General features: G+C 70.0%; 34 protein-coding genes and 2 riboswitches (1 of these 36 only partly in view). Of the genes, 14 read left to right on the forward strand and 20 right to left on the reverse strand.

Features of this window, described 5'->3' with window-relative positions; translation table 11 throughout:
* The 9 genes from tpiA to uvrA form a co-directional block, all read right to left on the reverse strand.
* A protein-coding gene (gene tpiA / locus HMPREF0321_RS07315) for a triose-phosphate isomerase (RefSeq protein WP_006945363.1) crosses the window boundary here: on the reverse strand, positions 1-44 show its 5' end (the start). Its footprint begins 751 nt before the window's first position; the window shows 44 of its 795 coding nt (coding positions 1-44); it begins with the start codon at positions 42-44; its stop codon lies off the left edge, out of view.
* Positions 45-133: 89 nt separating this feature from the next.
* Entirely contained in the window at positions 134-1330 is a 1197-nt protein-coding gene (gene pgk / locus HMPREF0321_RS07320) for a phosphoglycerate kinase (protein WP_006945461.1), read from the reverse strand.
* A gap of 12 nt (positions 1331-1342) precedes the next feature.
* Positions 1343-2350: a type I glyceraldehyde-3-phosphate dehydrogenase gene (gene gap / locus HMPREF0321_RS07325; RefSeq protein ID WP_040014658.1), complete on the reverse strand. Its 1008-nt coding sequence runs from the start codon at positions 2348-2350 to the stop codon at positions 1343-1345.
* Between the two features lie 155 nt (positions 2351-2505).
* A complete protein-coding gene (gene whiA / locus HMPREF0321_RS07330) occupies positions 2506-3483 on the reverse strand; it encodes a DNA-binding protein WhiA (protein WP_038570925.1) in 978 nt (325 codons plus the stop codon).
* Positions 3484-3568: 85 nt separating this feature from the next.
* Positions 3569-4552: a uridine diphosphate-N-acetylglucosamine-binding protein YvcK gene (yvcK, locus tag HMPREF0321_RS07335; RefSeq protein ID WP_006945440.1), complete on the reverse strand. Its 984-nt coding sequence runs from the start codon at positions 4550-4552 to the stop codon at positions 3569-3571.
* Positions 4549-5421 (reverse strand): RNase adapter RapZ, encoded by an 873-nt coding sequence (gene rapZ / locus HMPREF0321_RS07340; protein WP_040014671.1) that lies wholly within the window; start codon positions 5419-5421, stop codon positions 4549-4551. Before rapZ ends, yvcK begins: the two co-directional genes overlap by 4 nt.
* Before the next feature lie 17 nt (positions 5422-5438).
* On the reverse strand, positions 5439-7442 hold the full coding sequence (uvrC, locus tag HMPREF0321_RS07345; protein ID WP_006945374.1) for an excinuclease ABC subunit UvrC: 2004 nt from the start codon (positions 7440-7442) through the stop codon (positions 5439-5441).
* Positions 7442-7852 carry a Rieske (2Fe-2S) protein gene (locus HMPREF0321_RS07350; protein ID WP_040014672.1) on the reverse strand — a complete coding sequence of 137 codons (411 nt, stop codon included), beginning with the start codon at positions 7850-7852 and terminating at the stop codon, positions 7442-7444. The genes uvrC and HMPREF0321_RS07350 overlap by 1 nt, the downstream gene beginning before the upstream one ends.
* Complete coding sequence (uvrA, locus tag HMPREF0321_RS07355) at positions 7852-10950, reverse strand: excinuclease ABC subunit UvrA (protein ID WP_040014659.1); 3099 nt, start codon at positions 10948-10950, stop codon at positions 7852-7854. Before uvrA ends, HMPREF0321_RS07350 begins: the two co-directional genes overlap by 1 nt.
* A 119-nt stretch (positions 10951-11069) precedes the next feature.
* Here uvrA and HMPREF0321_RS07360 point away from each other — a divergent pair, with 119 nt between their 5' ends.
* Together HMPREF0321_RS07360 and HMPREF0321_RS07365 are read left to right on the forward strand one after the other, a co-directional pair.
* Entirely contained in the window at positions 11070-12902 is a 1833-nt protein-coding gene (locus HMPREF0321_RS07360; RefSeq protein ID WP_006945360.1) for a glycoside hydrolase family 15 protein, read from the forward strand.
* 177 nt (positions 12903-13079) lie between these two features.
* A complete protein-coding gene (locus tag HMPREF0321_RS07365; RefSeq protein WP_006945413.1) occupies positions 13080-13763 on the forward strand; it encodes an MBL fold metallo-hydrolase in 684 nt (227 codons plus the stop codon).
* Positions 13764-14226: 463 nt separating this feature from the next.
* Here the strand turns inward: HMPREF0321_RS07365 and HMPREF0321_RS07375 are convergent, their stop codons facing one another.
* Together HMPREF0321_RS07375 and HMPREF0321_RS07380 are read right to left on the reverse strand one after the other, a co-directional pair.
* Positions 14227-14544: a DUF3817 domain-containing protein gene (locus tag HMPREF0321_RS07375; RefSeq protein ID WP_006945470.1), complete on the reverse strand. Its 318-nt coding sequence runs from the start codon at positions 14542-14544 to the stop codon at positions 14227-14229.
* A gap of 58 nt (positions 14545-14602) precedes the next feature.
* The gene (locus tag HMPREF0321_RS07380) at positions 14603-16207 is read right to left on the reverse strand and encodes an HNH endonuclease signature motif containing protein (protein WP_040014660.1); all 1605 of its coding nucleotides are present in this window, start codon (positions 16205-16207) and stop codon (positions 14603-14605) included.
* 215 nt (positions 16208-16422) lie between these two features.
* On the opposite strand from HMPREF0321_RS07380, the gene HMPREF0321_RS07385 reads away from it, so the two are divergent.
* Both HMPREF0321_RS07385 and HMPREF0321_RS07390 read left to right on the forward strand, forming a co-directional pair.
* Positions 16423-16833 (forward strand): NUDIX hydrolase, encoded by a 411-nt coding sequence (locus tag HMPREF0321_RS07385; RefSeq protein ID WP_038568324.1) that lies wholly within the window; start codon positions 16423-16425, stop codon positions 16831-16833.
* A 69-nt stretch (positions 16834-16902) separates the two neighbouring features.
* The gene (locus tag HMPREF0321_RS07390; RefSeq protein ID WP_038570941.1) at positions 16903-17124 is read left to right on the forward strand and encodes a hypothetical protein; all 222 of its coding nucleotides are present in this window, start codon (positions 16903-16905) and stop codon (positions 17122-17124) included.
* Positions 17125-17172: 48 nt separating this feature from the next.
* On the opposite strand, the gene uvrB is transcribed toward HMPREF0321_RS07390, so the two are convergent.
* The 4 genes from uvrB to HMPREF0321_RS07410 all read right to left on the reverse strand — a co-directional run bounded on the left by uvrB (position 17173) and on the right by HMPREF0321_RS07410 (position 23575).
* Positions 17173-19278: an excinuclease ABC subunit UvrB gene (gene uvrB, locus HMPREF0321_RS07395; RefSeq protein WP_006945332.1), complete on the reverse strand. Its 2106-nt coding sequence runs from the start codon at positions 19276-19278 to the stop codon at positions 17173-17175.
* Between the two features lie 48 nt (positions 19279-19326).
* Positions 19327-19914 carry a dephospho-CoA kinase gene (gene coaE / locus HMPREF0321_RS07400; protein ID WP_006945478.1) on the reverse strand — a complete coding sequence of 196 codons (588 nt, stop codon included), beginning with the start codon at positions 19912-19914 and terminating at the stop codon, positions 19327-19329.
* Positions 19915-19924: 10 nt separating this feature from the next.
* Positions 19925-22288, reverse strand: a complete 2364-nt coding sequence (gene coaE / locus HMPREF0321_RS07405) for a dephospho-CoA kinase (protein ID WP_006945340.1) — start codon at positions 22286-22288, stop codon at positions 19925-19927.
* A gap of 126 nt (positions 22289-22414) precedes the next feature.
* Positions 22415-23575 carry an aminotransferase class I/II-fold pyridoxal phosphate-dependent enzyme gene (locus HMPREF0321_RS07410; RefSeq protein WP_006945435.1) on the reverse strand — a complete coding sequence of 387 codons (1161 nt, stop codon included), beginning with the start codon at positions 23573-23575 and terminating at the stop codon, positions 22415-22417.
* Between the two features lie 98 nt (positions 23576-23673).
* Here HMPREF0321_RS07410 and HMPREF0321_RS07415 point away from each other — a divergent pair, with 98 nt between their 5' ends.
* Entirely contained in the window at positions 23674-25125 is a 1452-nt protein-coding gene (locus HMPREF0321_RS07415) for a cobyric acid synthase (protein ID WP_006945436.1), read from the forward strand.
* 3 nt (positions 25126-25128) lie between these two features.
* A complete protein-coding gene (cobF, locus tag HMPREF0321_RS07420) occupies positions 25129-25917 on the forward strand; it encodes a precorrin-6A synthase (deacetylating) (RefSeq protein WP_006945453.1) in 789 nt (262 codons plus the stop codon).
* A 97-nt stretch (positions 25918-26014) separates the two neighbouring features.
* Here cobF and HMPREF0321_RS07425 read toward each other — a convergent pair whose 3' ends face one another.
* The 3 genes from HMPREF0321_RS07425 to cobN all read right to left on the reverse strand — a co-directional run bounded on the left by HMPREF0321_RS07425 (position 26015) and on the right by cobN (position 32114).
* Positions 26015-26374, reverse strand: coding sequence for a VOC family protein (locus tag HMPREF0321_RS07425; protein WP_006945370.1), 360 nt, complete (start codon positions 26372-26374; stop codon positions 26015-26017).
* Positions 26374-28215, reverse strand: coding sequence for a 5,6-dimethylbenzimidazole synthase (gene bluB, locus HMPREF0321_RS07430; protein ID WP_083803229.1), 1842 nt, complete (start codon positions 28213-28215; stop codon positions 26374-26376). Before bluB ends, HMPREF0321_RS07425 begins: the two co-directional genes overlap by 1 nt.
* Positions 28216-28433: 218 nt before the next feature.
* Entirely contained in the window at positions 28434-32114 is a 3681-nt protein-coding gene (cobN, locus tag HMPREF0321_RS07435) for a cobaltochelatase subunit CobN (protein ID WP_040014661.1), read from the reverse strand.
* 58 nt (positions 32115-32172) lie between these two features.
* Positions 32173-32294: riboswitch (cobalamin riboswitch) on the reverse strand.
* Between the two features lie 10 nt (positions 32295-32304).
* Here cobN and HMPREF0321_RS07440 point away from each other — a divergent pair.
* From HMPREF0321_RS07440 to HMPREF0321_RS07460, 5 genes are all read left to right on the forward strand, one after another.
* Positions 32305-33603: a nitrate/sulfite reductase gene (locus tag HMPREF0321_RS07440; RefSeq protein WP_006945350.1), complete on the forward strand. Its 1299-nt coding sequence runs from the start codon at positions 32305-32307 to the stop codon at positions 33601-33603.
* Entirely contained in the window at positions 33600-34271 is a 672-nt protein-coding gene (locus HMPREF0321_RS07445; RefSeq protein ID WP_006945354.1) for a precorrin-8X methylmutase, read from the forward strand. Before HMPREF0321_RS07440 ends, HMPREF0321_RS07445 begins: the two co-directional genes overlap by 4 nt.
* Entirely contained in the window at positions 34271-35848 is a 1578-nt protein-coding gene (locus HMPREF0321_RS07450) for a precorrin-2 C(20)-methyltransferase (RefSeq protein ID WP_040014662.1), read from the forward strand. Before HMPREF0321_RS07445 ends, HMPREF0321_RS07450 begins: the two co-directional genes overlap by 1 nt.
* A gap of 72 nt (positions 35849-35920) precedes the next feature.
* Positions 35921-36211 carry a hypothetical protein gene (locus tag HMPREF0321_RS07455; protein WP_006945437.1) on the forward strand — a complete coding sequence of 97 codons (291 nt, stop codon included), beginning with the start codon at positions 35921-35923 and terminating at the stop codon, positions 36209-36211.
* Between the two features lie 123 nt (positions 36212-36334).
* Entirely contained in the window at positions 36335-36859 is a 525-nt protein-coding gene (locus HMPREF0321_RS07460; RefSeq protein ID WP_006945455.1) for a hypothetical protein, read from the forward strand.
* Positions 36860-36932: 73 nt separating this feature from the next.
* On the opposite strand, the gene cobM is transcribed toward HMPREF0321_RS07460, so the two are convergent.
* Positions 36933-37676, reverse strand: a complete 744-nt coding sequence (gene cobM, locus HMPREF0321_RS07465; RefSeq protein WP_006945476.1) for a precorrin-4 C(11)-methyltransferase — start codon at positions 37674-37676, stop codon at positions 36933-36935.
* Positions 37673-39034: a bifunctional cobalt-precorrin-7 (C(5))-methyltransferase/cobalt-precorrin-6B (C(15))-methyltransferase gene (locus HMPREF0321_RS07470; RefSeq protein ID WP_006945426.1), complete on the reverse strand. Its 1362-nt coding sequence runs from the start codon at positions 39032-39034 to the stop codon at positions 37673-37675. Before HMPREF0321_RS07470 ends, cobM begins: the two co-directional genes overlap by 4 nt.
* A 72-nt stretch (positions 39035-39106) precedes the next feature.
* A riboswitch (cobalamin riboswitch) is annotated at positions 39107-39170 on the forward strand.
* Positions 39171-39247: 77 nt separating this feature from the next.
* Between HMPREF0321_RS07470 and HMPREF0321_RS07475 the strand changes: the two genes are divergently transcribed.
* From HMPREF0321_RS07475 to HMPREF0321_RS07485, 3 genes are all read left to right on the forward strand, one after another.
* Positions 39248-41392, forward strand: coding sequence for a VWA domain-containing protein (locus tag HMPREF0321_RS07475; RefSeq protein WP_006945465.1), 2145 nt, complete (start codon positions 39248-39250; stop codon positions 41390-41392).
* Positions 41392-42006, forward strand: coding sequence for a cob(I)yrinic acid a,c-diamide adenosyltransferase (gene cobO, locus HMPREF0321_RS07480; RefSeq protein WP_006945423.1), 615 nt, complete (start codon positions 41392-41394; stop codon positions 42004-42006). Before HMPREF0321_RS07475 ends, cobO begins: the two co-directional genes overlap by 1 nt.
* A partial coding sequence (locus HMPREF0321_RS07485) for a cobyrinate a,c-diamide synthase (RefSeq protein WP_217490525.1) occupies positions 42003-43600 on the forward strand: 1598 nt, incomplete at its 3' end. The genes cobO and HMPREF0321_RS07485, both read left to right, overlap by 4 nt.

The following is a 43600-nucleotide window of genomic DNA, read 5'->3' on the forward strand; positions in this document are numbered from 1 at the left end:
TTGCCCGCCATGAGCGGCGTGCGCGTGTTCTTCGTCGAAGCCATGCCGGCTTCCCCTTTCACGTTGATCGGATACCGCGAACCCCGCCCCCGCCGAAGCGACGGAGGCGGGGCTCGCAGCTGTGGAGGTCAGATCAGCCGAGCACGGAGATGCCCGGCAGTTCCTTGCCCTCGAGGTATTCGAGGCTCGCCCCACCACCGGTGGAGATGTGCCCGAACTGATCGTCGGAGAAGCCGAGCTGACGCACGGCGGCGGCCGAGTCGCCACCACCGACGACGGTGAGGGCACCGTTCTCGGTGGCCTCGACGAGCGCCTGCGCGACAGCCTTCGTCCCGGCGGCGAACGGCTCCATCTCGAACGCGCCCATCGGGCCGTTCCAGAACACCGTCTTGCAGTCCGTCAGCTTGCTCGCGTACAGCTTCGCCGACTCCGGGCCGATGTCGAGACCCATCTGGTCGGCCGGGATCGCGTCGATCGAGACGACCTCGTGGCCCTTGTCGGCCGCGAACTCCGGCGCGACGACGACGTCGCTCGGCAGCACGATCTCGACGCCCAGCTCCTTGGCCTTCGCGATGTAGCCCTTGACCGTCTCGATCTGCTCGGTGTCGAGCAGGCTCTTGCCGACCTCGTGCCCCTCGGCCGCGAGGAAGGTGAACACCATCCCGCCGCCGATGAGCAGCCGATCCGCGGTCTGCATGAGGTTCTCGATGACGGCCAGCTTGTCGGCGACCTTCGCGCCACCGAGGACCACGGCGTACGGACGCTTCGGGTTCTCGGTGAGCTGCTTCAGCACCTCGACCTCGGTCTTGACGAGCCCACCCATCGCCGACGGCAGCAGCTGCGCCACGTCGTAGACGGACGCCTGCTTGCGGTGCACCACACCGAAGCCGTCGGAGACGAACACGTCCGCCAGTGACGCGAGCTGCTCGGCGAACTTCTTGCGCTCGGCCTCGTCCTTGCTCGTCTCGCCAACGTTGAAGCGCAGGTTCTCGAGCAGGGCGACGTCGCCGTCACCGAGGGATTCGACCGTGGAACGCGCCGAGTCGCCGACCGTGTCGGTGGCGAACGCCACGTCCTGACCGAGCAGTTCCGACAGGCGCCCGACGACGGGCTGCAGCGAGTACTTCGCCTCCGGCTCGCCCTTGGGGCGGCCCAGGTGCGCGACGACGACGACGCGAGCGCCGGCCTTCGTCAGCTCCTGGATCGTCGGGACCGATGCGCGGATGCGGCCGTCGTCGGTGATCGTCGAACCGTCGAGCGGGACGTTGAGGTCGCTGCGCAGCAACACTGTCTTGCCGCGCAGATCACCCAGATCGCTGATGGACTTCACGCCTGACCCCGATCAGAGGGAGGAGCCGACGAGCGTGGTCAGGTCGACGAGGCGGTTGGAGTAACCCCACTCGTTGTCGTACCAGCCGACGACCTTGACCTGGTTGCCGATGACCTTCGTCAGACCGGAGTCGAAGATGCAGGAGGCCGGGTCAGTGACGATGTCCGTCGAGACCAGCGGGTCCTCGGTGTACTGCAGGTAACCCTTGAGCGGGCCCTCGCTCGCGGCCTTCTTGACGATCTCGTTGACCTCTTCGACGGTCGTCTCGCGCGGAGCCTCGAACGTCAGGTCGGTCGCCGAGCCTGTGGGGGTCGGCACACGCAGCGCGTAACCGTCGAGCTTGCCCTTGAGCTCCGGCAGCACCAGCGCGACGGCCTTGGCGGCACCCGTCGAGGTCGGAACGATGTTGATCGCGGCGGCGCGGGCGCGACGCGGGTCGCTGTGCGGCGCGTCGTGCAGACGCTGGTCACCCGTGTAGGCGTGGATCGTCGTCATGAGGCCACGCTCGATGCCGAGGCCGTCGTTGAGAGCCTTGGCCATCGGGGCGAGGCAGTTCGTCGTGCACGAGGCGTTCGAGATGATCGTGTGCTTCGACGCGTCGTACTGGTCGTCGTTGACGCCCATGACGATCGTGATGTCCTCGTTCTTCGCCGGGGCGGAGATGATGACCTTCTTCGCGCCACCGGTGAGGTGCGCCTTGGCCTTCTCGGCGTCCGTGAAGAAACCGGTGGACTCGATGACGACGTCGGCGCCGACCGAGGCCCAGTCGAGCTTCGCCGGATCCTTCTCGGCGAACGCGGCGATCTTCTTGCCGTCGACCGTGAGGGAGTCCTCGTCGTAGGAGACCTCGCCGTCGAAACGGCCGAGGATCGAGTCGTACTTGAGGAGGTTGGCGAGCGTCTTGTTGTCGGTGAGGTCGTTCACCGCCACGATCTCGACGTCTGCGCCCGAGGCCTTCACGGCCCGGAAGAAGTTGCGGCCGATGCGGCCAAAGCCATTGATACCAACGCGGACGGTCACTTGAGGACCCTGCCCTTCCCTAGGAATCGAGTGCTCACGCGCCCAGAAAGGCGCGAGGTCTTTCAACACCTCCACCCTATGACACGCAGGCGGGCCGCGGGGCACCGCGGGGCAGGTTACCGGTCAGTCAGGCCGCTGACCGGGGCGCGGCAGGGTCAGTCGTCCTCGAGCATGTCGGGCGTGAGGTTCGCGTCGGTGCCGGGGATGCCCTGATCGGCGGCGCGCTTGTCGGCCATCGCGAGCAGCCGGCGGATGCGTCCGGCGACGGCGTCCTTCGTCATCGGTGGGTCGGCCAGGGCGCCGAGCTCCTCGAGGCTCGCCTCCTTGTGCTCGATGCGCAACTCACCGGCCTGACGAAGATGATCGGGCACGTCCTCGCCGAGGATCTCCATCGCCCGCGCGACGCGGCTGCCCGCGGCGACGGCAGCGCGCGCCGAACGGCGCAGGTTGGCGTCGTCGAAGTTCGCGAGACGGTTCGCGGTGGCCCTCACCTCACGGCGCATGCGGCGTTCCTCCCACACGAGGCGCGCGTCCTCGGCGCCCATGTGGGTGAGCATCGCGCCGATCGCCTCGCCGTCACGGATGACGACGCGGTCGACGCCGCGCACCTCACGCGCCTTTGCGGGCACACCCAGCCGGCGCGCCGCGCCGACGAGGGCGAGGGCGACTTCGGAACCGGGACAGGTGATCTCCAGCGACGACGAACGGCCCGGCTCGGTGAGCGAACCGTGGGCGATGAACGCGCCGCGCCACGCGGCGGCGGCGTCGTCGAGGGTGCCGTTGACGATCTTCGGCGGCAGCCCGCGCACCGGGCGGCCCTTCGCATCGACGAGGCCGGTCTGCACGGCGAGCTCGGGCTTGGCGACGCGCACGAGATACGTCGTCTGACGACGGATGCCGCCGGCACTCATGACGGCGAGCTCGCTCGTGTGACCGTAGAGCTGCGTGATGTTCGTACGCAGACGACGCGCGGCGACGCCGGTGTCGAGCTCCGCCTCGACGACGACCCGCCCGGCGACGAGGTGCAGCCCGCCGGCGAAGCGCAGCATGGCCGCGACCTCGGACTTGCGGGTCTGCTGCGGCGTCACCACCACCCGGGCCAGCTCGTCCTTGACCGCTGCCGTCATCGCCATGTCGTCGTGCACCTTCCTCGTCGATCGCCCTGCGGGACGAAGGATCTATTGTGCCGAACGCGTGGCACCCGGCCCAAACGGGTGGTCACGCGCGACGCCGCGCCTGGGCGCGGGCGGCCGATTCCATGACGTCGCGGTACGCCGTCGCGAGGCGCAGGGTGTCGTGGACGCCGGCGCTCTCCTGGTCGGCGACCGGCTTGTAGACGACGCTCGCGCCCAACGCGGCCGCCGACGACTCGAGCGCCTCGCGGGCACGGGCGTCATCACCGACGACGCCCGGGTCGGCGAGGATCGCGTCGAGGTGAAGGGCCGGAGCATGGGCCGCGAGCACCTCGAGGTGATCGCTGGCCGAGAAACCGGAGGTCTCGCCCGTGTCCATCTGGACGTTGAGCGTCAGCATCCGCTTCGCCTTCGTCTGCACGAGCGCGTCGAGCAGGTCGGGCACGAGCAGGTGCGGCATGACGGAGGTGAACCACGAGCCCGGCCCGAGGATGACCCAGTCGGCGTCGAGCACCGCGTCGATCGCCTCGCGGCACGGCTGCGGCGGGTCGGGGAACAGGCGCAGGTTGAGCACGGTGCCCGGCGTCTGCGCGACCGCGACCTGGCCGGAGACCTCGCGCACCCCGTCCGGATCTGCGGGGTCGGCGCCGCGGACTTTGGCGTCGATGCGCAACGGCTGCAACGACATGGGCAGGACGCGCCCGCGCGCGCTGAGCAGGCGCCCGACCATGTCGAGACCCTGGATCGGGTCTCCCAGCGAATCCCACAGCCCCGCGATGAGCAGGTTGCCGAGGGCGTGCCCGCCGAGCGGGCCCTCGCCCGGGAAGCGATGCTGCAGCGCATCACGCCAGGCGATGCCCCACTGCGAGTTGTCGCACAAAGCGGCCAGCGCCATGCGCAGGTCGCCGGGCGGGAGGATGTCGTACTCCTCGCGCAGGCGCCCCGAAGAGCCCCCGTCGTCGGCGACGGTGACGATGGCGGTGATCTTGTCCGTCACGAGACGCAGGGCCTCCAGCGAGGCGAACAGGCCATGCCCCCCACCGAGGGCCGCGACCGCGGGGCGCTTCACTCCCGCCCCAGATCACGGTGGACGACGAGGGTCCCGAGCTGATCGGAGGCGAGGCGCTTCGCCAGTTCCTCGGCCATCGCGACACTGCGGTGCTTGCCGCCGGTGCAGCCGACGGCGAGCGTGACGTAGCTGCGCCCCTCGCGCAGGTAGCCCTGCGTCATCGGTTCGAGCAGCGCGAGGACGCCGTCGAGGAACTCACGGGCGCCCAGCTGACCGAGGACGAAATCACGCACGACCTCGTCCTTTCCGCTGAACGGGCGCAGCTCCGGGTTCCAGAACGGGTTCGGCAAGAAACGCATGTCGAAGACGAGGTCGGCGTCGAGCGGGATGCCGTACTTGAACCCGAAGCTCATGACGGCGACGCGCAACGCCGGCCCGCCCGTGTCGCCGACGAGCTCGTGCACCTTCGCCGACAGTTGGTGGACGTTGAGACCGCTCGTGTCGATGAGGATGTCGGCGTTCGAGCGCAGGTCGCGCAAGATCTCACGTTCGCGGATGATGCCGTCGAGCATGCGCCCCTCGCCCTGCAACGGGTGCGGTCGGCGCACCGACTCGAACCGGCGCACGAGCGCCTCGTCGGTCGCGTCCATGAACACGACCGACGGGCGCCAGCCGTCGTCACGCAGACGTTCGAGGCCCGCGCGGAAGTCGGTGAAGAACGCGCGGCTGCGGACGTCGACGACGGCGGCGAGGCGCGGGACGTCCTCCGCGCTCGCGTCGACGAGCCCGGCGAGGTCGGGCAGCAGCTGAGGCGGCAGGTTGTCGACGACGTACCAGCCCTGATCCTCGAGCACGTTCGCGGCCGTCGAGCGGCCGGCGCCGCTCATGCCGGTGACGATCATCAACTCCGCGCGCGGTGGGTGTGACATGGCTGCCTCTCGCTCGTTCATTCGACGACCTCTCCGGTCATCACGTTAACCGCTGGCTCGCCCTGCTCCTGCCGGAGCGAACGCACGATGGTCTCGGCGAGCGTCGGACCGATGCCCTTGACCTCGCACAGCGCGTCGGCGTCCGCCGCGCGGATGCGCTTGAGCGAGCCGAAGTGCGCGAGCAGCGCCTTCTGCTTGGCAGGGCCGAGCCCGGCGATGCCGTCGAGCGCGGACGTCGTCATCGACTTCGAGCGCCGCTCGCGATGGAAGGTGATCGCGAAGCGATGCGCCTCGTCGCGCACGCGCTGCAGCAGGTACAAGGCCTCGCTCGTGCGCGGCAGGATGACGGGGTAGTCGTCGTCGACGAGCCACACCTCCTCGAGACGCTTCGCGAGCCCGACGACGGGGATGTCGTCGAACCCGACGTCGGCGAGGGCCCGCGCGGCGGCGTCGACCTGCGGGCGTCCGCCGTCGACGACGAGCAACTGCGGACGGTAGGCGAAGCGCTTGATGCGGCCGTTCTCGTCACGCAGGGAGGGGCCTGCGGTCGCCGCGTCCGCCGGGATCTCGCCGGTCGTCGCGGGCGCGAGGTCGGCGCTCTCCTTCGCGAGCCGGGCGAAACGCCGCGTCAGCACCTCGTGCATCGCGGCGACGTCGTCGTTGCGCAGCGTGCCATCCTCGCCCTCGATGCCGTTGACGATGAAGCGGCGGTACTCCGACTTGCGGGGCAGACCGTCCTCGAACACGACCATCGAACCGACGACGTTCGTGCCCTGCACGTGCGAGATGTCGAAGCACTCGATGCGCAGCGGCGCCTCGGGCAGCCCGAGGTTCTCCTGCAACTCCTCGAGGGCCTGCGAGCGGGCCGTCAGGTCGGACGCGCGGCTCACCTTGTGGCGCGCGAGCGCGTGCTCGGCGTTCTTCGCGACCGTCGCGGCGAGCTCGCGCTTGTCGCCGCGCTGCGGCACGCGGACGTCGACGTTGCTGCCGCGGCGTTCGCGCAGCCACGAGCTGACCGTCTCGACATCGGGCGGCAGCGACGGCACGAGCACCTCGCGCGGGACGTCGTCGCGCCCCTGAAGGTCGCCGTAGACCTCGAGCAGCATGGCCTCGACGAGGTCGGCGGTGTTGACGCCGGCGTCGCTGCCCTTGTCGGTGACCCAGCCGCGCTGACCCCGGATGCGGCCGCCGCGCACGTGGAAGACCTGGACGGCTGCCTCGAGGTCGTCCTCGGCGACGCCGAAGACGTCGGCATCCGTCGCGTCGTCGAACACGACGGCCGACTTCTGCAGCACTTTCTCCAGGGCACCGAGGTCGTCGCGCAAGCGCGCCGCTTGTTCGAAGTCGAGGTCGGCGGCGGCAGCCTTCATGCGTCGCTCGATCTCCCGGGTGAAGCGCGCGGAATCGCCGGCCATGAAATCGCAGAAATCCTGGGCGATCTCACGGTGCTCGGCCTTGGTGACCTTGCCGACGCAGGGCGCGCTGCACTTGTCGATGTACCCGAGCAGACACGGGCGACCCGACGCCTCGGCGCGTCGGTAGACCCCGTTGCTGCACGTGCGCATCGGGAACACGCGCATGAGTTGATCGAGCGTGTCGCGGATCGCCCACGCGTGCGTGAACGGGCCGAAGTAGCGAGTGCCGGGACGCTTGCGCCCGCGCATCACCTGCGCGCGCGGCACCGCGTCGGACATCGTCACCGCGAGGTAGGGGTAGGACTTGTCGTCGCGGTACTTGACGTTGAAGCGCGGGTCGAACTCCTTGATCCAGGCGTACTCGAGCTGCAACGCCTCGACCTCGGTGCGCACGATCGTCCACTCCACCGAGGCGGCCGTCGTCACCATCGTCCGCGTGCGCGGGTGCAGCAGCCGCAGATCCTGGAAGTAGTTGCTCAGGCGCGAGCGCAGGTTCTTCGCCTTGCCGACATAGATGACGCGCCCGTCGCGGTCGCGGAAGCGGTAGACGCCGGGTTCGGTCGGGATGTCGCCCGTCTTGGGGCGGTAGGTGCGGGGGTCTGCCATCAGCCGGTCACGTGCAGCTGGCTGCCCTTGACCTCGACCTTCTTCTCGGCGAGCGGCTTGTCCGCGGGGCCGGCGAGCACGGCGCCCGTCATCGGGTCGAAGCGGCTGCCGTGGCAGGGGCAGACGATCGCCTTGTCGGTGACCTCGCCGACCTGGCAGCCCTGGTGCGGGCACACGGACGTGAACGCCTTGAAGGTGCCCTTCGTCGGCTGAGTGACGACGATGGAGTTGCCGCGGTCGACGAAGCCGCTGCCGACGCTCACCTTGCTCGCGTCGATCGTGGCGTCGACGGACTTCGTCGAGGCCTCGTCGTCGCCCCCGCCGCACGCGGCGAGCATGCCGGTGCCGGCCACGGCGATCGTCGCGGTCATCGCGCTGCGGCGGGTGAACTGTGCCTGGAGGTCGCTCATCATGCCTTCTTCCGGGTCGTCTTCTTCGCCGCACTCGGCGCGGCGCTCGTGTTCTTTGCGGTCGTCTTGCCGGCCGCGGTCTGCTTGCTCGCCGTCTTCTTCGCGGCGGTCTTCTTCATCGCCGCGCGCGGGTCGATGACGGGCTTCTGCGCCACGATCGTCGGCGTCACGCCCGCGGCTTCGAGCAGCGGACGCAGGAAGCGACCCGTGTGGCTCGCCTCGACCTGCGCGATCTGCTCTGGCGTGCCCTCGGCGACGACCTCACCGCCGCGGAAACCACCCTCGGGGCCCATGTCGATGACCCAGTCGGCGCTCTTGATGACGTCGAGGTTGTGCTCGATGACGACGACCGTGTTGCCCTTGTCGACGAGGCCCTGGATGACCTCGAGCAGCTTGCGGATGTCCTCGAAGTGCAGACCGGTCGTCGGCTCGTCGAGGACGTAGATCGTGCGGCCGGACGAGCGCTTCTGCAGCTCCGCGGCTAGCTTGACGCGCTGCGCCTCACCACCCGACAGCGTCGGCGCCGGCTGGCCGAGACGGACGTAGCCGAGACCGACGTCGACGAGCGTGCGCATGTGACGCGCGATCGCGGGCACCGCTTCGAAGAACTCAGCGGCCTCCTCGATCGGCATGTCGAGCACCTCGGCGATCGACTTGCCCTTGAAGTGCACCTCGAGCGTCTCGCGGTTGTAGCGCGCCCCGTGGCACACCTCGCACGGCACGTACACGTCGGGCAGGAAGTTCATCTCGATCTTCAGCGTGCCGTCACCCGAACATGCCTCGCAGCGTCCGCCCTTGACGTTGAAGGAGAAGCGCCCCGGCTGGTAGCCGCGGATCTTCGCCTCCTGTGTCTCTGCGAAGAGCTTGCGGATGGCGTCGAACACGCCCGTGTAGGTGGCCGGGTTGCTCCGCGGCGTGCGCCCGATGGGGCTCTGGTCGACGTGGACGACCTTGTCGAGCAGTTCGGTGCCGGTGACGCGCTTGTGGCGCCCGGCGACCTGGCGGGCGCCGTTGAGGTCGTTCGCGAGCGTCGTGTAGAGGATGTCGTTGACGAGCGTCGATTTGCCCGACCCCGACACGCCGGAGACGACGACGAGGTTGCCCAGCGGGAACGCGACGTCGATGTCCTTGAGCGTGTGCTCACGCGCTCCCTCGACGACGAGGCGGCGACCGTCCTGACCGCGACGCGTCTGCGGCACCGGGATGGACAATCGGCCGCTGAGGTAACCGCCGGTGACGGACTTCTTCTCCGCGAGCAAGCCCTTGACCGGGCCGGAGTAGACGACCTCTCCCCCGTGCTCGCCGGCACCGGGCCCGATGTCGACGATCCAGTCGGCCGTCGCGATCGTGTCCTCGTCGTGCTCGACGACGATGAGCGTGTTGCCGAGGTCGCGCAGGCGCGTCAGCGTCTCGATGAGGCGGTGGTTGTCACGTTGGTGAAGACCGATCGACGGCTCGTCGAGGACGTAGAGCACGCCGACGAGACCTGAGCCGATCTGCGTCGCGAGGCGGATGCGCTGCGCCTCGCCACCCGACAGCGTGCCGGCGGGCCGGTCGAGCGAGAGGTAGTCGAGGCCGACGTCGAGCAGGAAGCCGAGACGCGCCGCGATCTCCTTGATGACGCGCTCGGCGATCTGCCGCTCGCGCGAGGTGAAGTCGACGTCGTCGAGGAAGTGCGCGGACTCCGAGATCGGCAGCGCGCACACCTCGGCGATCGACTTGCCGCCGATCGTCACCGACAGCGACTCGGGCTTGAGGCGTGCGCCGTTGCACGTCGGGCATGGCACCTCGCGCATGTAGCCCTCGTAGCGCTCACGGCTCCACTCCGACTCCGTCTCCGTGTGGCGACGCTTGACGAACGGGATGACGCCCTCGAAGCCCGTCGAATAGGAGCGCTCACGCCCGAAACGGTTGCGGTAGGTGACGTGAACCTTGTGGTTCTTGCCCTCGAGCAGCATCGTCTTCGCCTTGGCCGGCAGGTCGCGCCACGGGGTGTCGAGGTCGAACCCGCTCTCCTTGCCGAGCGCGCCCATGACGCGGACGAAATAGTCGGCGGCACCGCTGCCCTGCGCCCACGGCAGGATCGCGCCCTCGCGCAGCGTCTTGTCCTCGTCGGGGATGATGAGGTCGGGGTCGACACGCAGCTCGGTGCCGAGACCGGTGCAGGCCGGGCAGGCACCGAACGGGCTGTTGAACGAGAACGAACGCGGCTCGATCGCGTCCATCGACAGCGCGTGGTCGTTCGGGCAGGCGAGCTTCTCCGAGTAACGGCGCTCGAGCGGCAGCTCGTCGTGCGCGTCCTCGGCGCCCTCGCGCACGACGCGTTCGATGACGACGAGGCCGTCCGCGAGGCCGAGGGCCGTCTCGACCGAGTCGGTGAGGCGCTGGCGGCCGCTGAGGTCGTCCGGCCCCTTCGCGACGAGACGGTCGACGACGACGTCGATCGTGTGCTTCTTCTGCTTCTCCAGCGTCGGCGGTTCGCTCAGCGTCACCGTCTCACCGTCGACACGGGCACGGGAGAAGCCCTTCGTCTGCAGTTCGGCGAACAGGTCGACGTACTCGCCCTTGCGGGCGCGCACGACGGGTGCAAGCACCTGGAAGCGGGTGCCAGACGGTAGCTCCTGGATCGAGTCGACGATCTGCTGCGGCGTCTGGCTGCCGACCGGCGCGCCGCAGACGGGGCAGTGCGGGCGACCGGCGCGGGCGAAGAGCAGACGGAAGTAGTCGTAGACCTCCGTGATCGTGCCCACCGTCGAGCGCGGATTGCGGTTCGTGCTCTTCTGATCGATGGAGACGGCGGGGCTGAGGCCTTCGATGAAGTCGACGTCCGGCTTGTCCATCTGACCGAGGAACTGACGCGCGTACGCCGACAGGGATTCGACGTAGCGGCGCTGGCCCTCGGCGAAGATCGTGTCGAACGCGAGGGACGACTTGCCCGAGCCGGACAGCCCGGTGAACACGACGAGCGCGTCACGCGGGATCTCGATCGAGACGTTCTTGAGGTTGTGCTCCCGTGCGCCGCGCACGAGAAGGTGATCGTGGCCGCGACGTGGGGCCACGGCGTTGCTGCTGCTTGGAATCTTCGGCACGTCCCCCATGCTAGGTGCGCGCACCGACAACCCCCGAACGGCGCGGAGAAACCCACCCCTGTGGGCACCCGGGACACGCCCACGACGACGGATCAGGCCATGGCGCCGGTCCGATTAGTCTGGGGCGCATGTCTGTGGATTTCACCCCTTCCGAGGTCAACACCACCCCGATCGAGGACTACGCCATCATCGGTGACACCGAGACGGCGGCGCTCGTCAGCCTCCGGGGGTCCATCGACTGGTTGTGTCTGCCCCGCTTCGACTCGTCGAGCTGCTTCACGGCGCTGCTCGGCACGCCGGATCACGGACGCTGGCTGCTCGGGCCCGCCGAGGAGGCCACGACGACGCGGGCGTACCGCGAGGACAGTTTCATCCTCGAGACGATCCACGAGACGGCGACCGGCAAGGTTAAGGTCACCGATCTCATGCCCGTCAGCGACGGCCGCGCAGACGTCCTGCGTCGCGTCGAGGGCCTCGAGGGTACCGTGACGATGGAGCAGGAGTGGGTCGTCCGCCTCAACTACGGCAAGGTGAAGCCGTGGGTGAGCCACCACCCGGGGCACGTGCAGGACGAGGAGGTGCTCGTCGCGATCGCCGGCCCCGACATGCTCATCTTCCGCGGCGACCGGCTTCCCGTCGGCAACGAGGGGCGTCACCGTGACCTGTTCGACGTCTCCGCCGGTGAGACGCTCGACTTCAGCATGACGTGGGTGCCGAGCTACAAGCCGATCCCGATCCCGCTCGACACCGACAAGCGCATCGCGTCGACGCTGGGGCGCTGGAACGACTGGATCGGCCACTGCACCTACGACGGGCCGCACGCCGACGTCGTGCGTCGCAGCCTGCTCGTGCTCAACCTGCTGACGGACAGCCGCCGCGGCGGCATCGTCGCGGCGCCGACGACCTCGCTGCCGGAGGACTTCGGTGGTGAACGCAACTGGGATTACCGCTACTGCTGGCTGCGCGACGCCTCGCTAGGTCTCGAGTCGCTGCTGCGCGCCGGCTACGTCGACGCGACGATCAAGTGGCGCGAGTGGCTCGTGCGTGCCCTCGCCGGTGATCCCGAGGACATGCAGATCATGTACACGATCGACGGTGGGCGCGAGCTGCCCGAGCGTGCACTCGACCATCTGCCCGGGTACGCGGATTCGCGGCCGGTGCGCGTCGGCAACGGCGCCGTCGACCAGAAGCAGACGGACGTCCTCGGCGAGGTCATGATCGCCTTTGAGCACGCGCGCGCCAAGGGTGGGTACGAGAACGAGCAGAGCTGGGCGATCCAGGCCGCGCTCGTCGACCAGCTCGCCGAGCACTGGGACGAGCCGGACAACGGTTTGTGGGAGATCCGCGGGCCGCTGCAGCACTTCACGCACTCGCGCGTCATGGTGTGGGCTGCGTTCAACGCGGCGATCGCCGCCGTCGAGAAGCACGGCCACCCGGGCGACGTCGAGCGGTGGCGCGAGGTGCGCGAGCTCGTGCGTGAGGAGATCCTCACGAAGGGTTTCAACGTGCAGAAGAACACGTTCACGCAGCACTACAACACGACCGAGGTCGACGCGTCGCTGCTGCTCATCCCGGCCGTCGGGTTCCTGCCCGCCGACGATCCTCGCGTCATCGGCACGGTGCGGGCCATCGAGAACGACCTCATGCGCGGCGGTTTCCTCCTGCGCTACCGCACCGAATCGGGCGTCGACGGCCTCGCCGGAGACGAGCACCCGTTCCTCGCCTGCTCGTTCTGGCTCGTCTCCGCGTACGCGAAGATCGGTGAGCTCGACAAGGCCGAGGAGCTGTTCGACCGGTTGTGCGACCTGCCGAACGACATCGGACTCCTCGCCGAGGAGTACGACCCCGAGGAGATGACCCAGGTCGGCAACTACCCGCAGGCCTTCAGTCACCTCACTCTCATCGGCGCCGGCTACGACCTGCATGAGGCGCAGGTCGCTGCGCGCGGGGCGAACGTCTGACGCGGTGGGAGCGGGGTTTCCTGCCCCGGCGGCCCAAAGCGACGACACTGATGACGCGGCATTCACTGCTCGCTCGCGCTGCCACGGGACCGGGCCGCCCCTGCGCGCGGCGTGGCCCGGGCCACCCGGCGCCGATACCTGTGGCGCCGGCGGCTGGGTGGGTGAGATTCTAGAGGCATGAGTTCTTACCTCTCCGATGTGAAACCGGGCGACGCGCCGTCGCGACTCGACCTGCCGGGGCTGACGATGTGGAAGCTGTCGGTTTCCGACATGCACAACAACGTGTATCTGCTGCGTGATGCGACGCCCGAGACGGGTGGTGCAGCGGTGCTCATCGACGCTGCGGCAGATGCCGGAGCCATCACTGCGATGCTCGACGAGGCGCGCGTCGATCGTCTCGATGCCGTCGTGACGACCCACAAGCACTGGGATCATCACCGCGCCCTGCCCGAGCTCGCCGAGCGTGCTGACGCGACGCTCGCCGGTCTCGAGGACGGACCGCACCTCCCGGTCGCGCCCGCGCGGACGCTGAGTGACGGTGACACGATTCAGTTCGGCGCGCAGACGCTCGTCGCGCACCACGTGCCAGGCCACACCCCCGGCAGCGTCGTCTTGTCGTGGACGCCACCCGCCGGCAGCGACGCTCTGCCTCAGCTGTGGACGGGCGACACGCTGTTTCCTGGCGGCGTCGGCGCGACGACGCATTCCGATGAGCAGTCGTTCGACGAGCTGTTCACCATGGTTCGCGATCGCATCTTCGGGCGTTTCGACGATGCCGACGTTCACCCGGGCCACGGCGACGACACGCGTCTGTCTGTCGAACGCCCGCACCTCGACGAGTGGCGCGAACGCGGTTGGTGAGCTGAGCGCCCGACATCATCGTCGCCCTTGACTGCATGGTCCCCTGACTGCACGATGCGGTCGTTGCGTGACCACCGCACCTGGATGCGTGGCGTGGGCAGGCCTGGCGACCTGGGCGCCCGACATCATCGCCGCCCTTGCCTGCACGACGCGGTCTTTGCGTGAATGACCGCACCTGGATGCGTGGCGCGGGCAGGCCTGGCGACTTGAGCGCCGACGACGACGCGGGTCTGCGGCGCGCCGCGGTGACCAACCGGATGGTCATGCCTCGACCAGGTGCGCGAACACCTCTGGTGCCTTGAGCGCCGGCGATGTCTCGTATCGCAGCCGCGGCTGAGTGACGCGCAGGCAGGGGCCGGCGTCGTCGGTGCGTCTCGTCGACTGGCGTGTCATGACGAACGAGCGGCGGGGCTGCGAACCCTCGCGGTTCGCGGCCCCGCCGGTCGCACGTGCAGGGGGATCGTCAGCCGGCGAGGGGCTTCTGACGCGGTTCGTCGCCGAGTTCGCCACGCGCTTCGGCGCGCTTCTCGAACCAGATCGTCGCGAACGGGATCACGGCGCAGAGCAGGCCGATGCCGATCGTCTTGTTCGGCCAGCTCTTCTCCTGCCACAGCTTGAGCGCGCACAGGACGTACCCGATGAACATGACGCCGTGGATGGGCCCGGCGATCTGCACTCCGACCTCAGTGGTCTTGAGCACCCACTTGAAGAACATGCCGATGAGAAGCAGACCCCAGGAAACAGCTTCGGCGAACGCGAAGATCTTGAAGATTCGAGACATGCGGCGATTCTACTGAGACGGCCTGAGTGCCGGCCGATGGAGCGTGCCTGCCAACAGCTCAGCTCGCGGGAGCGAGCGTGGTCGCGACCGTCTCCCCGCTCGGGAGAGTCGTCCAGCGGCGGCCGGTCGGTGACTCCCACGTGCAAACTCCGTCTGGCGTCATGGTCACGGCATAGCCGCCGAAGGTCTTGGCGCGGTGATGGTGGCGGCACAGGGCCTGCAGGTTGCCGACGCTCGTCGGCCCACCGTCGGCGTGCGGGACGACGTGGTCGAGGTCGCAGTTCGTCGAGACCCGGGTGCAGTGCGGGAAGCGGCAGTGCACGTCACGCTCACGGACAAGCCGCGCCACTCGCGCGCCGGGACGATACGTCGTCGAGCAACTCGCGAGCGTCGTCCACGCACCGTCAACGAGGTCGATCGTGAACGTGGTGTCGACGAGCGCCGCGACGCGCCGAACGGCTGCCGCGTCGACGTGGCCCAGGCCGGGGATGTGGGCCGCGCCCAATGTGTCCAGGGGTCGCGTGATGACGCCGATCGGCCCGGCCTCAGCGTGCTGACGGGGCCGACCAAGACCGTCCTCATCAAGACCGCCCTCGTCGAGACCGCAGTTGGGGACGGAGGCGAGCGACGCAGGGGGCTCCAGCGTTCCGAACCGCCGGTCGGAAGGCGCTGGTGGGCTCGCGTGGACGGGCACCTTGAGGTGCATGACGGTGTTGACCGTTGAGTTCGCGAAGACAAGGTCGAGCAGTGCGTCGACGCGAACGGCGCCGAGGGGTTCGGTGCCACTCCCTGCCACACTGACGTGGCTCGCGGCGCGCCACCGCGCGAGTTCGTCACGTGGATCTGGCGCATGGTCGTTGAGCGTCTGAGCGTGCGCTTCGATCGCGGCGCGGAGACGGGCAGCGTCCTCGGTGGCCATGATCAGACGCACCTCGGTGAGGGTGTCGAAATCGAGGTGGGGCGTGAACCATAGCCCGTGCTCACGACGGGGGTCGAGGGTGTCGGCCTCGGTCTGCGCCAGCCGCCTGTCGTGCAGCAGTTTGCGCGCCCGGGAGCGGGCACCGTCGACGCTGAGGTGGTGTGCTCCCCCGCTCACGAGATCCGTGAGCACCTCTGCAGCCAACTCGTCGTCGAGGTGCGCCATCTCACGCGCCAGCGTGGCGGCCACCATGGTGCGGCAGGCTCCCCGCAGCGTCAGTTCGTGCAGAGCGGGCGCGCGGTCGCGGAGCATGCGTCCGTCGACAGCGAGGCGCGACGCGGTGGCGCTCGAACACCCGAGGGCGTTCCCGAGATCATCCCCCGCGAATTCGCCTGCGGTCGGAGGGCGTTCGCAGAGCCCATAGTTCTCCTCGTCGAGGTGAGCACGCTGGGCGACCGTGTCTTCGTGTTCGACGGCGACGGCGTGAAGCACCGCGTCGGCGGCCCTCGTCACCTCCTGCGCAGCAACGGCGATGTCTTCCAGTCGTGCTTGGAGCGTGAACGTGCGCGTGTGGCGCTCATCGAAGGTTCGCGGCAACGCGTCGCCCGAGCAGGGCGCCAATGTCTCCGGGTCGGCCAGCGCCTGCTCTGCGATCGCGCGCGTCAGCAGAACCCATGCGCCCACCAGCTCGGTGGACGGCATGGCGGCGACCGTCTCGGCCGTCACTGCCAGCGTTTGATCCATGCCACTAGTTTAGTACACATGTTCGAATCTTGGTAGGGTCAAAGGGATAGTGAGTGAACCCACTGGCCGGCCCTTCCTCCGCGCCAGGGCTGCATCACGAATCACAAGAGCACCCGCCGCGTGCAACCCTGCGATCAGGCGGCGCTGGTTTGCACCCGCTTGGTCTACCGCCTGACGGCAGACGAGGTACAGGCGACTGGTGGTTGACTCATCCCATGGCCTCAGCGACGCTGCCCACGCACATTGCCGTCGTGGCACTCGTTCGGGACGCGAGGGTGCTACTCGCTCACCGCCACCCGAACCGGATGAATTATCCGGACCTGTGGGACCTGCCCGGGGGACACGTCGAACCCGGCGAGTCCGCCGAGTGCGCTGCCCGTCGCGAGTGCGTCGAAGAGCTCGGAGTGACGGTGATCGATGCAGAGCGATTTCCGATGGCCTGCAAGGATCCAGCCCTGTTGAAGCATGCGTTCTTCGCGACGCGCTGGGTAGGGAACCCCCGCAACATCGCGCCCGACGAGCACGACGACATCGGCTGGTTCGCCGAGAGCGAACTGCCCCGGTTGGCCATGGCCGATCCTGCGGGGTGTCAGGACCTCGTCAGGCTCATGCGGGCGATCAAATGACATCAGCCCCGGCGTGGCGTGACCGTATTTCGCTTGCCGGTCGGCTGCCTCGCCCATAGCGTGTCGAGCATGCCCCAACCTGCTGGCTTCGCCTTTCTCGAACGTGATGGCGTCGTTGTCATCACTCATCACGGACGCACAGCGACGACTCTTAGGGGCGCGCGTGCTGCGGACTTCTTGGAAGACGTCGAGGACGGTGACGCTCAGGAGATCATGGCGCGCCTCACCGGCAACTATCGCCGCGGCAATGAGCGTCAGGCCCGCAACCATCCTCGCAACAAGGGGCGATGACCACGCGGCGCCGAGATCCCACCCGGCGCCGCGGACGCCATCAGGGCGCTACTTCTGCGCCTCCGTCATCTGGCGCAGTTCTTTCTTGAGGTCACGTAATTCGTCGCGCAGACGCGCTGCGAGTTCGAACTGCAGCTCGGAGGCCGCCTCACTCATCTGGGCCTGCAACTCCTGGATGAGGCCCGCGAGGTCGGCGGCGCTGCTCGCCTCGCGCTTCGCGCCCGCGGCGACGTTCGCGTCGGCACTCGCCGCACCGCTGCCGCCGCGACCCTTACCACGCGACATCGAACGGCCGGAACCGAGCAGTGCGTCCGTGTCGGCGGACTCGCGCTGCAGCATGTCGGTGATGTCCGCGATCTTCTTGCGCAACGGCTGTGGGTCGATGCCCTTCTCCGTGTTGTACGCGATCTGCAGCTCACGGCGGCGCGACGTCTCGTCGATCGCCTCCTGCATCGACGGCGTCACCTTGTCGGCGTACATGTGCACCTGACCGGAGACGTTTCGCGCAGCGCGACCGATGGTCTGGATCAGGCTTCGTGCGGACCGCAGGAAGCCCTCCTTGTCGGCGTCGAGGATCGCGACGAGCGACACCTCCGGTAGGTCGAGACCCTCACGGAGCAGGTTGATGCCGACGAGGACGTCGAACTCACCCATGCGCAACTCGCGCAGCAACTCGACGCGGCGCAACGTGTCGACCTCCGAGTGCAGATAGCGCACCCGCACACCCTTGTCGAGCAGATAGTCGGTGAGATCCTCGGCCATCTTCTTCGTCAAGGTCGTGACGAGGACACGCTCGTTCTTGTCCGTCCGTGTGCGGATCTCGCCGAGCAGATCGTCGATCTGCCCCTTCGTCGGCTTGAGCACGATCTCGGGATCGACGAGACCCGTCGGGCGGATGACCTGCTCGACGTAGCCGTCGCTCTTGCTCATCTCGTAGTCGCCCGGCGTCGCCGAGAGGTACACCGTCTGCCCGATGTGCTCGAGGAACTCCTCCCACTTCAACGGCCGGTTGTCCATCGCGCTCGGCAGACGGAAACCATGGTCGACGAGGGTGCGCTTGCGCGACATGTCACCCTCGTACATCGCCCCGATCTGCGGGACCGTCTGGTGCGACTCGTCGATGACGAGGAGGAAATCCTCCGGAAAGTAGTCGAGCAGCGTGTTCGGCGCGGTACCGGGGCCACGACCGTCCATGTGACGGCTGTAGTTCTCGATGCCGGCGCACGACCCGACCTGCCGCATCATCTCGATGTCGTACGTCGTCCGCATCCGCAAGCGCTGCGCCTCGAGCATCTTGCCCTCGGCCTCGAACCGCTTGAGCTGATCGCCCAGCTCGACCTCGATGCCGGCGATGGCGCGCTCCATGCGCTCGGGCCCGGCGACGTAGTGCGTCGCCGGGAAGACGTACATCTCCGACTCCTCGTTGACGATCTCCCCCGTCAACGGGTGCAACGTGTAGAGCCGGTCGATCTCGTCGCCGAAGAACTCGATGCGGATCGCGAGCTCCTCGTACACGGGGATGATCTCGACCGTGTCGCCGCGCACGCGGAACGTGCCGCGCGTGAACGCGAGGTCGTTGCGCGTGTACTGCATCTCGACGAACCGGCGCAGCAACTCGTCGCGGTTGATCTCCTGGCCGACCTTGAGACGGGCCATCCGGTCGACGTACTCCTGCGGCGTGCCGAGACCGTAGATGCACGACACGGACGCGACGACGATGACGTCACGCCGCGTCAGCAGCGAGTTGGTCGCCGAGTGACGCAGCCGCTCGACCTCCTCGTTGATCGAGGAATCCTTCTCGATGTACGTGTCCGTCTGCGGCACGTACGCCTCGGGCTGGTAGTAGTCGTAGTAGCTGACGAAGTACTCGACGGCGTTGTGCGGCAACAACTCGCGGAACTCGTTGGCGAGCTGCGCCGCGAGCGTCTTGTTGGGCGCCAGCACGAGCGTCGGGCGCTGCACCTGCTCGATCAGCCACGCCGTCGTTGCCGACTTTCCGGTACCCGTCGCACCGAGCAGGACGATGTCCTGCTCCCCCGCCTTGACGCGCTTCGACAACTCGGCGATGGCCTTCGGCTGATCGCCGGCGGGCTCGAACTCGGATTCGACCTTGATGGGTGCGACAGAACGCTGCAGATCGGTGACTGGACGCATGCCGCAACCCTAGACCCGCCCACTGACAACCCCGGAATCCCGCGGTCCTCAGCCCTGCAAGTGCGTGCGCCACACGTCGTCGACGCGGCGACGCAACGTGTCCTCGTCCCCCGCGTTGTCGATCCACACATCGGCGACCGCGCGGCGCTGCTCGTCGCTGGCCTGACTGCGCATGCGTGCCTCGGCGACCTCACGCGGCATCCCGCGGTGCTCCTCGAGCCGCTGCAGACGCGTCTCGACGGGCGCATCGACGACGATGACGACGTCGTAGTCGCCCTCGCGCCCCAGCTCGACGAGCAACGGAATGTCGTGCACGAGCACCTGCCCCGGTTTCGCCGCGGCGAACAACTCGAGCGTGCGCGCCGCGATGAGCGGGTGCGTGATGGCTTCGAGGTCGCGCCGCGCGCCCTCGTCCGCGAAGACGATGGCCCCCAGCGCGCCGCGATCCAGCTCGCCCCGCGCCGTCAGGACGCCGTCACCGAAGCGGTCGGCGATCTGCGCGAGCCCCGCACTGCCGGGCGCGACGACCTCGCGCGCGACGGCGTCGGCGTCGACCACCAGCGCCCCGTGCTCGACGAGCAATCGGGCCACCGCAGACTTGCCCGAACCGATCCCACCCGTCAACCCGACCTTCATCGTCGCCTCCTCAGACGCGCGTCGCGGCACTGTTCAGCGCCGGTGCGACCTCATCGTCCCAGAACGCACCGACAGCCGCGTCGAGCTCGTCGATGCTGCCCTCGTTCGAGAGGACGACGTCGGCCGCGTCGCTGCGCTCGCGCCCCTGCGTGTCGGCGTCGATCTCGGCCCAGGCCTGCTCAAGATCCAGTCCACGCTCGGCCATGAGCCGTTCGACGCGCACCTCCGCCGGCGCCTCCACGACGACGACGTGGTCGAAGTCGCGCGGCGTCGCGGCGTCCGTCAGCAGCGCGAGGTCGAGCACGAGCACCGAGTCATCGCCCACGGCCTTGGCCCGGGCGTCGGCCTCCGCACGCACGAACGGGCCGATGACGGCATACATCCGCTCGCGCGCCGCGGGGCTGCGCGTCGTGAGGTCGTCGAGCGTGTGCCAGTCGATCGTGCCGTCGGGGTGGGCGATCGTCTCGGAGAACACCTCCCGCAACCGGTCGAGGGCTTCCTCGCCCGGCACGAGCAGTTCGCGCATCACCTCGTCGAACTCGACGACAACCGCGCCGCGGCGCTCGAACGCGTCGCCGACGACCGACTTGCCCGCGGCGACCGGCCCCGTCAGCCCGAGGGAGACGGCGGCGCGCTCCGCGGCCTGCTGCTGCGTCTGCGCCGTCGTCGGGACGTGCGTCTCGAACTCCGGCTCGGTGCCCTCCTCGAACTCGGGCAGGACGACGTAGGCGTCCTCGTCGAGCACGCCCTCGGCGGCGCGCCGCTCGTACTCCTCGGCGGGCAGCACCTGCTTCCACTGGCGGGTCCGCATCGGGCGTGCCGCTCCGGCGTCCTCACGCAGCGCCTGGAACAACAGCCAGGCCTGCAGGACCGTCAGGACCGTGATGGGGAACCCGATGACGATGATGACCTCCTGCAGCGCCGACAGCCCGTCCTCGCCCGCCGTGAGGATGATCGCAGCACAGACGGCGCCCACCGACAGCGACCAGAACACGCGCTGACGGCGCACCGACGCGTCCTCGTGGCCGTTGACCATGGCGTCCATGACGAGCGCGCCCGAGTCGATCGAGGTGATGAAGAAGATGACGATGACGGCGAGCGCCAGCGTCGCGACGGGCAGGTAGCCGGGCAGGTCGCGCAAGAACTGGAACAGCGCCGCCTGCGGGTTGTTCTCGTCGACGATGGTGTGCGCGAGCGAACCGCCCTGGCCCGCAGCCTTCGCGCTCGCTCGATCGCTCGTGATCGACGTGAGGCCGTACACGCCGATCCACACGATGACGAAGGCGCTGGGCAGCCCGATCGATGCCGTCACGAACGCGCGGATGGTGCGTCCGCGCGAGATCTTGGCGACGAACATCCCGACGAACGGTGCCCACGTCACCGTCCACGCCCAGTAGAAGACCGTCCACTGACCCGACCACGCGCCGTGGTGCATCGTGTCGTTGAACGTCGACAGCATCGGCAGCTGCGACAGGTAGCGACCGGCCGACTCGACGATGCCGCGCGCCACGTCGGAGGCCGACATCGCCGTCATCGCCACGAAGAGGAGCAGCGCGATCGCCATGAGGATGTTGGCGTAGGACAGGTTCTTGACGCCCTTGTCCATGCCGGCGAGCACGGACGTCAGCGCAGCCGCCGTGATGACGGCGAGGATCGCGGCCTGCACCCACCCGGCGATCGGCAAGCCGAAGACATCGTTCATGCCCGAGTTGATCTGCAGCGCACCGAGCCCCGTCGAGACGGCGAGACCGAAGACGGTGGAGACGACGGCGATGATGTCGATGGCCTGGCCGATGGGGCCGTGGATGCGGTCGCCGAGCAGCGGATGGAACGCAGACGACACGCGCGGCGGCAGGTTCCGCTTGTACGTGAAGTACCCGAAGCACAGGCCGGGCACGACGAGGATGGCCCACATGTGGATGCCGAAGTGGAAGTTCGCGATCGACAGCGCGTCCCACGCCGCTTCGTCCGAGTAGGGCGCCGCGCCGAGCGGCGGGCGCGCGTAGTGGTTCATCGGCTCGGCGATGCCCCAGAACATCAACGTCGCGCCGACGCCGGCCGCGAACATCATCGCGAACCACGACAGCCCCGAATAGGCGGGCTCGGCGTCGTCAGGGCCGAGCTTGACGCGCCCGTAACGGCTTGCGGCGAGCCCCAGCGAGAAGACGACGAGAAGGGTCGCGGCCGCCGTGTAGAACCAGCCGAGGTCGAAACGCAACCAGTGCGCCGCCGCACCGAAGACGGAACGCACCGGGTCGGGGAAGAGTGCCATGGACGCGGTGAACACGACGATCAGCGCAGCGGAGCCGAAGAAGATCCGCGGTGACGTACGTAGGCCGAGACGGTCGTGCAGACGGGTGGTGAAGGAGCTCATCAACGCTTCGGGGTCGGTGGTGCCCGAGCCTGCGGACGATCGCCACGAGCCGGGTCGTGCCCTCGTGGCACGAGGGCCAACCCTACGTGGTGCCCGCGGCTCGCGCCGAGTGCCCCCAGGCCGCCGTCAGTCGCCGAAGATGCTCATGCGCTCCAGGCGGTCGAAGGCCTCGTCGATCTGCTCCTCGCCGACGGTGACAGCGAGACGCAGGAACCCTTCGCCCGACGCGCCGAACGCGGTGCCGGGGATCGTCAGGATGTGGGCTTCCTCGACGATGCGCGCGGCGCACTCGAGCGACGTCAGACCGGTCTCGCGGATGTCGACCCACAGGTAGATCGTGCCCTGCGGTTCGAAGGCGTCCATGTGCGTCAGCCGCTGCACGCGCTCATATGCGCGCTGCAGGCGGCCGCGGTAGAGCTCCTTGACGGGCGGACGCAGCTCGGCGCGTCGTTCGAGAGCGTTGAGGGCCGCGCGCTGCGAGATCGAGGGCGCGGTGAAGACGTTGTTCTCGTTGACGTCACGCGCCGTCGAGACGAAGTCGGCCGGGGCGAGGATCCACCCGATGCGCCACCCAGTCATGAGGTAGTCCTTGCTGAACGACCCGATCGTCACGGTGCGCTCCGCCATGCCGGGCAGCGACGCGAACGGCACGAACGGCTCGCGGTAGGTGAACAACGTGTAGATGTCGTCGGCGACAACGACGAGGTCGTGCTCCGTTGCGACCCGCGCGACGCCCTCGAGCGCTTCGCGGCTCCACTGCACACCCGTCGGGTTGCACGGCGTGTTGACGATGACGCCGCGCGTGCGCGGCGTGATGGCGGCCTCGAGGTCGCCGATCGTCACCTGGAAGCCGTTCTCCTTCGTCGTCGGCACGAAGACGGGCACGCCGCGCGCGAGACGCACCTGGTGCGGGTACGGCGTGAAGTACGGCTCGATGACGAGCACCTCGTCACCGTCGTCGAGCAGCGTCTCCATGACGAGCCACATCGCGTGGCAGCCCGACGTCGTCACCATGACGTCGTCGACGCTGCGTTCTACGCCGTAGTCGTCGCGGTACATGTCGACGATGCCCTGGCGCAGCTCCGGGTAACCCAGGCTCGAGGTGTAGTGCGTGTGGCCGGCCTTCGCGTCGGCCGCGGCAGCCTCGATGATGCCGGCGTCGGTCGTCAGGTCGGGGTCGCCGAGGCTGAAGTTGATGACGTCGTCGAACTCGCGCGCACGGTCGGCGATGACGGACATCTGCGTCGCGGAACCCGCCTGGTAACGGGAGGAGATGAAACGAGGCACGGTGCGCCTTTCGAGCTGGTGGCCCCGCGGATCTCGCGGGGCCCGACGCAGCCATCATGCCGCAGAGCGAGACCTCGTGAAACGTTTAGGGTAGGGGCGTGAATGGCCTCCTCGTGACCGGTACCTCCTCCGATGCGGGCAAGTCGCTCGTCGTCACCGGGCTCGCGCGGGCGTGGGCGCGACGCGGGGTGCGTGTGGCCCCGTTCAAGTCGCAGAACATGTCGAACAACTCGATGGTGTGCCGTGACGGCAGCGAGATCGGGCGCGCGCAGTACCTGCAGTGCGAGGCTGCGGGCGTCGAGGCCGCGAGCGTGCACAACCCAGTCCTGCTCAAGCCGGGCAGCGACCGGGAGGCGTTCGTCGTCCTGCGTGGCCGACCGGCAGGGCGGTTGCGCGCCGGTGAGTACGCGACGGGCCGCCGTCACCTCGCGGACGCGGCGTTCACGGCCTTCGAGGAGCTGGCGGGCGACGTCGACGTCGTCATCGCCGAGGGTGCCGGCTCCCCCGCCGAGATCAACCTGCGCGGCGGCGACTACGTCAACATGGGGCTCGCGCGCCGCTTCGACCTGCCCGTCGCCCTCGTCGGCGACATCGACCGCGGCGGTGTGCTCGCCGCGCTGTACGGGACGTGGGCGTTGCTCGACGACGACGATCGTCGCCATCTCGCGGCGTACGTCATCAACAAGTTTCGCGGCGACGCGTCCGTCCTCGAGCCCGGTCTCGACGAGATCACGCGACGTACCGGCCTGCCCTGCCGCGGCGTGCTGCCATGGCTCGAGGATGTGTGGCTCGACTCTGAGGATGCCTTGTCGATCGGTCGGTGGCGACCGAGTCTTGCGGGCGGCGATGCAGACGAGGCGTGTCTGAGCGTCGCCGTCGTCCGGTTTCCGCGCACGAGCAACGCGACCGACGTCGATGCTCTCGCCGCCGAACCGGGCGTCGACGTGAGGGTGACGACGGACGCCGACCTGTGCCGTGAGGCCGACCTGCTCGTCCTGCCGGGCAGTCGCGCGACCGTCAGTGATCTGGCTTGGCTGCGCGCCCGCGGGCTCGCCGACGTCGTCGCCGACCGCGTTCGGCGTGGGGCGCCGGTGCTCGGCATCTGCGGCGGCTACGAGATGCTCGTCGACCGGCTGGAGGATTCCGTGGAATCCGGTGTCGGGGCGGTCGACGGGCTCGGGCACCTGCGCGGATCGGTGAGGTTCGAGGCGGAGAAGACGTTGGCTCGGCCCGCTGGAACGTGGCGGGGCGAGGACGTCGACGGCTACGAGATCCACCACGGTGTCGTCACCGCCGAACCGAACTTTCCCGGCGGTACGTGCGCGGGGGCCGTGTGGGGCACGATCTGGCACGGCACCCTCGAGAACGACGGATTCCGGCGGGCGTGGCTGCGTGACGTCGCCCGCGCGTCGGGCTCGGCGTGGGTGCCTCGCGACGGCGCGATGGGGTTCCGTGCCCGACGTTCAGCCATGATCGACGCCCTCGCCGACGCCTGCGACGAACACCTCGACGTCGACGCGCTGCTCGACCTGGCGATGAGGAAGGGCTGAATCATGACGGACACCACGACCCCTCGCGAGGTTCGCGTCATCGGTATCGGCGCGGGCTCCCCGCGTCATCTGACGCTCGAGGCGATCGACGCGATGCGTGAGGTCGACGTCTTCCTCGTCGCCGACAAGGGCGATGAGAAGCGCGAGCTCGTCGAGGTGCGCGAGGCGCTGTGCCGCACGCATCTGGCCGAGGGCAGCTACCGGTTCGTCGCGCTCCCCGATCCGCGGCGCGGCCCCGACGCCGAGCGTGACGCGCACCAGTACACCGACGGTGTTCTCGATTGGCACGACGCGCGCGCTCACGCGTGGGGCGAGGTGATCGACGCGCTCGAGCCGGGAATCGTCGTCGGATTCCTAGTCTGGGGTGACCCCGCGTTCTACGACTCGACGATCCGCGTCGTCGATCGTCTGGCGCGCCATCGGCCGGTGAACTCGGTTGTCATTCCGGGCATCTCGGCGTTCCAGACCCTCGCCGCGGCGCACGGCATCGTGCTGCACCAGATCGGCCAACCGGTGCACGTCACGACCGGTCGACGGCTCATGACTGAATGGTCCCCCGGCCTCGGAACGGTCGTCGTCATGCTCGACGGGCACCTCGCGTGCCGCCACCTCGTCGAGACGCACCCTGACCTCGTCATCCACTGGGGCGCGTATGTCGGCATGCCCCAGCAGACGCTGCGCGCGGGCCGCCTCGTCGACGTCATCGACGAGATCGTCGACGTTCGTGCCCGCCTGAAGCAGGAGCACGGCTGGGTCATGGACGTCTACGCGCTGAGCCTGCCGGCATCCTGACGAGTGGCCCCGCCGTCGGCCACCGCACTCCTGGGTCTCGTTCCTGAGAGGCGGGATGTCGTGAGAGCCGCGATCGCGCCATACAGGGTTTCAGCTCTCAACCGTCGAGGATGCAGAACTCGTTGCCGTCTGGGTCGGCGAGGACGGCCCAGCCGAGGTCGCTGCGGCGATCGTCGACCATCGTCGCGCCGAGGGCGAGGGCACGCTCGATCTCGGCATCACGCGTCGAGGCCTGAGCCCGCAGATCCATGTGGGCGCGATTCTTCACCTGCTTCGCATCGGGCACCCGGTAGAACAGCACGATGGTGCCGTTCGGGGCCTCGAGTGAGCACTCGTCCGAGCCGGGACGGTACGACTCCGGCTCGGCGATCTCCCATCCCATGAGTGCGCGCCAGAACTGCGCGACGGCGAACGGATCGCGCGCGTCCCAGGTCGTGTGGGACAGATACAGCCCCATCAGCTGTCTCCTGCCGCATCACCGTCGCCGAGTACGCCGCCGGCATCGGTCGTGCGCACGGAGGCGCGGCGCGCGTCCAGCGCCTGCAGGATCATCCCCGCAGCGAGACACGCACCGACGCCCTCGCCGGCGCGAAGGCGCAGGTCGAGCAGTGGTTCGAGGCCGAGTTCGTCGAGCACGAGACCGTGCGCGCTCTCCCGGCTGCGCTGACCCGCCACGAGATACGCCTGGACCGACGGCTCCATCCGTGCGGCCGCCAAAGCCGCGACAGACGTCGCCAGTCCGTCGAGGACGATCGGCGCGTGCGCCTCAGCGGCGCCGAGCACGACACCTGCGAGCACCGCGACCTCCGGCCCACCGACCTGCGTGAGTGCCAGGCGGGCACGCTCGCCCCGATTCGTGGCGACGTCACGTGAGCCTTGGCTGCGCTCCAGTGCGGCCTCGACCACGCGCTTCTTGCGCGCCATCATCGCGGCATCCGCGCCCGATCCGAGGCCGAGCACAGCGTCGGACGGAGCCTCGAGCAGCGCCGCCGCGAGAGCAGCGGCGATCGTCGTGTTGCCGACGCCGACCTCGCCGAGCACGACGAGACCGCTCGCCCCGGCCCTCGCCCCGAGCCGCCGCCCGGCCGCAAGACACGCCTCGACGTCGTGCGGGGTGAGCGCGTCGGCGTCAACCAGGTCACCCCGTGGCCCCACGAGGTCCACGCGCTCGGTGGGGACGCCCGCGGAAAGCTCATCGGCACCCGATGCAGGCGCCGGCTGCCGCCCGTCCACGCCGGCATCGACGACAAGACAGGCAAGGCCGGCCGAACGCGCATGTGCCGCTCCAAGGGAAGTGCCCGCCCTGGCCGCGCGCATGACGTCGGCCGTCACGGACGAGGCGTAGGCGCTCACGCCGTGGCGGGTGACCGGGTGGTCGGCACCGGCCAGGACCAGTGTGCCGCCGGCGACGTCCGGCCCGGCGATGGCGGCGACCCGGTTGACGACGCGGTCGAGCACCCCGAGCGCCTCCGGCGGAGCGAGCAGGCGGTCGGCGTCGTCGCTGGCGGCGACGAGACGGGCGCCTTCGGGGCCGGCGAGGTAGGACGGTGGCGGCTCGGTCGGTCGCAAGCCTGACGCGGGGGCCCCTGGACCGAACGCCGCCGCCGGGCCGCCGTCGACACCCACGGTCTCCGGTTCGCGTGCCGTGGCATCGATCTCACCCGTCTCGGGCCAGCGTTCTGCCAGCACGACGTCGTCGAGGGCCAGCTTGGCCGACCATGCGGCGCGCTGCAGACCTGGTTCGGGCGGACGCTCGTCGGGCCAGCCGAGGCACATCCAGCCGAGGGTCTCGACGCCGTCGGGCAGGCCGAGCAGATCAGCCAAATCGGCGGGTTCGAACAGCGTCACCCACCCCATGCCGAGGCCGTGGGCGCGCGCCGTCAGCCACATGTTCTCGATGGCGCACGCACACGACCAGACGTCCGTGTCGGTGAACGTCGCCCGCCCGAGCACGCCCGCTGCGGGCACGCGCCGGTCACAGGCCACGACGACGCCGACGGGCGCCTCGCGCAGCCCTTCGAGCTTGAGGTCGAGCAACCGCGCCGCCCGCTCGGGCAGCATCTGACGAGCCTGCCGCAAGCGTGCCGTGTCCGCGAGGTGCGCAGCGCGATCCCGGGTCGCCGGATTGCTCACGACGATGAACCGCCACGGCTGTGAATGGCCGACCGACGGCCCGGCATGACCCGCCGCGAGCACCTCGCGCACGAGCTCGTCCGGCACCGCGTCGGGGCGATAACGCCGAATGTCGCGACGCGCCCCGATGACGTCGGCGAGGGCTTCCTGCACCTGCGCGCCCATGGACCAGCCAGCCGGATCATCGCGGCGTTCGCGCGCCGACGAGGCGTCACCGATGACAGGCGTCGGACGACGGAAGCCATCTCCGTCGCTCGAGTCGGCGCTCCGAGAAGACTCCGCGAGCGAGGCGTCCCCGGCGTGACGCAGAATCCCCTCGACATCCGGGGACGGCGCACCCCGCGCAGGCCCTGCCGGCACTCCACGCAGCGACTCGTCGGGGCTCACTCCTCCAGCTCACCTTCGACGTCGAGGTAGACCTGCTGCATCGCGGCGACGGTCTCGGGGTTCGGTTCCGCCCACAGTCCACGCTCGGCCGCCTCGCCGAGCTTCTCGATGATGCCGCGCAGCGCCCACGGGTTCGCATGGCGCATGAACGCCTGGTTCGTCTCGTCGAGCACGTACTCGGACGCGATCGACTCGTACATCCAGTCGGGCACGACCTGGCTCGTCGCGTCGAAACCGAACAGGTAGTCGACGGTCGCGGCGAGCTCGAACGCGCCCTTGTAGCCGTGGCGCTGCATCGCCGAGATCCAGCGCGGGTTGACGACGCGGGCGCGGAAAATGCGGGCGGTCTCCTCCGTCAGCGTGCGGGTGCGCACGGCGTCAGGGCTCGTCGAATCTCCCACGTACGCCTTGGGTTCGGCACCCGTCAGTGCCTTCACCGTCGCGACCATGCCGCCGTGGTACTGGAAGTAGTCGTCGGAGTCGAGGATGTCGGATTCGCGGTTGTCGACGTTCTTCGCCGCCACCTGGATGCGTCGATAGTTGCGCTCCATGTCGTCGCGTGCGGGCGCGCCGTCGAGGTCGCGGCCGTACGCGAACCCACCCCACGCCGTGTAGACCTCCGCGAGGTCGTCGTTGCTGCGCCAGTTGCCCGACTCCATGACCTGCAGCAGGCCCGCGCCGTACGAACCCGGTTTCGAACCGAAGATGCGGGTGCGGGCGCGCCGCTCGTCGCCGTGCGTCTCGACGTCGGCGAGGGCGTGCGCGCGCGGGAAGTTCTGATCGAGCGGCTCGTCGAGGTCGACGACGAGCTTGACGGCGTCGTCGATCATCGCGACGACGTGCGGGAAGGCGTCACGGAAGAACCCCGAGATGCGGACGGTGACGTCGATGCGCGGACGCCCGAGCTCCTCGAGGCTGATCGGTTCGAGCCCGACGACGCGGCGTGACTGCTCGTCCCAGATGGGCATGATGCCCAGCAGTGCAAGGATCTCGCCGATGTCGTCGCCGCTCGTGCGCATCGCGGAGGTGCCCCACGCCGACAGCCCGACCGATTCGGGCAGCGCGCCCTCGTCCTCGCGGTAGCGGGCGATGAGCGAATCCGCCATCGCGCGGCCCGTCTCGTACGCGAGGCGGCTCGGGATCGCCTTCGGGTCGACCGAGTAGAAGTTGCGGCCCGTCGGTAGGACGTTGACGAGCCCGCGCAGCGGCGAACCGCTCGGGCCGGCGGCGACGTACCCACCGTCGAGCGCGTGCAGCACGGAGGTGATCTCCTGCGGTGTCTGCTGCAGACGCGGCACGATCTGGGTGCAGGCGAACCGCAGGGACGCCTCGACGCCGGCGCGGTCGACGCCGGCGACCTCGTCGTCCGCCAACCCCGCGAGGTGCGCCTCGACGACATCGGAGACCGACGCGGCATCCCACCCGGCAGCAGCCAATGCGGTGACGAGGGCGTGCGCGTGCCGCTCGGCGTTGTCGGTGGCGTCGCGGTCGTCACTCGTCGGGTCGAGGCCGAGCGCGGTGCGCAAGCCGGGCAGCCCGTCCTTCGCACCGCCGAAGAGCTGGTTGGAGCGCAGCATCGCGACGACGAGGTTCGTCAGGCCCTCGCCGTCGGGCGCGGCGCCGAGCACGTGCAGACCGTCACGAATCTGCACGTCCTTGATCTCGCACAGCCACCCGTCGACGTGCATGACGAACTCGTCGAACGAATCCTCGTCCGGCATGTCCTCGAGGCCGAGGTCGTGGTGCAGCTCGGCCGCGCGGATGAGCGTCCAGATCTCGCCCTGCAGCGCCGGCGCCTTCGCCGGGTCCATGACGCTGACGTTGCCGTACTCGTCGAGCAGCTGCTCGAGGCGGGCGATGTCGCCGTAGCTCTCGGCGCGCGCCATCGGCGGCACGAGGTGGTCGACGATCGTCGCGTGCGCGCGTCGTTTGGCCTCGGTGCCCTCGCCGGGGTCGTTGACGAGGAAGGGGTAGATGAGCGGCAGCGAGCCGAGCGCGGCATCGGTGCCGCACGAGGCGGACATGCCGAGGCTCTTGCCCGGCATCCACTCGAGGTTGCCGTGCTTGCCCATGTGGACGACGGCGTGGGCGCCGAACTCCTCCTCGATCCACCGGTAGGTCGCGACGTAGTGGTGCGTCGGCGGCAGGTCGGGGTCGTGGTAGATCGCGATGGGGTTCTCACCGAAGCCGCGCGGCGGCTGCACGAGGATGACGAGGTTGCCCGCCTGCAGTGCCGCGGTGACGATCTCGCCGGCCTCGTCATGGGAGCGGTCGACGAACAGCTCACCGGGCGCCTCACCCCAGTGCTCGCTCATCCCCTCGCGCAGATCCTCGGGCAGGCGGGCGAACCACTCGCGGTAGAGGGCTGCGGGGATACGTACGTGCGCGTCGGTGAGCTGCGCGTCCGTCAACCACTCCGGGTCCTGCCCGCCCGCGGCGATCAGGGCGTGGATGAGCGCGTTGCCCGCGGTCGTGTCGAGCTCCTCGCCCTCGATCGGTTCGACGTCGTCGAGACCGGGGATCGCGCCGCGTTCGCCGAGGTCGTAACCGGCCTCGCGCATGGCGCGCAGCAGCCGGATCGTCGAGACGGGCGTGTCGAGGCCAACGGCGTTGCCGATGCGCGAGTGCTTCGTCGGGTACGCCGACAGCATGACGGCGATGCGGCGCTCCGCCGGGTCGAGATGACGCAGCCGCGCGTGCCCGACGACGATGCCCGCGACGCGGTCGCAGCGCTCCGGGTCGGCGACGTAGGACGGCAGGCCGTCCGAGTCGAACTCCTTGAAGCTGAACGGAACGGAGATGATGCGCCCGTCGAACTCGGGCACCGCGACCTGCGTCGCGACGTCGAGCGGCGTCATCCCGTCATCGGAGGCGGCCCACTGCTCGCGGCTCCACGTCAGGCACAGCCCCTGGACGATGGGGACGTCGAGCGCGGCGAGGGCCTGGACGTCCCAGCTCTCGTCGTCCTCCCCCGCGCCCGCGGACGCCGGACGCGACCCGCCGGCGGCGAGCACCGTCGTCACGAGGGCGTCGTAACCGGCGAGGTGGTCGAGCAGTTCGGCGTCGGCCTCGCGCAGGCTGGAGACGTAGATCGGCACCCCGATGCCGCCGGCGCGGTCGATCGCGTCGGCGAGGGCATGGGCGTACGCGTCGTTGCCCGCGACGTACTGGGCACGATAGAAGAGCACCGCGACGCGGGGCTTCTTCGTGGCCGTGGCGCCGTCGGTGCTCTCGGCGTCATCGGCGATCTCGGGGCGCTCGAGCACACCCCACGAGGGTGTGACAACGGGCGGTTCGAAGCCTTCGCCGGTCATGAGCAGCGTGTCGCTGAGGAACGCGTGCAGCTCCTTGAGGTTCGCCGCACCGCCCTGCGCGAGGTACTCGTGGGCCTGCGCCGCGACCCCGGGCGGCGTCGTCGAACGCTCCATGAGGGCCGCGTTGGGCTCCTGCTCACCGCCGAGGACGACGACGGGACGGCCGGAGGCGGCGTACGCCGCGAAACCAGTGCACAGATCCTGCGGGCCGCCGAGCAGGCGGACGACGACGATGTCGGCGCCCTCGGAAGCGTCGCCGTGCGTCGGCACGCGCCCCGGGTTGGAGACGGCGTAGTCGGCACCGCTCGCACGGGCGCTGAGCAGATCGGTGTCCGAGGTGGAGATGAGGGCGATGCGCGCCATGAGGGCAGCTCCTTCGCGGGTGTCCACGCCCGCGTCGTCGTGAGAGGGCTCCCGTGGCACGGGAGTCGATCGTCAGGGCGTTCCTGACTCGCCGACGCACGCGTCGGACACACAGTGGCGGGACCGTCCCGGATTCGCACCGGGTTCCATCACCTGACGACCGTGCCCGAGCCTAACGGAGACGGCTCGTATGCTGCTCGCTGTGCCCGTACGAGATGTCGACGACCGCTGCCCCGGTGTGCTGCGCCCGTTCGCAGCTGCCGACGGCGCCATCGTCCGCCTGCGCGTGGCCGGTGGGCGCGTGTCGAGCCATGACCTCGTGACGGTGTGCGATCTTGCCGAACGATTCGGTCAGCCGTTCGTCCAGCTGACGTCGCGAGGCAACCTGCAGCTTCGCGGTTTGGACGAGCCGCTGCCGGGCGCGTTCGTCGACGCCGTCGCGGCGCTCGGGATGCTGCCGTCAGCAACGCACGAGCGGGTGCGCAACATCGTCGCGGGGCCGGATGCGTCGCTCGATTCCCTGGTGGGTCAATTGGATTCGGCGATCCTCGACGCACCGTCGTTGGCGTCATTGTCGGGGCGATGGATCTTCGCGCTGGCCGCCGGGGACGAGACGCTGCCCGCGGTGCCGGCCGATGTCGCGTTCGCTCTCGGCGCGGACGACGACGGCTCGCGGGCCGGTGAGATGCGCGTCGATCAGATGCGTGCCGGCGAAGTGCGCGTCGGTGGCCGGTCCTTCGCATGTGCTGCGCACCAGGCCGCGGCGACGCTGGTCGCTGTCGCGGAGGACTTCGTCGCGACGACGCAGCATGATGACGGGCGGTTCTGGAACGTCACCGACCTGCCCGACGATCATCCGTTCTTCGCCCGACTCGACGAGCGGGTGCGCGCCGCCGCGATGAGCGCCGCCGACATGCCCCGCGCCGAGACCCGGCCCGCGACCGGCACCGCGGCGACCACGTCCAAGAGCCGCCTGGAGGTTCATCTCCCGCTCGGCCTGCTCGACGCGCCGGCCGCTCGCGCCCTGGACGAGGTGACGCAGGACGTCGTCGTCACCCCCGAGCGCAGCATCGTCGTGCGTACGCTGCGCGACGGCGCCGACCTGCCCACCGCAACCAGGCATCTGCGCGGCGCCGGGTTCGTCACCGAACCCGGTTCGGCCCGAGCGCGATTCAGCGCCTGCGTCGGCGCACCGTACTGCCGTCGCACCGACGTCTCGACGCTCGACCTCACGCGGGCCGCGGCGAGGATCTTCGACGACGGCAACCGGTGTGACGCGGCGCTCGATGACAGCCGCATCGGCAGCGTCATCGCTGCGAGCACGCCCGAGCATGCCAGCGCCGATGATCGACGTGCCACCGTGTCCGCCGCACCCCGCGTCCACGTCGTCGGGTGCGAGCGTGCGTGCGGCCGCCCCGCCGGCGAGCATCATCTCGTCGTCGCCCCTCACAACCCGACCGACATCCTCGACCCGAACGGCCGCTCATGACCGACATCGCTCCCCCGACCCGCCGCTACGACTACGAGCGTGACGGGCGTGCCATCTATCGCGAGTCGTTCGCAACGATCCGTCGTGAGGTGACGCTCGACCACCTGCCCGAGGGCGTCCACCGTGTTGCGGTGCGGGTCGCGCATGCCGCAGGCGACGTCGGCGTCATCGACGAGATCGCCGGCAGCACGGACGTCGGCGTGGCCGCTCTCGCCGCGCTGCGCGCCGGCGCGCCCGTCATCACCGACTCGCACATGCTCGCCGCGGGCGTGACGCGCAGCCGACTGCCCGCCGACAACGACGTCATCTGTACGCTGCGCGAACCGCAGGTGCCGGCGCTCGCACAGGCCTGGTCGACGACGCGCTCGGCCGCCGCCGCGTCGTTGTGGGCACCGCACCTCGACGGCGCCGTCGTCGCCATCGGCAACGCCCCGACGGCCCTGTTCCACCTGCTCGAGATGCTGCTCGACGGCGCCCCGCGCCCGGCTGCGATCGTCGGGATGCCCGTCGGTTTCGTCGGCTCCGCCGAGTCCAAGGTCGCTCTCGCCGATCATCGTCTCGACGACGGATCACAGATCCCCTGGCTGACCGTCCATGGGCGCCGGGGAGGCTCAGCCATGGCTGCGGCCGCCGTCAACGCCCTCGCGACCGAGCAGGAGATCCTGTGATGACGGGCAGCCTGTGGTGCGTCGGCGTCGGCCCCGGTGACCCCGAACTCATCACCCGCAAGGCCGCTCGGCTCATCGAGACCGCTGACGTCGTCGCCTACCACCGCGCCGGTCATCGTCCGAGCACCGCACGCGCCATCGCGGCCGATCTCATCCCGGACGGCGTCGTCGAGGAAGAGCTCGTCTACCCCGTGACGACGGGTGAGATCGACCATCCCGGCGGCTACCACGGTGCGATGGCGGCGTTCTACCTCGAGTGCGCCGAGCGCCTCGGCGCCCACCTCGAGGCCGGACGCAGCGTCGTCCTGCTCGCCGAGGGCGACCCGTTGTTCTTCGGTTCGTCGATGTACGTCCACGACCTGCTCGCCGAGCGTTTCGACGCCCATGTCGTGCCCGGGGTGACGTCGGTCTCCGCGGCGTCCGCGGGCCTGTCGACAGGGTTGTGCAGGCACGAGGACGTGCTCACCGTGCTGCCCGGCACCCTCCCCGTCACCGAGATGGCGCGCCGCCTCGCCGACACCGACGCCGCCGTCATCATGAAGCTGGGCCGCACCTTCGCAAACGTGCGCGAAGCACTCGCCCAGGCGGGCCTGCTCGAGCGCGCCTGGTACGTCGAGCGGGCGAGCCGTGACGGTGAACGCCTCCTCCCTGTCACACAGGTCGACCCGGCGCACGTGCCGTACATGTCGCTCGTCGTCGTGCCCGGGCTCGATCGACGCGCCGACGCCGCCGGCCGCGCGTCGGGAAGCTCCAACAGTTCGAGCCGGGCCGCGATGCAGCGAGTCCCCGGCATGCTGCCGGCCGCAGCGACGTCCGAGAGGTCGGGCGAGCCCGGAACCGTGTTCGTCGTCGGGCTCGGGCCCGGCCCCGACGCCTGGCTGACGCCCGAGGCGGCTGACGTCCTGGGGCGCGTCTCGTACGTCATCGGCTATGCGCCGTACGTGGCCCGGGTCCCCACACGCGATGGCCTCGTCCGGCTCCCGAGCGGCAACACGGTCGAGGTCGATCGCGGCACCCAGGCCCTCGAACTCGCGCATGACGGGCACGACGTCGCCGTCGTCTCCGGGGGCGACGCAGGGGTGTTCGGGATGGCGTCGGCCGTCTTCGAGGCGCGCGAGCGACCCGAGAATGCCGCGCTCGCCGGGGTGCCCGTGCATGTCGTTCCCGGCGTGACGGCGGCACACGCCGCGGCCGCCCTGGCCGGCGCCGTGCTCGGAGGTGACCACGCGCTCATCTCCCTGTCCGACCGCCTCAAGCCGCGGGACGTCATCGACGCACGCCTGCGCGCCTGTGCCCGCGCCGACCTCGCGATGGCGTTCTACAACCCCCGCTCGGCGAGCCGCCCCCATCAGTTCGCCCAAGCGCTCTCCGTGCTGCGTGAGGAACTACCAGGCGATCGACCCGTCGTCGTCGCACGTCATGTCGGCCGCGAGCAGGAGGCCCTCGAGGTGACGAGCGTGGCTGCGCTCGACCCCGAGGCGATCGACATGGGTTGCCTCGTCATCGTCGGCTCCCAGGGCACCCGCACCACGGCCGACGGGCGCGTGTGGACGGCGCGATTCGTCCCGTCGAGGTGATCACGTCGGCGGTCGAAAAACCGTCGGGTCTCTATGGACACAGGAGACCCGCGGGCACGTAGCGTCAGGGGTATGAGCGACTTCACCCCCCACGCCGGCTCCTCCGAGTCGCCGTCGGTCACCTACCCCGACGGCTCGACGCTCGGTGTCGAGGTGGATGGGGCCCAGGTGCATCTCGTCGCCCGCGGCGACGTCCACGACCTCATCCGCGACACCAACCTCTCGCCCGCCGAGGCCCATCACCTCGGGGAGGCGCTCGTCGAGGCCTCCGCCGAGGCCGGGGCTCCGGAGCGGCCCCGCCGACACGACCCCGCCGAGGTCGATGCACTGCTCGATCAGTTCGCGCTGGATGAGCCCGTCTGAGCCACGCGAGTCTGCCTGAGACAGACGTCAGGCCGACGCGGGGCGCGAGTTCGGTTGCGGGCCGTCACGAACCCCGGTTAGATGCATGTGATACCGGAGCATCACCGTTCAAGGGGGAGATCGATGCGTCGAATTCTTGTCGCCGGCGCGGCTGCCGTCTGCTTGCTCGTCGAAGGCGCGGGCCCGGCGTCCGCTGCTGAACCCACGTCGGTGACTGCCGCGTCGGCCAGCGTCTCGTCTGCGGCGTCAGCACGAGCCGCAGCTGTCACCGGGGGCGTTGGGACGGCAGGCGTTGCGGCGCCCGGTGCCCAGAACGTCGCGTTCGTCGACGCGTCGACGAACCATCAGTCCATCGGGCAGCAGCCCGAGCGGCGGCGCACGCCGTCCCGCAAGAAGCGTCGCGGCGGCGGGGTCGGGCGATTCTTCGGCGGGCTCGCGTTCATGTTCATCGGGTTGCCGCTGCTCGTCGCCGCGGCGCTCGTCCTGTCCTTCATGGTGCGTCGCGGTCGCAAGCAGCGCGAGCAAGCCTTCGCGCAACAGCAGCGTCGTCCGACCCAGAACGGCCCCTACCAGGCGCAACAGGGCCCCTACCCCGGCGCGAACGGCACGAACGACGTCGACGGGCAGAACCCGACGCACCGGTACTGAGCGACGCCGGTCAGGACACCAACCGAGCAGGCCACCCGAGAGCCACCGCCGATGACGCGGTGGCTCTGGTGCGTCACGTTCGTTCGCGGCTGCAGCTGTAGAGGTGCGACTCGGCGAAGCCGTGGGCCGCGAGCGCAGGCCCGACGAGGATGACGGCGGCCTGCCGCAGCCCGGCGTCCTCGACCTGATCGGCGATGTCGGCGAGCGTGCCGCGCAGGATGAGTTCCTCGGGGCTGCTGACCTGCGAGCCCACGACAACAGGACAGTCGGTGCCGTAGTGCTCGGCCAGCTCGTGTGCCAGCCGCCGCGTGTGACGGATCGCGAGGTGGAGCACGAGCGTCGCCCCCGTCCGCGCGAAGTTCGCGAGCTCCTCACCCGCCGGCATCGGCGTCGAATCGCGCTGTGCACGCGTCAGGACGACCGACTGCGTCACCTCGGGCACCGTCAGCTCGCGTCCGACACGCGCGGCTGTGGCCGCGTAGGCCGGCACGCCCGGGCAGACGTCCCAGGCGATGCCGGCTGCGTCGAGGCGCCGGCCCTGCTCGGCCACGGCGCTGTAGACGGAAGGGTCGCCCGAGCACAGACGCGCGACGTCGTGCCCCAGCGCATCCGCGGCGACGATCGCGTCGATGATCTCGTCGAGGGTGAGGTGCTGTGTGTCGACGCGGCGCGCGCCCGGCGGGCAATGGGCGAGGACGGCGTCGTCGAGGTAGGTGCCGGCGTACAAGCACACCTGCGAACTCTCGATCAGGCGCACCGCGCGCAGCGTCAGCAGGTCGGCGGCGCCGGGGCCGGCACCGATGAAGTGAACGGTCATGTCAGATCCTTCGCGTAGCTCCACTGGACGACGGCGCGCGCCGGGCGCCAGCCGTGCAGTCGGCCGAGGGGTTCGAGGTGTTCGACGGCCAGGCGCGTGAGGTCGCCGCCATGCGTGCGCCAGGCGTCGAGGAGGATGCTCTCGCTCTCGAGCGTGACGGCGTGAGCGACGAGGCGGCCACCGGGGCGTAGAGCCGCGAGGGCCGCGTCCACAGCCTCAGCGCTCAGCCCGCCACCGAAGAAGACCGCATCGGGAGCGCTGTGACGGGCGTCGCTCGTGGCGCGAGCGGCGCCGTCACGGCAGGGGCCGCAGGCGGTGCCATCGCGGTGCTGCGCGCCGTGGACGGCTACATCGTGGACGCTCGCCTCGACGACGTCGACGCGATGATCGACTCCGAGGGCGCGGGCGTTCTCGCGGGCGCGTTCGGCGCGTACGGCATCGCGTTCGACGGCGACGGTGCGAGCATCGGGCGCGGCGAGCGCCCATTCGATGCCGACGGCCCCCGAGCCGGCGCCGAGATCCCAGAGCAGCGCGCCGCGCGTGGGGCGCAATCGCGCGAGTGCCGCAGCCCGCACGTCGCGTTTCGTGATGAGCCCGTCATTGCCGAACCACGTCTCGGCGCGGCCCGGAACCGTCCCGACGACGTCGGCCGCGCCCAGTTCGTCGGGCACCTTGACGCAGACGAGGACGAGGTCGGGAATCGGCTCGGCGAGGTCGCGTTCCCCGTCGGGCCACCCCTGGGCGGTGGCCTGTAGCGACCCTTCCCCGGGCCCGCCGAGGTGCCACCAGGCCGTCAGCCTCGCCTCCGGTGCTCCCGACTGCACGAGCAGCGCGGCGAGCTCGCCCGGGCCGCGCGCGTCGGAGCACAGCACGACGAGTCGCGCTCTGGGCGTGACGAATGGACGCACTCGCTCGATGCTGCGGCCCACCGTCGTCACGACGTCGACGCTCTCGGCCGCCCACCCCATCCGGGCGCGCGCGAGGGTCTCGCTCGACAGTGCGGGATGGACGCGAACGGCGCCCGCACTGAACTCGTCGATGAGCGTCGTCGCGACACCCGAGCGCAGCGGATCGCCGGAGGCGAGCACGACCACGCGCCCGAACGCGGCATCGTCCGTCTCGTGGGCGTCGGACGACGTGGCGCGCCCATGGGCATGGTCATCGGCATGGAACAGGAGCTCGCGCAGCCCGTCGCGCAACGGGCGCGGCCACGTGAGGCGCTCCTGGCCCTCCACCTGCGGCAGCAGCTCCAGGTGCCGTCGTCCGCCGACGACGACGTCAGCGTCCGTGACGAGTTGCCGAAGGTGGGCGGGCAGCAGCGCCCACCCACCGTCCTGGATGCCGACGACCTCGATCATGGGCGACACCCTATGCCCCGCCGGGGCCTCGGGCGGCGTCGGCGTCTGTCATGATGGGGCCGTCGCGCGCGAGGAATGCCGGTGCGAATCCGGCAGCGGTCCCGCCACTGTGATCCCCGACGGGGTAAGCCAGGACGTCGCCGCGACCACTGGCGTCGTCCGGCGTCGGTGCCCCCGAGCGGCAAGCGTGGTCACTTGCCAGGAGGCGAACTGATGCCCCGTTTTCCCTTCACCGCTGTCGTCGGCGCCGACGACCTGTCCACCGCCCTCGTCCTGACAGCCATCTCCCCCGCCATCGGCGGCGTTCTCGTCCGGGGTGAGAAGGGCACCGCGAAGTCCACGATCGTGCGTGGTCTCGTCGGCGTCCTGCCGCGGGTGGACGTCGTCGCTGGGTGCCGCTTCTCGTGCGACCCCGCCGACCCCGCGCCGGACTGCCCGGACGGCCCGCACCCGATCGGCGCTGACGCGGCCGTCACCGCTGAGCGACGCCCGACGCGCCTCGTCGAACTTCCTGTCGGTGCGAGCGACGACCGCGTCACCGGCTCGATGGACCTCGCGCAGGCCCTCGGCGCCGGCCGCACCGAGTTCCACCCCGGTCTGCTCGCGCAGGCGCACCGCGGGCTGCTGTACGTCGACGAGGTCAATCTGCTCGCCGACCACCTCGTCGACCTGCTGCTCGACGCCTCGGCGATGGGTCGCAACACCGTCGAACGTGACGGCATGTCGGTGACGCACCCGGCCCGCTTCGTGCTCGTCGGGACGATGAACCCCGAGGAAGGCGAACTGCGCCCCCAGCTGCTCGACCGCTTCGGGCTGTCGGTCGACGTCAATGCCTCTCGCGACCCCGACGAGCGGGCCGAGGTCGTGCGTCGTCGTCTCGCCTTCGATGCCGACCCGGACGCGTTCTCTGCCCGCTACGCGGCAGCCGAGACCGAGATCGGGGCACGCATCGTCCGGGCGCAGGAGGCCCTCGACGGCGTCGACCTGAGCGCGTGGGCGCTACGCACCATCGCCCGTGTGTGTGCCGGATTCGACGTCGACGGCATGCGCGCCGACATCGTCATCGCCCGCGCGGCGCTCGCCCACGCGGCGTGGTGCGAGCGCGATCGCGTGACGCGTGACGACATCCGCGTCGCCGCCCGGTTCGCGCTGTCGCACCGTCGCCGACGCGGGCCGTTCGACCCGCCCGGCCTCGACGAGGAGCTGCTCGACCGGCTGCTCGACGAAGAACCCGAACCGCCGACCGACCCCGAAGGCCCCGACGATCCGCAGCCCCCGTCGGGTGGTTCGGACGACGACCCGAACGGCGAACCGGGTGACGGTGACGACGCGCCTGACAACGACGACGACGCGCCGGGCAACGATGACGCCGGGCCTCCGCCGGCTGGCTCGCAGCAGCCACCGGCATCGAGCGATCGGGCGACTGAGTCCTCGTCGGATTCGGTTGATCCGCAGCACGATTCGCCGTCCGATGCGGAGGAGTCCTCCCAGGAGCAGCCGTCCTCCGAGCAGCGAACCGGCGCAGCCGCCGCCGTCGGCACGGCTTCGGCGGGCACGCCGTACCGTCCGCGCCGTTTCGAGGTGCGCGGTGTCGGTCGCGGTGAGGCCGGTCGGCGCAGCGCGGCCGAGACGACGCGCGGACGCGTCATCGGTGTCTCCCCGACGACGACCGGCCGCGTCCACGTCACGGCCACCATCACGAGCGCAGCGTCGCGTCGCACCGCGGGGACGCGGGGCCGCCTCGACATCGCGGCGCACGACGTCCGTCACGCCCGGCTGCGGGGGCGCGAGTCGAATCTCGTGCTGTTCTGCGTCGACGCCTCCGGTTCGATGGCAGCGCGCAAACGCATGGACGAGGTGAAGACGGCTGTACTGTCGCTGCTGCTCGATGCGTACGAGCGTCGCGACAAGGTCGGGCTGGTCGCGTTCAACGGCGCCGACGCGCACGTCCTGCTCGCCCCGACGTCGTCCGTCGATCGGGCGGCCGCGGCACTGACACAGCTACCGCACGGCGGACGCACGCCCCTCGCGGAAGGGCTCACGCTGGCCGCGAGCACCCTCGAACGTGAACGCCGCCGCGACCCGCGCCGTCGCGCGCTCGTCGTCGTCGTCACCGACGGGCGCGCCACGAGCGGGCCCGATGCCCTCGCTTGCGCCCAGCGCACCGCGTCGGCGTGGCCGGGCCTCGGCGTCGACACCGTCGTCGTCGACTGCGAGAGCGGACGCTTCCGCATGCGCCTAGCCGCCGACCTCGCCCACCGCATGGGCGCGACGCACGTGCCCCTCGAGAACGTCTCCGCCTCGGGCCTCGTCGACGCCGTCGCCGCCGCTCGCGCGCCGCACGGAAAGGCCGCCTGATGCCCCAGGGAGAAACGACCGTCACCCCGGACGACGGCCTGACGACGCGTCAGCGCCGCAACCGACCCGTCGTCGCCATCCACTACGGCGCGGGCAAGGGCAAGTCGACAGCGGCGTTCGGGCTGGCACTGCGCGGCTGGAACCAGGGGTGGTCGATCGGCGTGTTCCAATTCGTCAAGTCCGCGAAGTGGAAGATCGGCGAGCAGGAGGCGCTCATGGCGCTCGGCGAGGTGCATGAGCGCACCGGCCGGGGCGGGCCCGTCGAGTGGCACAAGATGGGTTCGGGCTGGTCGTGGTCGCGCAAGGGCGGCACCGAGGCCGACCACGCCGCGGACGCGCTCGAGGGCTGGCGCGAGATCAAGCGTCGCCTCGCGGCGGAGACGCACCAGATGTACGTGCTCGACGAGTTCACCTACCCGATCAAGTGGGGCTGGATCGACGGCGAGGAGGTCGCGCGCACCCTGGCGGAGCGACCCGGCAATCAGCACGTCATCATCACCGGGCGCGACCCGCACCCGGCGCTGCTCGAGGTGGCCGACATCGCCACCGAGATGACGAAGGTCAAACACCCCTTCGACACCGGCCAGAAGGGCCAGCGAGGTATCGAATGGTGACGCGACTGCCGCGCGTCGTGCTCGCCGCGCCGGCGTCCGGGCAGGGCAAGACGACGGTGAGCGTCGGCGTCATGGCCGCCCTCGCCGCGCGCGGCCTGCAGGTGGCGCCCGCGAAGGTCGGCCCCGACTTCATCGACCCCGGCTACCACGCGCTCGCGACAGGACGCGTCGGGCGCAACCTCGACCCGTGGCTCGTCGGCCCCGAACGCGTCGCACCGATGCTCGTGCACGGCGCGATGACGCCGGCGCCCGCCGACGTCGCCGTCATCGAGGGCGTCATGGGGCTGTTCGACGGGCGCCTCGGCACGGAGGGGTTCGCCTCGAGCGCGCACGTCGCGACGCTGACGCACTCCCCCGTCGTCCTCGTCGTCGACATCAGCTCGTCGTCGCGTTCGGTCGCCGCGAGCATCCACGGGTTGCGCACGTTCGACCCGCAGCTCGACGTCGCGGGCGTCGTGCTCAACAAGGCCGGCTCCGAACGTCACGCAGGCGAGGTGCGGCGCGCGTGCGAACGCATCGGCGTGCCGGTGCTCGGTGTGCTGCCGCGTGACGCGGGGGTGAGCGTCCCGTCACGGCATCTGGGACTCGTCCCGGCCGACGAACGGGACGCCGCACGCGCGACACTCGACCGACTGGCCGAACGCACCGCCGCTCACATCGACCTTGATGCGCTGCTCGAGATCGCCTCGGGCGCACCCGATCTCGCTGACGAACCGTGGTCGCCCGCACCCATGTCTGCGGCGCCGACGACGGCCGGGCGGGACGCCCCCGTCGTCGCCGTCGCTGGGGGTCGTGCCTTCACGTTCCGTTACGCCGAGACGCTCGAGATGATGCGCGCGCGAGGTCTCGAACCCGTCGTGTTCGACCCCGTCCGTGATCGCGAACTGCCCGCCGGCACCCGCGCGCTCTACCTCGGCGGCGGCTTCCCCGAAGTGCACGCGCGCTCGTTGGCGGCCAACACGAGCCTGCTGGTCCAGCTGCGGGACGCCGTGACGTCGGGGCTGCCGACCGTGGCCGAGTGCGCCGGGATGCTCTATCTCCTCGAGGCCGTCGACGGTCACCGCTTCTCCGGGGTACTGCCCGCGACGGCGGCGATGTCACCACGGCTGACGCTGGGCTACCGCGAGGCCGAGGCACCCGTCGACACGCTTCTCGCCGACGCGGGCACGCGGGTGCGCGGCCATGAGTTCCACCGCACGTTGACGACGCCGGCCGCCGATGACGGCGAAGGTGGGGGCCACGCGGCCTGGCTGCTCGACGCGGGTGCCGACGGCTTCTCCGCCGCCCACGGCTCCGGCAGCGAGCCCACCGTCCACGCCTCGTACCTGCACACGCACTGGGCGGGGTACCCCGAGTTGGCCGACCGTTTCGCCGCCGCCACGCATCGCGCGGCGGGCCTGGGCCTCGTCGCGACGACGCTGCTGAGCCTGCCCCGCCCGAGTGTCGACGCGCGAGCGGGCGCGGCGCTGCCGGGCGCTGCGACGCCCGGCGACGAGCATCACGGCGACGCCGAGCTCGGTGACGGGCTCGTCGACTTCGCCGTCAACGTCCGCGCGAGCACGCCCCCGCCGAACCTGAGGCACGCCCTGCGCGG

The sequence above is a fragment of the Dermacoccus sp. Ellin185 genome (assembly GCF_000152185.1).
GTDB lineage: Bacteria > Actinomycetota > Actinomycetes > Actinomycetales > Dermatophilaceae > Dermacoccus > Dermacoccus nishinomiyaensis.

Coding starts and splice junctions, on each gene's coding strand:
- HMPREF0321_RS07470 (WP_006945426.1), bottom strand. CDS start 39,034: ATGATCGAGGTCGTCGGCATCCAGGACGGTGGGTGGGCGCTGCTGCCC.
- rapZ (WP_040014671.1), bottom strand. CDS start 5,421: ATGTCACACCCACCGCGCGCGGAGTTGATGATCGTCACCGGCATGAGC.
- cobM (WP_006945476.1), bottom strand. CDS start 37,676: ATGACCGTTCACTTCATCGGTGCCGGCCCCGGCGCCGCCGACCTGCTG.
- HMPREF0321_RS07445 (WP_006945354.1), top strand. CDS start 33,600: ATGACCGACATCGCTCCCCCGACCCGCCGCTACGACTACGAGCGTGAC.
- cobO (WP_006945423.1), top strand. CDS start 41,392: ATGCCCCAGGGAGAAACGACCGTCACCCCGGACGACGGCCTGACGACG.
- whiA (WP_038570925.1), bottom strand. CDS start 3,483: ATGGCGATGACGGCAGCGGTCAAGGACGAGCTGGCCCGGGTGGTGGTG.
- coaE (WP_006945478.1), bottom strand. CDS start 19,914: ATGAAGGTCGGGTTGACGGGTGGGATCGGTTCGGGCAAGTCTGCGGTG.
- cobN (WP_040014661.1), bottom strand. CDS start 32,114: ATGGCGCGCATCGCCCTCATCTCCACCTCGGACACCGATCTGCTCAGC.
- HMPREF0321_RS07350 (WP_040014672.1), bottom strand. CDS start 7,852: ATGAGCGACCTCCAGGCACAGTTCACCCGCCGCAGCGCGATGACCGCG.
- HMPREF0321_RS07460 (WP_006945455.1), top strand. CDS start 36,335: ATGCGTCGAATTCTTGTCGCCGGCGCGGCTGCCGTCTGCTTGCTCGTC.
- HMPREF0321_RS07365 (WP_006945413.1), top strand. CDS start 13,080: ATGAGTTCTTACCTCTCCGATGTGAAACCGGGCGACGCGCCGTCGCGA.
- coaE (WP_006945340.1), bottom strand. CDS start 22,288: ATGAGCTCCTTCACCACCCGTCTGCACGACCGTCTCGGCCTACGTACG.
- HMPREF0321_RS07475 (WP_006945465.1), top strand. CDS start 39,248: ATGCCCCGTTTTCCCTTCACCGCTGTCGTCGGCGCCGACGACCTGTCC.
- uvrC (WP_006945374.1), bottom strand. CDS start 7,442: ATGGCAGACCCCCGCACCTACCGCCCCAAGACGGGCGACATCCCGACC.
- uvrB (WP_006945332.1), bottom strand. CDS start 19,278: ATGCGTCCAGTCACCGATCTGCAGCGTTCTGTCGCACCCATCAAGGTC.
- HMPREF0321_RS07455 (WP_006945437.1), top strand. CDS start 35,921: ATGAGCGACTTCACCCCCCACGCCGGCTCCTCCGAGTCGCCGTCGGTC.
- HMPREF0321_RS07360 (WP_006945360.1), top strand. CDS start 11,070: ATGTCTGTGGATTTCACCCCTTCCGAGGTCAACACCACCCCGATCGAG.
- HMPREF0321_RS07380 (WP_040014660.1), bottom strand. CDS start 16,207: ATGGATCAAACGCTGGCAGTGACGGCCGAGACGGTCGCCGCCATGCCG.
- HMPREF0321_RS07385 (WP_038568324.1), top strand. CDS start 16,423: ATGGCCTCAGCGACGCTGCCCACGCACATTGCCGTCGTGGCACTCGTT.
- HMPREF0321_RS07425 (WP_006945370.1), bottom strand. CDS start 26,374: ATGGGGCTGTATCTGTCCCACACGACCTGGGACGCGCGCGATCCGTTC.
- HMPREF0321_RS07440 (WP_006945350.1), top strand. CDS start 32,305: ATGCTGCTCGCTGTGCCCGTACGAGATGTCGACGACCGCTGCCCCGGT.
- HMPREF0321_RS07450 (WP_040014662.1), top strand. CDS start 34,271: ATGACGGGCAGCCTGTGGTGCGTCGGCGTCGGCCCCGGTGACCCCGAA.
- HMPREF0321_RS07390 (WP_038570941.1), top strand. CDS start 16,903: ATGCCCCAACCTGCTGGCTTCGCCTTTCTCGAACGTGATGGCGTCGTT.
- HMPREF0321_RS07375 (WP_006945470.1), bottom strand. CDS start 14,544: ATGTCTCGAATCTTCAAGATCTTCGCGTTCGCCGAAGCTGTTTCCTGG.
- uvrA (WP_040014659.1), bottom strand. CDS start 10,950: ATGGGGGACGTGCCGAAGATTCCAAGCAGCAGCAACGCCGTGGCCCCA.
- bluB (WP_083803229.1), bottom strand. CDS start 28,215: ATGGGCGCGCAGGTGCAGGAAGCCCTCGCCGACGTCATCGGGGCGCGT.
- cobF (WP_006945453.1), top strand. CDS start 25,129: ATGACGGACACCACGACCCCTCGCGAGGTTCGCGTCATCGGTATCGGC.